The 57,671-nt window shown below is 42.5% G+C and carries 56 protein-coding genes and 5 tRNA genes (2 of these 61 cut by a window edge); 22 read left to right on the forward strand and 39 right to left on the reverse strand.

Annotated features, from left to right (window positions below):
• The 3 genes from clpB to rluD all read right to left on the reverse strand — a co-directional run.
• A protein-coding gene (clpB, locus tag ACSJJG_RS13525; RefSeq protein WP_481089667.1) for an ATP-dependent chaperone ClpB crosses the window boundary here: on the reverse strand, window positions 1-1,904 show its 5' portion. Its footprint begins 670 nt before the window's first position; only the first 1,904 of its 2,574 coding nucleotides appear in the window; the start codon lies at window positions 1,902-1,904; the stop codon falls past the left edge of the window.
• Window positions 1,905-2,033: 129 nt separating this feature from the next.
• Window positions 2,034-2,765 (reverse strand): purine nucleoside phosphorylase YfiH, encoded by a 732-nt coding sequence (gene yfiH / locus ACSJJG_RS13530; RefSeq protein ID WP_481089668.1) that lies wholly within the window; start codon window positions 2,763-2,765, stop codon window positions 2,034-2,036.
• Window positions 2,766-2,769: 4 nt separating this feature from the next.
• Window positions 2,770-3,747, reverse strand: a complete 978-nt coding sequence (rluD, locus tag ACSJJG_RS13535; protein ID WP_481089669.1) for a 23S rRNA pseudouridine(1911/1915/1917) synthase RluD — start codon at window positions 3,745-3,747, stop codon at window positions 2,770-2,772.
• A gap of 137 nt (window positions 3,748-3,884) precedes the next feature.
• Between rluD and bamD the strand changes: the two genes are divergently transcribed.
• The 3 genes from bamD (at window position 3,885) to pheA (ending at window position 6,887) form a co-directional block, all read left to right on the forward strand.
• A complete protein-coding gene (bamD, locus tag ACSJJG_RS13540) occupies window positions 3,885-4,619 on the forward strand; it encodes an outer membrane protein assembly factor BamD (RefSeq protein WP_481090443.1) in 735 nt (244 codons plus the stop codon).
• 467 nt (window positions 4,620-5,086) lie between these two features.
• The gene (gene raiA / locus ACSJJG_RS13545) at window positions 5,087-5,419 is read left to right on the forward strand and encodes a ribosome-associated translation inhibitor RaiA (protein ID WP_047771873.1); all 333 of its coding nucleotides are present in this window, start codon (window positions 5,087-5,089) and stop codon (window positions 5,417-5,419) included.
• 313 nt (window positions 5,420-5,732) lie between these two features.
• Window positions 5,733-6,887: a bifunctional chorismate mutase/prephenate dehydratase gene (gene pheA, locus ACSJJG_RS13550; protein WP_481089670.1), complete on the forward strand. Its 1,155-nt coding sequence runs from the start codon at window positions 5,733-5,735 to the stop codon at window positions 6,885-6,887.
• 44 nt (window positions 6,888-6,931) lie between these two features.
• Here pheA and tyrA read toward each other — a convergent pair whose 3' ends face one another.
• Together tyrA and ACSJJG_RS13560 are read right to left on the reverse strand one after the other, a co-directional pair.
• Window positions 6,932-8,053, reverse strand: a complete 1,122-nt coding sequence (gene tyrA, locus ACSJJG_RS13555; protein ID WP_481089671.1) for a bifunctional chorismate mutase/prephenate dehydrogenase — start codon at window positions 8,051-8,053, stop codon at window positions 6,932-6,934.
• A gap of 5 nt (window positions 8,054-8,058) precedes the next feature.
• On the reverse strand, window positions 8,059-9,153 hold the full coding sequence (locus tag ACSJJG_RS13560) for a 3-deoxy-7-phosphoheptulonate synthase (RefSeq protein ID WP_481089672.1): 1,095 nt from the start codon (window positions 9,151-9,153) through the stop codon (window positions 8,059-8,061).
• Between the two features lie 542 nt (window positions 9,154-9,695).
• Here ACSJJG_RS13560 and ACSJJG_RS13565 point away from each other — a divergent pair.
• Window positions 9,696-11,039, forward strand: coding sequence for an anaerobic C4-dicarboxylate transporter (locus ACSJJG_RS13565; protein WP_481089673.1), 1,344 nt, complete (start codon window positions 9,696-9,698; stop codon window positions 11,037-11,039).
• Between the two features lie 114 nt (window positions 11,040-11,153).
• On the opposite strand, the gene rplS is transcribed toward ACSJJG_RS13565, so the two are convergent.
• The 5 genes from rplS to ffh all read right to left on the reverse strand — a co-directional run bounded on the left by rplS (window position 11,154) and on the right by ffh (window position 14,677).
• A complete protein-coding gene (gene rplS, locus ACSJJG_RS13570; protein WP_481089674.1) occupies window positions 11,154-11,507 on the reverse strand; it encodes a 50S ribosomal protein L19 in 354 nt (117 codons plus the stop codon).
• A gap of 65 nt (window positions 11,508-11,572) precedes the next feature.
• Window positions 11,573-12,325: a tRNA (guanosine(37)-N1)-methyltransferase TrmD gene (gene trmD, locus ACSJJG_RS13575; protein WP_348987086.1), complete on the reverse strand. Its 753-nt coding sequence runs from the start codon at window positions 12,323-12,325 to the stop codon at window positions 11,573-11,575.
• 37 nt (window positions 12,326-12,362) lie between these two features.
• Complete coding sequence (rimM, locus tag ACSJJG_RS13580; protein ID WP_481089675.1) at window positions 12,363-12,911, reverse strand: ribosome maturation factor RimM; 549 nt, start codon at window positions 12,909-12,911, stop codon at window positions 12,363-12,365.
• 18 nt (window positions 12,912-12,929) lie between these two features.
• Window positions 12,930-13,178, reverse strand: coding sequence for a 30S ribosomal protein S16 (gene rpsP / locus ACSJJG_RS13585; protein ID WP_481089676.1), 249 nt, complete (start codon window positions 13,176-13,178; stop codon window positions 12,930-12,932).
• Between the two features lie 137 nt (window positions 13,179-13,315).
• On the reverse strand, window positions 13,316-14,677 hold the full coding sequence (gene ffh / locus ACSJJG_RS13590) for a signal recognition particle protein (RefSeq protein ID WP_481089677.1): 1,362 nt from the start codon (window positions 14,675-14,677) through the stop codon (window positions 13,316-13,318).
• Between the two features lie 198 nt (window positions 14,678-14,875).
• Between ffh and ACSJJG_RS13595 the strand changes: the two genes are divergently transcribed.
• On the forward strand, window positions 14,876-15,667 hold the full coding sequence (locus ACSJJG_RS13595) for a cytochrome C assembly family protein (RefSeq protein WP_481089678.1): 792 nt from the start codon (window positions 14,876-14,878) through the stop codon (window positions 15,665-15,667).
• Window positions 15,668-15,719: 52 nt separating this feature from the next.
• Window positions 15,720-16,994, forward strand: coding sequence for an HlyC/CorC family transporter (locus tag ACSJJG_RS13600; RefSeq protein WP_481089679.1), 1,275 nt, complete (start codon window positions 15,720-15,722; stop codon window positions 16,992-16,994).
• A 253-nt stretch (window positions 16,995-17,247) separates the two neighbouring features.
• On the opposite strand, the gene luxS is transcribed toward ACSJJG_RS13600, so the two are convergent.
• From luxS to gpt, 19 genes are all read right to left on the reverse strand, one after another.
• Window positions 17,248-17,763, reverse strand: a complete 516-nt coding sequence (gene luxS, locus ACSJJG_RS13605; protein ID WP_481089680.1) for an S-ribosylhomocysteine lyase — start codon at window positions 17,761-17,763, stop codon at window positions 17,248-17,250.
• A 161-nt stretch (window positions 17,764-17,924) separates the two neighbouring features.
• Window positions 17,925-19,484 (reverse strand): glutamate--cysteine ligase, encoded by a 1,560-nt coding sequence (gene gshA / locus ACSJJG_RS13610; RefSeq protein WP_481089681.1) that lies wholly within the window; start codon window positions 19,482-19,484, stop codon window positions 17,925-17,927.
• A 194-nt stretch (window positions 19,485-19,678) separates the two neighbouring features.
• A tRNA-Arg gene (locus ACSJJG_RS13615) sits at window positions 19,679-19,755 on the reverse strand.
• Window positions 19,756-19,840: 85 nt separating this feature from the next.
• Window positions 19,841-19,917 (reverse strand) — tRNA-Arg (locus ACSJJG_RS13620).
• 80 nt (window positions 19,918-19,997) lie between these two features.
• Window positions 19,998-20,074 (reverse strand) — tRNA-Arg (locus ACSJJG_RS13625).
• An 81-nt stretch (window positions 20,075-20,155) separates the two neighbouring features.
• Window positions 20,156-20,232 (reverse strand) — tRNA-Arg (locus tag ACSJJG_RS13630).
• Between the two features lie 7 nt (window positions 20,233-20,239).
• Window positions 20,240-20,332, reverse strand: a tRNA-Ser gene (locus ACSJJG_RS13635).
• Window positions 20,333-20,754: 422 nt separating this feature from the next.
• A complete protein-coding gene (gene csrA / locus ACSJJG_RS13640) occupies window positions 20,755-20,940 on the reverse strand; it encodes a carbon storage regulator CsrA (protein WP_010845367.1) in 186 nt (61 codons plus the stop codon).
• Between the two features lie 247 nt (window positions 20,941-21,187).
• On the reverse strand, window positions 21,188-23,815 hold the full coding sequence (gene alaS / locus ACSJJG_RS13645; RefSeq protein ID WP_481089682.1) for an alanine--tRNA ligase: 2,628 nt from the start codon (window positions 23,813-23,815) through the stop codon (window positions 21,188-21,190).
• Window positions 23,816-24,157: 342 nt separating this feature from the next.
• On the reverse strand, window positions 24,158-25,234 hold the full coding sequence (gene recA / locus ACSJJG_RS13650; RefSeq protein WP_481089683.1) for a recombinase RecA: 1,077 nt from the start codon (window positions 25,232-25,234) through the stop codon (window positions 24,158-24,160).
• Between the two features lie 103 nt (window positions 25,235-25,337).
• Window positions 25,338-25,841 (reverse strand): nicotinamide-nucleotide amidase, encoded by a 504-nt coding sequence (gene pncC, locus ACSJJG_RS13655; RefSeq protein WP_481089684.1) that lies wholly within the window; start codon window positions 25,839-25,841, stop codon window positions 25,338-25,340.
• Between the two features lie 25 nt (window positions 25,842-25,866).
• Complete coding sequence (gene lplT, locus ACSJJG_RS13660; protein ID WP_481089685.1) at window positions 25,867-27,063, reverse strand: lysophospholipid transporter LplT; 1,197 nt, start codon at window positions 27,061-27,063, stop codon at window positions 25,867-25,869.
• Between the two features lie 4 nt (window positions 27,064-27,067).
• On the reverse strand, window positions 27,068-29,215 hold the full coding sequence (gene aas / locus ACSJJG_RS13665; protein WP_481089686.1) for a bifunctional acyl-ACP--phospholipid O-acyltransferase/long-chain-fatty-acid--ACP ligase: 2,148 nt from the start codon (window positions 29,213-29,215) through the stop codon (window positions 27,068-27,070).
• A gap of 128 nt (window positions 29,216-29,343) precedes the next feature.
• Window positions 29,344-29,874 carry a shikimate kinase AroL gene (gene aroL / locus ACSJJG_RS13670; RefSeq protein WP_481089687.1) on the reverse strand — a complete coding sequence of 177 codons (531 nt, stop codon included), beginning with the start codon at window positions 29,872-29,874 and terminating at the stop codon, window positions 29,344-29,346.
• 165 nt (window positions 29,875-30,039) lie between these two features.
• Window positions 30,040-31,293, reverse strand: a complete 1,254-nt coding sequence (gene proA, locus ACSJJG_RS13675; RefSeq protein WP_481089688.1) for a glutamate-5-semialdehyde dehydrogenase — start codon at window positions 31,291-31,293, stop codon at window positions 30,040-30,042.
• Window positions 31,294-31,322: 29 nt separating this feature from the next.
• Entirely contained in the window at window positions 31,323-32,426 is a 1,104-nt protein-coding gene (gene proB / locus ACSJJG_RS13680; protein WP_481090444.1) for a glutamate 5-kinase, read from the reverse strand.
• Window positions 32,427-32,541: 115 nt separating this feature from the next.
• Window positions 32,542-32,943: a sigma factor-binding protein Crl gene (crl, locus tag ACSJJG_RS13685; RefSeq protein WP_481089689.1), complete on the reverse strand. Its 402-nt coding sequence runs from the start codon at window positions 32,941-32,943 to the stop codon at window positions 32,542-32,544.
• A 71-nt stretch (window positions 32,944-33,014) separates the two neighbouring features.
• Window positions 33,015-34,262, reverse strand: a complete 1,248-nt coding sequence (gene frsA, locus ACSJJG_RS13690; protein WP_481089690.1) for an esterase FrsA — start codon at window positions 34,260-34,262, stop codon at window positions 33,015-33,017.
• Window positions 34,263-34,276: 14 nt separating this feature from the next.
• The gene (gene gpt, locus ACSJJG_RS13695) at window positions 34,277-34,738 is read right to left on the reverse strand and encodes a xanthine phosphoribosyltransferase (protein ID WP_481089691.1); all 462 of its coding nucleotides are present in this window, start codon (window positions 34,736-34,738) and stop codon (window positions 34,277-34,279) included.
• 260 nt (window positions 34,739-34,998) lie between these two features.
• Here gpt and pepD point away from each other — a divergent pair, with 260 nt between their 5' ends.
• Window positions 34,999-36,459, forward strand: a complete 1,461-nt coding sequence (pepD, locus tag ACSJJG_RS13700) for a beta-Ala-His dipeptidase (RefSeq protein ID WP_481089692.1) — start codon at window positions 34,999-35,001, stop codon at window positions 36,457-36,459.
• A gap of 82 nt (window positions 36,460-36,541) precedes the next feature.
• On the opposite strand, the gene dinB is transcribed toward pepD, so the two are convergent.
• Window positions 36,542-37,597 carry a DNA polymerase IV gene (gene dinB, locus ACSJJG_RS13705; protein WP_481089693.1) on the reverse strand — a complete coding sequence of 352 codons (1,056 nt, stop codon included), beginning with the start codon at window positions 37,595-37,597 and terminating at the stop codon, window positions 36,542-36,544.
• 484 nt (window positions 37,598-38,081) lie between these two features.
• On the opposite strand from dinB, the gene ACSJJG_RS13710 reads away from it, so the two are divergent.
• The 4 genes from ACSJJG_RS13710 (at window position 38,082) to ACSJJG_RS13725 (ending at window position 39,393) form a co-directional block, all read left to right on the forward strand.
• Complete coding sequence (locus ACSJJG_RS13710; protein WP_481089694.1) at window positions 38,082-38,267, forward strand: hypothetical protein; 186 nt, start codon at window positions 38,082-38,084, stop codon at window positions 38,265-38,267.
• Window positions 38,261-38,446, forward strand: a complete 186-nt coding sequence (locus tag ACSJJG_RS13715; protein WP_481089695.1) for a hypothetical protein — start codon at window positions 38,261-38,263, stop codon at window positions 38,444-38,446. The genes ACSJJG_RS13710 and ACSJJG_RS13715 overlap by 7 nt, the downstream gene beginning before the upstream one ends.
• Window positions 38,447-38,592: 146 nt before the next feature.
• Window positions 38,593-39,192 (forward strand): MFS transporter, encoded by a 600-nt coding sequence (locus ACSJJG_RS13720; RefSeq protein WP_481090445.1) that lies wholly within the window; start codon window positions 38,593-38,595, stop codon window positions 39,190-39,192.
• Between the two features lie 27 nt (window positions 39,193-39,219).
• Window positions 39,220-39,393, forward strand: coding sequence for a hypothetical protein (locus tag ACSJJG_RS13725; protein ID WP_481089696.1), 174 nt, complete (start codon window positions 39,220-39,222; stop codon window positions 39,391-39,393).
• A gap of 141 nt (window positions 39,394-39,534) precedes the next feature.
• Here the strand turns inward: ACSJJG_RS13725 and ACSJJG_RS13730 are convergent, their stop codons facing one another.
• Entirely contained in the window at window positions 39,535-39,774 is a 240-nt protein-coding gene (locus ACSJJG_RS13730) for a hypothetical protein (protein WP_481089697.1), read from the reverse strand.
• A gap of 303 nt (window positions 39,775-40,077) precedes the next feature.
• On the opposite strand from ACSJJG_RS13730, the gene ACSJJG_RS13735 reads away from it, so the two are divergent.
• From ACSJJG_RS13735 to ACSJJG_RS13760, 6 genes are all read left to right on the forward strand, one after another.
• A complete protein-coding gene (locus ACSJJG_RS13735; RefSeq protein ID WP_481089698.1) occupies window positions 40,078-40,305 on the forward strand; it encodes a hypothetical protein in 228 nt (75 codons plus the stop codon).
• An 83-nt stretch (window positions 40,306-40,388) separates the two neighbouring features.
• A complete protein-coding gene (locus ACSJJG_RS13740) occupies window positions 40,389-40,541 on the forward strand; it encodes a hypothetical protein (RefSeq protein WP_481089699.1) in 153 nt (50 codons plus the stop codon).
• Between the two features lie 156 nt (window positions 40,542-40,697).
• Entirely contained in the window at window positions 40,698-40,886 is a 189-nt protein-coding gene (locus tag ACSJJG_RS13745; RefSeq protein ID WP_481089700.1) for a hypothetical protein, read from the forward strand.
• A 130-nt stretch (window positions 40,887-41,016) separates the two neighbouring features.
• Complete coding sequence (locus ACSJJG_RS13750; protein WP_481089701.1) at window positions 41,017-41,307, forward strand: ATP-binding cassette domain-containing protein; 291 nt, start codon at window positions 41,017-41,019, stop codon at window positions 41,305-41,307.
• Between the two features lie 1,003 nt (window positions 41,308-42,310).
• Window positions 42,311-42,490 (forward strand): nuclear transport factor 2 family protein, encoded by a 180-nt coding sequence (locus ACSJJG_RS13755; RefSeq protein WP_481089702.1) that lies wholly within the window; start codon window positions 42,311-42,313, stop codon window positions 42,488-42,490.
• A 243-nt stretch (window positions 42,491-42,733) separates the two neighbouring features.
• Entirely contained in the window at window positions 42,734-43,060 is a 327-nt protein-coding gene (locus ACSJJG_RS13760; protein WP_481089703.1) for a hypothetical protein, read from the forward strand.
• 143 nt (window positions 43,061-43,203) lie between these two features.
• On the opposite strand, the gene ACSJJG_RS13765 is transcribed toward ACSJJG_RS13760, so the two are convergent.
• Window positions 43,204-45,261 (reverse strand): choline transporter, encoded by a 2,058-nt coding sequence (locus tag ACSJJG_RS13765; RefSeq protein WP_481089704.1) that lies wholly within the window; start codon window positions 45,259-45,261, stop codon window positions 43,204-43,206.
• A gap of 209 nt (window positions 45,262-45,470) precedes the next feature.
• Here ACSJJG_RS13765 and betI point away from each other — a divergent pair, with 209 nt between their 5' ends.
• Genes betI through betA form a run of 3 tightly spaced genes read left to right on the forward strand, consistent with a single transcriptional unit; the run spans window position 45,471 to window position 49,275 of the window.
• On the forward strand, window positions 45,471-46,067 hold the full coding sequence (gene betI / locus ACSJJG_RS13770) for a transcriptional regulator BetI (RefSeq protein WP_481089705.1): 597 nt from the start codon (window positions 45,471-45,473) through the stop codon (window positions 46,065-46,067).
• A 37-nt stretch (window positions 46,068-46,104) separates the two neighbouring features.
• Window positions 46,105-47,583 carry a betaine-aldehyde dehydrogenase gene (gene betB, locus ACSJJG_RS13775; protein WP_481089706.1) on the forward strand — a complete coding sequence of 493 codons (1,479 nt, stop codon included), beginning with the start codon at window positions 46,105-46,107 and terminating at the stop codon, window positions 47,581-47,583.
• Between the two features lie 27 nt (window positions 47,584-47,610).
• Window positions 47,611-49,275 carry a choline dehydrogenase gene (gene betA / locus ACSJJG_RS13780; RefSeq protein WP_481089707.1) on the forward strand — a complete coding sequence of 555 codons (1,665 nt, stop codon included), beginning with the start codon at window positions 47,611-47,613 and terminating at the stop codon, window positions 49,273-49,275.
• A gap of 139 nt (window positions 49,276-49,414) precedes the next feature.
• Here betA and ACSJJG_RS13785 read toward each other — a convergent pair whose 3' ends face one another.
• The gene (locus ACSJJG_RS13785; protein ID WP_481089708.1) at window positions 49,415-49,855 is read right to left on the reverse strand and encodes a GNAT family N-acetyltransferase; all 441 of its coding nucleotides are present in this window, start codon (window positions 49,853-49,855) and stop codon (window positions 49,415-49,417) included.
• A 185-nt stretch (window positions 49,856-50,040) separates the two neighbouring features.
• On the reverse strand, window positions 50,041-50,544 hold the full coding sequence (locus ACSJJG_RS13790; RefSeq protein WP_481089709.1) for a YtxH domain-containing protein: 504 nt from the start codon (window positions 50,542-50,544) through the stop codon (window positions 50,041-50,043).
• Between the two features lie 207 nt (window positions 50,545-50,751).
• Here ACSJJG_RS13790 and ACSJJG_RS13795 point away from each other — a divergent pair, with 207 nt between their 5' ends.
• Window positions 50,752-53,049 (forward strand): TonB-dependent hemoglobin/transferrin/lactoferrin family receptor, encoded by a 2,298-nt coding sequence (locus tag ACSJJG_RS13795; protein WP_481089710.1) that lies wholly within the window; start codon window positions 50,752-50,754, stop codon window positions 53,047-53,049.
• Window positions 53,050-53,186: 137 nt separating this feature from the next.
• Complete coding sequence (locus tag ACSJJG_RS13800; protein WP_481089711.1) at window positions 53,187-53,702, forward strand: sigma-70 family RNA polymerase sigma factor; 516 nt, start codon at window positions 53,187-53,189, stop codon at window positions 53,700-53,702.
• Between the two features lie 95 nt (window positions 53,703-53,797).
• On the opposite strand, the gene nqrM is transcribed toward ACSJJG_RS13800, so the two are convergent.
• The 5 genes from nqrM to ACSJJG_RS13825 form a co-directional block, all read right to left on the reverse strand.
• A complete protein-coding gene (gene nqrM / locus ACSJJG_RS13805; RefSeq protein WP_481089712.1) occupies window positions 53,798-54,022 on the reverse strand; it encodes a (Na+)-NQR maturation NqrM in 225 nt (74 codons plus the stop codon).
• Between the two features lie 17 nt (window positions 54,023-54,039).
• Window positions 54,040-55,068: an FAD:protein FMN transferase gene (locus ACSJJG_RS13810; RefSeq protein ID WP_481089713.1), complete on the reverse strand. Its 1,029-nt coding sequence runs from the start codon at window positions 55,066-55,068 to the stop codon at window positions 54,040-54,042.
• A 149-nt stretch (window positions 55,069-55,217) separates the two neighbouring features.
• Window positions 55,218-56,444, reverse strand: a complete 1,227-nt coding sequence (gene nqrF / locus ACSJJG_RS13815; protein WP_481089714.1) for an NADH:ubiquinone reductase (Na(+)-transporting) subunit F — start codon at window positions 56,442-56,444, stop codon at window positions 55,218-55,220.
• A gap of 15 nt (window positions 56,445-56,459) precedes the next feature.
• The gene (nqrE, locus tag ACSJJG_RS13820) at window positions 56,460-57,056 is read right to left on the reverse strand and encodes an NADH:ubiquinone reductase (Na(+)-transporting) subunit E (protein ID WP_038235359.1); all 597 of its coding nucleotides are present in this window, start codon (window positions 57,054-57,056) and stop codon (window positions 56,460-56,462) included.
• Window positions 57,057-57,064: 8 nt separating this feature from the next.
• Window positions 57,065-57,671 carry the 3' portion of an NADH:ubiquinone reductase (Na(+)-transporting) subunit D gene (locus ACSJJG_RS13825; protein WP_047769693.1) on the reverse strand. 23 nt of this gene lie beyond the right edge of the window, so 607 of the gene's 630 nt are visible here — the last part of the coding sequence; its start codon lies off the right edge, out of view; the stop codon is at window positions 57,065-57,067.

Here is a 57,671-nt window from a genome sequence, read left to right on the forward strand (position 1 = left end):
GACATATCAATGCGCACCATAGCATCATCACTGTCGAACAAGAAATTAGCCAACGCTTTACACAATTCTGTTTTCCCCACCCCTGTCGGCCCCAGGAACATGAAAGAACCAATTGGACGATTGGGATCAGATAATCCAGCCCTGCTACGACGAATTGCATTCGATACGGCATTAACAGCTTCATTCTGCCCTATCACGCGTTTATGCAATTCTTGCTCCATACGCAGTAACTTATCCTTTTCGCTTTCCAACATCCTGGATACAGGAATCCCTGTCCAGCGCGCGAGTATTTCAGCGATTTCAGCATCTGTGACTTTGTTACGCAGCAGCTTCATATGACGATTTTCTGCTGTTGTTGCTGTCGCCAGACGTCTTTCCAATTCCGGAATTTTTCCGTACTGAATTTCAGACATTTTAGCCAAGTCACCACTACGGCGAGCTTTTTCTAATTCAATACGGGCATTTTCTAATTCAGCCTTAATATTCTGAGTACCACTAAGTTCAGCTTTTTCTGCTTTCCACTCTTCTTCCAATTCAGAATATTCACGTTCTTTTTCTGCCAATTCTTCGTTCAGCATCTCTAAACGTTTTTTACTGGCATCATCAGACTCTTTTTTCAGTGCTTGCTGCTCAAGCTTTAATTGAATAACACGACGCTCAAGGCGATCCAATGCTTCTGGTTTAGAATCCATCTGCATACGGAGACTTGCCCCTGCTTCATCAATGAGGTCAATTGCTTTGTCAGGCAGCATGCGATCAGAAATATAGCGATGAGATAATGTTGCAGCCGCTACAATGGCCGGATCAGTAATTTGGACGTGATGATGCAACTCATATCGCTCTTTCAGTCCACGTAAAATAGCAATCGTGTCCTCAACCGTGGGTTCTGCCACATAAACTTTCTGGAAACGACGCTCTAAGGCCGCATCTTTTTCTATATATTGACGATACTCATCAAGTGTTGTTGCCCCGACACAATGCAGTTCTCCACGGGCCAGAGCAGGTTTTAACATGTTACCGGCATCCATTGCGCCTTCGGCTTTGCCTGCTCCTACCATGGTATGCAATTCATCAATAAACAGAATGACTGAACCTTCCTGTTTGGCAAGATCGTTCAAAACACCTTTCAAACGCTCTTCGAATTCACCACGATATTTAGCACCGGCTAATAACGCGCCCATATCAAGAGACAGAACACGTTTGTTTTTCAGTCCTTCTGGAACTTCACCATTAACAATACGCTGTGCCAAACCTTCGACTATCGCGGTCTTCCCGACCCCGGGTTCACCAATGAGAACAGGGTTATTTTTGGTTCGACGCTGCAATACCTGAATAGTTCGACGAATTTCTTCATCACGCCCAATCACAGGATCTAATTTGCCTTGTTCAGCACGCTCAGTCAGATCAATGGTATATTTCTTTAACGCTTGGCGCTGATCTTCTGCGCCTTGCTCATTTACTTTTTCACCACCGCGCATTTGTTCTATTGCCTTAGTGATTTTATCTTTGGTTGCTCCCGCCGCTTTCAACATGTCACTTAATGTTCCACGTTCTTCTATCGCTGCCAGAACATAGAGTTCAGAAGAAATGAAGTTATCACCTGATTTTTGGGCAAGTTTGTCACACAGGTTTAAATAACGTCCCAGTTCGTTGGATACCTGTACATCTCCACCATTGCCTTCTACTTTCGGCAATCGGTTCAGAGCCTGATTTAGTTGATCATTGAAGCTTCCCGTATCCACCCCTGCCGAGGCCAATAAAGGACGTACTGAACCGCCTTCTTGATTAATTAATGCACTCATCAAGTGGATAGGTTCGATGAATTGATTATCACGCCCTAATGCGAGGGATTGGGCGTCAGCGAGAGCAAGCTGGAATTTATTGGTAAGACGATCCAGACGCATAACACCTCCAATACTGGTCAGAATTTGCTACTGGAGACTAGATAAGGCCATTCCTTAAATATTCAAGGTCTTCTGTAAAGTTAATTGGAAACTTACCGCTATACGCCAAAGATCGTCCTGTAAAGTAGGTTATCGCAACCAGATTAAAGTTGCCATTCGCCCTGTATTACCATCACGACGATAGGAGAAAAAGTTTTTTTCCTCCGTGACAGTACATGCGGCTCCGCCAAAAATGTCTGTTATTCCTACTGACTGCAACTTTAATTTAGCCAGTAAGTAAATATTTGCCAGAAACTTATCGCCATAAGGCGTGAAAGCGTGTTCCAGATCAGGATTGGTTGCGATGAAAGCTTCCCTAACCTCACGTCCCACCTCAAATTTTTCAGGGCCAATAGCAGGCCCCAACCACGCACGGATCATGTCAGGTTTTGCGCTAAATCGAGACACGGTATTCTCCAACACTCCAGCGCATAATCCGCGCCATCCTGCATGAGCCGCCGCGACTTCATCACCAGAAATACTGCAAAAAAGAACTGGTAAGCAATCTGCTGTCATCACAGCACAAACCTGATCAGGTATATTCGTGTAAACGGCATCAGCCTGATTATTCAACAATGGCTGACCATCAAGTGTGATAACACGTATTCCATGTACTTGCTCCAACCATATAGGCTGCTGCGGCAATTGGGCATATTCAACCAGCCGCGTTCTATTCCGTTCCACGTATTCTGGAACGTCCCCAACATGATTACCCAGATTTAAACTGTCATATGGGGACTGGCTTACTCCGCCTAAACGGGTAGTACTGCAAGCGCCAACATTATCAGGCTGTGGCCAATCAGGAAAAATCAGTGGTGTCATTTACCTACCAATCCATCTCATCTTTGAAAGTCTCGGCATCCGCTTTCATCACTTCAATCAACTTAACCATGTCGTCCGGTAATGGAGCATGCCATTCCATCTCAATTCCCGTGATCGGATGGTAAAGACGTAACATGGTTGCATGCAATGCCTGGCGATCAAAATTGCGCATCATTTCGCGAAATTTATCAGAAGCCCCTTTTAAGGGACGAGGTCGCCCACCGTACAGAGGATCACCCACTAACGGGTGTTTTATATGTGCCATGTGCACACGAATTTGGTGTGTTCTGCCTGTCTCCAAACGCAAACGCAATCGAGTATGCGCTCGGAAATGTTCCATGACACGATAATGGGTAACAGCAGGTTTACCCATAGGGTGTACTGCCATGTGTGTCCGTTTTGTTGGATGGCGGGAGATAGGTTCTTCTACCGTTCCTCCAGCCGTCATACATCCCAAAGCAACCGCTTCATATTCACGGGTTATTTCACGTAATTGTAAAGATTCCACCAAACGAGTTTGTGCCGGAACGTTTTTTGCCACAACCATTAGCCCTGTCGTATCTTTGTCAAGACGATGAACAATACCTGCACGGGGAACATCTGCAATTTCAGGATAATGATATAACAAGGCGTTCAACACAGTACCGTCAGGATTACCTGCCCCCGGATGAACAACCAAATCACGTGGTTTATTGATGACCAAAATATCGTCATCTTCATAGACAATATTCAGTTCGATATCCTGTGGCTCCCAACGCGCATCTTCTTCAATGATAGCGTCAACGGAAATTTCTTCACCGCCCAGGACTTTTTCTTTTGGTTTGCTAATTAATTTGCCATTAACTTGAACTTTATTATCCAAGATCCACTCTTTTATACGTGACCTGGAGTAATCAGGGAACAATTCAGCCAAAGCTTGATCTAAACGTTGACCAAGCTGAGATTCAGCGACTATTGCATTAAGTCGGATTTGTTGTGCCATATATAACTTCTATATTTTACGTTGAGTTTTGACGGCGAGGCCGTTTCATTTAAAATAGTGTGCTATTGTAACTCATATTTTGCCGGGAGCTTCACGGACAGTCTCCCAGAAAACACTCAGAGGATAATCAACACGTGATGATTCGCATGAAATATCTGGTGGCAGCGACCACATTGAGCCTGGTTCTATCTGGATGCTCTAGCAATAAGGATGCTGTTCCTGATATCCCTCCATCTCAAATTTATTCAATTGGGCAGGAAAGACTGCAAGAAGGTAACTATAAATCGGCTATCAAGCAATTGGAATCCCTTGATAACCGATATCCTTTTGGCCCATACTCCCAGCAAGTCCAACTTGATCTGATCTACGCCTATTACAAATCAGCGGAATACCCACTGGCTCTCGCATCCATTGACCGTTTCATGCGCCTGAATCCAACTCACCCTAATATCGACTATGTGCTCTATATGCGTGGTTTGGTTTCTCAAACTCTGGATGATGACAGCCCATTACAAGGGCTTTTCAGTATTGATCGATCAAATCGTGATCCTGAACATGCCCGTGCTGCATTCCGTGATTTCAACCAACTGGTGCGCTATTACCCAAACAGTCAATATTCAACTGATGCTACCAAGCGGTTAATATTCCTCAAAGAGCGTTTAGCCAAATATGAACTTGCAGTTGTGCAATATTACACTAAACGTAATGCTTACGTAGCTGTTGTCAATCGGGTAGAACAAATGCTACGAGACTACCCTGATGCTAATGCAACCCGGAAGGCTCTTCCTTATATGGAGTTAGCTTATAAAGAATTAGGATTGACGGCTGAAGCCAATAAAGTGGCACAGCTGATCGCTGCCAACCCTGTATAAAATCTCATCCCATCAGATTTGAAAAAGTGATCAAAAACAGTAGCTAAATGGGCTGCTGTTTTTTTTATCTACTCGTTGAAGTTGACAGGGTTGTTATTGTCAGAAATATCACTACTGAAAGTGTGATTTTTGTAAGACTTGCTTTTTTGTTCTGTGTGTTATTTAGTCAATAAACTGAATACATTAGCGCAATTTTGGTCATGTTTGGCTATATCTTCATTATTTTCGTCTTGAAAATAATTCAAGTTTTGTAATTATAACGTGATTTAATAATCCCACAACTGACCGATAATGACGCATAACTCTTTTCTTCGCAACAAATATTCTCCATATCTTCCCTAGCTATCACAATTCCATCACTTACTGCCAAAATCACTCAATAAAAGTGATTTAGATCATTCTTTTTATGCAAAATGGCGCTATGCTGAATGCACCAGAGACGGAGTAACATCTAAAGAGGTAACTATATGTTAGTGAACATTACCAGCAAACAAATGGAAATTACCCCCGCAATTCGTAGCCATGTAGAAGACCGTCTAAGTAAGTTAAGCAAATGGCAAGTTAATCTAATAAATCCACATATCGTACTATCAAAAGAACCGCAAGGATTCTTGGTTGATGCCACAATCGGCACACCGAATGGCACGTTAGTGGCCAGCGCTAAACATGAAGATATGTACGCAGCAATCAATGATCTGCTGACAAAATTAGAGCGCCAACTCAATAAAGTACAGCATAAAGCAGAAGCTCGCCGCACAGATAATAGTGTTAAAGAGTCTAATCTCAACTTAGAAGTATAATCCCCCCTGATTTTTGTCCTAACGCGCTCAATGAGCGCGTTTTTACTGCCTGTTGACACTTCAAGCTAAATAGGTTAATTAAAATACATTATTGAAACCATAAAGTAGCATGCTAACAGGTCAAATGATTATCAAACCGTCTTTGTTATTTTTCTTTTTTTTCACCTTCTCATAAGGAGGCTGATTCGTTTCAAAGAAAATTTAAGAAGACGAATAAAGCCTCCCATCAACAGGGAGGTTTTTTGTTTTACTGATCACAAACATATCTACGATGCACAGGCTACACTTATAATAAGAATGTCAGGAACATATTATGGAAAGAGACTTAGTGAGTTTACGAGAAGAAATTAGTCATATTGATGCGGAATTGCTGGATCTACTTGCTAAACGCCGACAATTAGCCAGTGACATCGCCCAGACAAAACTGCTCGATCATCGCCCTATCCGTGATAAAAACCGTGAACGAGAATTATTGAACGCATTGATAGATAAAGGAAAATCACGTGGATTAGATGGATTTTACATTACACGATTATTTCAGATGATCATTGAGGATTCTGTTCTCACCCAACAGGCGTTATTACAACAATATCTGAATCAGACACCTTACGATTCTGCCCGTATTACTTTTTTAGGGCCAAGAGGTTCATATTCTCATATTGCAGCTCGACAATTTGCTGCTCGTCACTTTAATCAGTTGGTTGAGTGCAGTTGTCACAAATTCTCAGATATTTTCTCACTGGTTGAGATTGGTCAGGCTGATTATGGCATCCTGCCACTGGAAAATACCAGTTCAGGGGCAATCAATGAGGTTTATGATTTATTGCAACATACCCCCTTATCCCTTGTTGGAGAGATAACTCTGCCAATCAACCACTGTCTATTGATTGCCGGGCAAACTGATATCTCAAGGATAAAAACCGTTTATAGCCATTCCCAACCTTTTCAACAATGTAGCCAATATCTCAATAAATATCCTGACTGGAATATTGTCTATTGTGAAAGCACTGCTGCTGCTATGCAAAAAGTAGCTGAACTCAACTCACCAGAAATAGCCGCATTGGGTAGTGAAGCAGGCGGCACTCTCTATGGATTACATGTTTTAGAAAATAATTTAGCGAATCAACAAGAGAATAGCACTCGCTTTATTGTTGTTTCCCGCAAACCTATTGACGTATCCGATCAAGTTCCTGCCAAAACCACGTTTATTATGTCAACCGGACAACAAGCAGGAGCACTGGTTAATGCTCTCATTATCCTAAAGAAACATGATATCCCCATGAGTAAATTGGAGTCCCGCCCAATAAATGGCAAACCGTGGGAAGAGATGTTTTATATTGATGTACAAGCCAATCTGCGCTCTATGAAAATGCAACATGCATTGAAAGAATTGACGGAAATTACTCGTTTGCTGAAAGTGTTAGGATCTTACCCATCAGAAAATGTCATTCCTATCGATCCTATCTAAAGTAAAACAAAACCGGATGTTTCTATCCGGTTTTAAAATAAGACCTATACTCGGTTGTCACTAGCCTGCAGCAAAAGCATTCGACTTTCCTTCATAAATCGAGCGGCTTCATTACCAAACCAACCACTCACTTGGTTAAAACTCTCAATAAAAGCTGACTTATCTTGTTGTTCCAAGATTTCCAGCGCCTGCCCGAAACTTTGGTAATAGCGACGTATAAGTGCAATATTTTCAGGACTAGACATAATAATATCAGCATACAGTTGGGCATCTTGTGCAAATAATCGTCCTACCATCGCTAGCTCTAATCGATATATCGGTGAAGACAGTGAAAGCAATTGCTGTAAGTCGATATCTTCCTTTGCAAGATACCGTCCGTAAGAGAAGGTAGTGAAATGACGCAACGCCTGAATAAAGCTCATATTTTTATCATGCTTCTCTGCGGTGATTTGGTGCAACCTCGCTCCCCATACTGATATCTGTTCCAAAAGCCATTGATACGACTCTGGATAGCGCCCATCGCAATACACAACCACTTGTTTAGCAAAGCTACCTATATCTGGCCCAAACATAGGATGTAACCCTAAAACAGGCCCTCTATGTACTTCAAGCATCGCATTTAACGGCCTTTGTTTGATTGAAGCCAAATCAACTAAAATGCACTGTTCTGGCAAAGGAGGCAATCGACGGATAATCTTCTCTGTCAAGTGAATGGGAACACTGACGATCACCATCCCTGCTCCAGCCAATATATGTTCGGCGTTATCCCAATCGTCAGCTTCGAGCACCCTGACTTCATAGCCAGACAACGTCAACAATCGACTGAATAATTGGCCCATTTTGCCTGAACCACCTACAATGACCACAGGTCCTAAATGAGTAGCGAGTTTTTTAAAGCCTTTGTTATTCTCACTGACATACGACTCTCGCATAATTCGGCGCAAGATATCTTCAATCAAATCAGGCGGAATTCCCATATTTTCCGCCTCCTGACGGCGGGAAGCCAACATAGTAGTCTCCCTATCAGGATCATAAATCGGCAAGCCGAGTTGACTTTTAACTTCACCAACTTGCGCGACTAAATTCATTCTTTTCGCCAGCAACGATAATAAGGTTTTATCTACCTCATCAATTTGAGTCCTTAATTGTGACAATTCTGTTGTCATATTGATTATCCTGCTTTTTCCATCATTATGTTTCGATTAGCCAAATGTGGAGCGATTTGTTGGTGCAGTTTTCTCAATATTTGCTCCGTGGTCTGCCAGTTAATACAGGCGTCTGTCACCGAAACACCATATTTCATCTCAGAACGAGACTGTTCGGAGGATTGATTGCCCTCATTAATATGGCTTTCCAACATAATCCCAATGATGGATTGATTTTTGGACATCATCTGTTCAATAACAGAATCCACAACGATACTCTGGCGACGAAAATCTTTATTGGAATTACCGTGACTGCAATCAATCATCAGTGATGGTATCAGCCCTGCTTTAACCATTTGGCGTTCACAATCAGCAACGTGTTCTGCACTGTAATTCGGCACGGCGCCACCACGCAATATTACATGTCCATTCGGATTACCCTGAGTTTGCAGCAAACAAACTTGACCTGACTGATTTATCCCCATAAAGCGATGAGGCATTGCTGCTGCTTTCATGGCATTAATCGCGGTATTCAAACTACCATCTGTGCCATTTTTAAATCCGACTGGCACAGACAACCCTGATGCCATTTCACGATGAGTTTGAGATTCAGTGGTTCTAGCGCCAATTGCTGACCAGCTAAATAGATCCCCTAAGTATTGTGGATTATTGGGATCAAGTGCCTCATTCGCCAAAGGCAATCCCATTTCTACCAGGTTCAACAACAGGCGACGGGCAATATGCAGCCCCGCATCCATATCAAATGAACCATCCATATAGGGATCACTAATTAGCCCTTTCCAACCAACGGTTGTACGAGGCTTTTCAAAATAGACACGCATAACAATATACAGACAATCACTCAATTCAGCAGAAAGCGCTTTCAAACGGCGGGCATAATCCAAGGCTGCATCCACATCATGAATTGAACATGGACCACATACCACTAATAAACGCGGATCACGATGCTGAATAATATCAGCGATAGTATTACGCGCGTTTGTGATGGCATGTCGATCACGGCTATTCAACGGATATTTCCGTTTCAGCTCCTCCGGTGTGATGAGGACTTGCTCATCAAGGATATGAACGTTATTCAGAGCGTCTTTTTGCATGATCATTTCTACCTGCCTTGTCTGTTTAATATGTGTCTAAGTGTCTGTTGGATAACATACCATGAGCCGTAAAGAATACAATCCAAAATCGTAAATATTTTCTATAAACTGTAAATATTACCTTACATCAAAATGCAAGGTCTATTGATATAGTGGAGATACTAACAAGCCATTGAATTTTATTTTCATGTCAAAATATATAAATAATCATTAAAGTTAATGTATTGTAAATGGCGATTCACAATAACACAAAAATAGAAATAATTTATTAACTGTCTGCATATAATTTGTTACATAAATAAATATCTTTATAAATCAAATAATAAAAATAAGATCTCAATCTCATTTTTATATAAATATTCTAATAATATTAATATGTGTTTTTAATGTTTCTATGAAACTATAAATCAATATTTATAAACAATAGCTATATCCCATAGATCTAAAGCTATGACTAACAGCTTGCAAATGAAGTTATAAGTCATATAGATACAAAAATCTGTATGGCCAACTTCTATTTATTTTTCAAACATTTGTTAAGGATAGATATGATAGCGCTGCAATTTACTATAATAATCATATGCTTATTGATAGGTACGCGTTATGCGGGAATGGGGTTGGGACTGATCAGTGGTATTGGGCTTTTTATACTGACATTTGTCTTTGGCTTGGAACCCGGTAAACCCCCCGTTGATGTAATGCTGACTATTCTTGCTGTAATCGGTTGCGCATCCGTTTTACAAACAGCAGGTGGGCTAAATGTTATGATGCAATTTGCAGAACGCTTACTGCGTCGTCACCCGCAACATATCACCATTTTGGCACCCCTGACCACTTGGATGCTCACTTTTCTTTGCGGTACTGGTCATGTGGTTTATACCATGTTTCCAATCATTGGCGATATTGCCTTGAAAAAAGGTATTCGCCCTGAACGGCCAATGGCTGTTGCTTCTGTTGCTTCCCAGATGGCAATTACCGCTTCTCCTGTATCTGTCGCCGTTGTTTCTTTGGTGTCAATTATTGCTGCCAGTCATGGTATTGGGCAGGCGTACGGGATCTTGAACATTTTGGCTGTTTCAATACCAGCCTCACTCACTGGAATAATACTTGCTGCATTATGGAGCCTACGTCGAGGAAAAGATCTTGATCAGGACGAAGAATTCCAGGCGAAAATCAAAGATCCAAAGCAACGTGAGTTTATTTATGGTGGGTCTGATACTCTATTGGATCAAGTCTTTCCTAAGCAGGCTTATTGGGCAACCTGGGTTTTCTTTGCCGCAATTGCCGTTGTCGTCTTGCTCGGTGCATTCACAGAATTACGTCCTTCTTTTGAAGTAAAAGGTACACTAAAACCTCTTTCCATGAATCTGGTGATCCAGATAATGATGTTAATTGCAGGCTCCATTATATTGATGGCCTGTAAAGTCAAAACCAGTGAAATCGCCAATAGTGCCGTGTTCAAAGCAGGTATGGTTGCGATTTTTTCTGTCTTTGGTGTGGCATGGATGAGCGATACCTTCTTCCACTCACATTTAGGTGAATTAAAACTAAGCCTGGAAGATGTGGTCCAGGCACAGCCGTGGACTTATGCCCTTGTGCTGTTTTTAGTATCAAAACTGGTTAACAGCCAAGCCGCAGCCTTAACAGCTATTGCGCCAATGGGATTACAGCTTGGGGTTGATCCTAAGCTTCTGATCGCTTTCTTCCCTGCTGCCTATGGCTATTTTGTTTTGCCTACTTATCCAAGCGATTTGGCTTGTATTGGTTTTGATCGTTCAGGTACAACAAAAATTGGAAAATTCATTATCAACCACAGCTTTCTTTTACCAGGATTGATTGGCGTCAGTGGTGCTTGTACAGTAGGGTATGTATTAGTCAGTACGTTTATGTAACTTACTGTACCCTTTCCAGGCTTACGACTGAAAAAATAAGTTTCCTGATTTAGAATGTAAAAAGGCCAGCATATACACTGGCCTTTAATAACTTTCGGATGTAGCAAAAGCGTATTATTTTGCGTTCAGACGCTCTTTAATACGAGCTGCTTTACCAGAACGCTCACGCAGGTAGTACAGTTTAGCTCTGCGAACAGCACCACGACGTTTAACACTGATGCTGTCTACGACTGGGGAGTGAGTCTGGAATACACGCTCAACACCTTCGCCGTTAGAAATCTTACGAACAGTGAATGCAGAGTGCAGACCGCGGTTACGAATTGCAATAACCACGCCCTCGAATGTCTGCAGACGCTTTTTAGAACCTTCAACGACCCATACCTTAACTTCCACGGTGTCACCCGGACGGAATGAAGGTACGTCTTGCTTCATCTGCTCTTGTTCAAGTTGTTTAATAATGTTGCTCATAATAACTCTCTTACCCTAGGTAAACTGATATATCAAAGACATCCCTTCGGCGGGATATGTCTGGATTAATTCGTTGCCTGATCTTGATATTCCCGTTGGAACTCAGATAGCAACATCCTTTGCTCGTCAGTCAGAGCTAGGTTTTCTAGAAGTTCGGGCCTTCTTAACCAGGTTCGGCCAAGCGACTGTTTCATTCGCCAACGATTAATTTCCGCATGGTTTCCCGACAGCAAAACTGGGGGAACTTCCATACTATCTAACACTTCAGGGCGAGTATAATGGGGGCAATCCAACAATCCATCAGCGAATGAGTCTTCTTCTGCCGATGCTTGACGCCCTAATACTCCCGGAATAAACCGCGATATCGAGTCAATCATCGTCATTGCAGGAAGCTCTCCCCCGCTAAGAACGTAATCACCGACAGACCACTCTTCGTCAATTTCAGTTTGGATGATACGCTCATCAATACCTTCATAACGCCCGCAAACCAGAATTAATTTCTCATTTGCTGCCAGTTCACAAACTCCCTGTTGATCGAGTTTGCGTCCCTGAGGTGAAAGATAAATCACCTTTGCACCATCACCTGTCGAAGCTTTAGCTGCATGAATGGCTTCCCGTAATGGTTGCACCATCATCAGCATACCTGGACCACCGCCATAAGGGCGATCATCAACAGTACGATGCCGGTCGTAGGTAAAATCCCTTGGATTCCAGCATTCGATACTCAACAGGCCATTTTTTACTGCCCGACCAGTTACCCCGTAATCGGTTATTGCGCGGAACATTTCAGGAAACAGGCTAATAACCCCAATCCACATACTGCGTCCCACTCATTTAAACCGTTTTTACCGGAGATTAAAAACCAGGATCCCAATCTACCTCAATAGTTTTAGTAGCGAGATCGACTTTCTTGATAACCTGCCCATCAAGAAACGGAACCAGCCGCTCCTTGATACCGAATGCATCTTTCAGGTTTGCTTTTATTACCATCACATCGTTAGAACCCGTTTCCATCATGTCATGAATGGCCCCAAGGTTATAACCGGCTGTATTTATTACTTGGCAGCCAATAAGGTCTTTCCAGTAATAATCACCCTCATCCAGTTCTGGTAATTGGCTACATTCCACCACAACTTCACAATTAGTGAATAAATTCGCCGCATCCCGATCGTCAATACCTTTGATTTTGACGATAATATCTTGGTTATGGTATTTCCATGCTTCCAGTTCAATGTGTTGCCACTGGCCTAAGCGTTGAATAAACCACGGTTGATATTCAAAAATGTCTTCGGCGTGTTCGGTGGAAGAAAAAACTCTGAGCCAACCACGAATACCATATGCAGACCCTAACTTCCCCAATACAATTGGCTCAACAGGGTGCTTCAGGCCAGATTGTTTGCTCATTGTTACCACCGCGACAGATTAAGCTGCTTTCTTAGCGTTTTTGATCAGTGTAGCAACACGATCAGACACAGATGCACCCAGACCAACCCAATGTTCGATACGGTCCAGATCTAAACGCAGAGTTTCTGCTTTTCCTGAAGCGATTGGGTTGAAGAAACCAACACGCTCAATAAAACGACCATCACGCGCATTGCGGCTATCGGTCACGACTACTTGATAAAACGGACGCTTTTTTGCGCCGCCACGAGCTAAACGAATTGTTACCATAACATCCTCATTAGTTAGCAAAACAACCAGACTCCATCGAGGAATGGAGTCCGGCTGTCCATTTAAAAGCCCGAAAATTTTACTCACTTTGGCGCAAAAAGCAATCCAAAGAACATTTTCTTTCGCAACTTTGTTGATTATCGCCCCATAAATCCCGGTGGCAGCATACCTTTCATGCCTCGCATCATTTTTGCCAAACCACCTTTCTTCATCTTTTTCATCATACGCTGCATTTCATCAAACTGTTTCAACAAACGGTTGACATCCTGCACCTGTGTGCCCGATCCCGTCGCAATACGGCGCTTACGGGAACCTTTAATGATTTCTGGTTTTTCACGCTCTTTACGCGTCATGGAATTAATGATGGCTTCCATTTTAACCAGAATTTTGTCATCCATTTGAGATTTGACAGCATCAGGGATCTGCGACATTCCCGGCATTTTGCTCAACATGCTAGCCATTCCGCCCATGTTACGCATTTGTTTAAGCTGCTCAAGAAAATCGCTTAAATCAAAGCCGTCACCTTTTTTCAGTTTGGACGCCAATTTTTCCGCTTGGGTATGGTCAACTTTACTTTCAAGTTCTTCGATCAGTGAAAGCATATCTCCCATGCCCAGAATGCGGGATGCAATGCGATCAGGATGGAAAGGTTCTAACGCATCCGTTTTTTCACCAACGCCGAGAAATTTGATGGGCTTACCCGTGATATGGCGGATGGAAAGCGCAGCACCGCCACGTGCATCACCATCTACTTTCGTCAGAACAACCCCGGTTAATGGTAATGCTTCATTAAATGCTTTTGCTGTATTTGCCGCATCTTGACCTGTCATTGCATCAACAACAAACAGGGTTTCAACAGGATTGATAGTTGCATGAACCGCTTTGATTTCATCCATCATAGCTTCATCAACATGCAGACGGCCTGCTGTATCGACTAACAGTACATCATAGAATTTCAACCTAGCATGTTGGATCGCTTTATTGACAATATCAACAGGCTTTTCCTGTGGATCGGAAGGGAAAAAGTCAACTCCAACTGTTTCAGACAAGGTTTCAAGCTGTTTGATCGCCGCAGGTCGGTATACGTCAGCAGAAACAACCAAGACTTTTTTCTTGTTTTTCTCTTTCAGCAATTTACCTAATTTAGCAACGCTGGTCGTTTTACCTGCACCTTGCAAACCAGCCATAAGGACCACCGCAGGAGGCTGTGTGGAAAGGTTCAGTTCACTGTTAACCTCTCCCATCGCCATAACCAATTCATTTTGAACGATTTTGACGAATTCCTGACCTGGGGTCAGACTTTTGTTAACCTCATGTCCCACAGCACTTTCTTTGACTCGTGCAATAAAATCACGCACGACAGGTAATGCAACATCCGCTTCGAGCAAAGCCATACGAACTTCGCGCAGCGTATCTTTAATATTATCTTCAGTCAGCCGTCCACGACCGCTGATATTGCGCAATGTGCGCGATAGTCTGTCAGTTAAATTATCAAACATTGTCTCAGCTCAGATATCTACAGGTGGGTCTACCTGTATGGCAAATTTCGCAAATTATAGCACGATGATTATGTGATCTCTGCAAAGAGATTCCCAAGTATGATTAACAACGGTTGGAGGCTACTCCTGCTAGCGCTATACTTAAATTTCAGGTTTAATCCATACCCAATGGATTCCATTGCGAAAACGATAAACGTTATGCTGATATTTTCAATTATTGCTTTACTTACCTATCTCATTAGTCTGACGCTCATCGTGCCAAGTTTATTGCGCCAACAAAACAGTTATCAAAAACTGGCACTTTCTTTTACCGTTGTAGCGTTAATCGCTCACGCGATTGCATTAAAATACCAAGTTTTTCATGTTAGCAGCGGGCAAAATCTCACTTTATTGAATTTAGGCTCAATTGTTAGCTTGCTTATGTGCATCATCATGACAGTCGTTGCTTTCCGTGGACGTGCATGGTTTTTACTGCCGATTGTTTACAGCTTCGCCATGATCAATTTGATACTGGCTAGCATGATGCCGGGAGAATTTATTACTCATCTTGAAGGTAGTATCGAATTATTTATTCATATTGGGCTGGCATTACTTGGCTATGCGACTTTACTCATTGCCGCGCTTTATGCATTACAACTTGGTTGGTTGGATCATCAGCTTAAAAAGAAAAAACTCACATTTACCTCTGGTATTCCCCCATTGATGACAATTGAGCGGAAAATGTTTCACATTACCCAAGTTGGTGTAATTTTACTAACATTGACACTTTGTACTGGCATCATGTACATGGATGATATTTTCAGTAAAGAAAATATCCATAAATCTGTTTTATCTATCATTGCATGGTTTATTTACGTTATTTTGCTTTGGGGGCATTATCATGAAGGATGGCGTGGCAAACGTGTTATTTGGTTCAATTTGATCGGCGCATTTATTCTAACGCTGGCTTTTTTCGGTAGCAGGTTATTACAGGAAATGATGGTTTATTAATAAGTTAATTTATCATCGCTAATTTATATAATTATTAGGAAGGAATTCTGTTTTGGAGAATGTCTCAACAAGTACACTGATTATAATTCTTGTTGTTATGGTTATTGTTTCAGCTTATTTCTCTGCCTCTGAAACTAGCATGATGACAATCAACCGATATCGTTTACGCCATTTGGCTAAACAGGGGAACAATCCCGCACGCAGGGTGGAATCTCTGCTGCGTTATCCAGACAGACTCATTAGTCTGATACTTATCGGTAATAATCTTGTCAATATTTTGGCGTCCTCTCTTGCCACTATCGTTGGTATGCGACTCTATGGCGATGCCGGTGTTGCTATTGCAACAGGTGTACTCACATTCATTATTCTTATTTTTTCTGAAGTGATGCCAAAGACCATCGCAGCGCTTTACCCTGAAAGAGTTGCATTCCCAAGTAGCTTCCTGTTACGCCCGCTAGAAAAAATTATGCTGCCCCTTGTTTGGTCATTTAATAAGATCAGTTTGCTGTTTATGCGCTGTTTGGGTATCAAAACCTCGAATATCCGCAATGATGCTGTCAGTAAAGACGAGCTACGCACAATTGTAAATGAATCAAACGTCAATCTATCACGCCGCAATCAAGATATGCTGCTCTCAATATTAGATCTTGAGAAAGTCACCGTTGGTGACATTATGATCCCACGTAATGAAATTGTCGGCATTGATATTAACAATGATTGGAAGTGCGTTATCAGGCAACTGACACACTCTCCACATGGACGTATTGTGTTGTATCGTGACTCCCTTGATGATGCTATCGGTATGCTCCGAGTACGTGAAGCCTATCGACTGATGATGGAGAAAAAAGAATTTACAAAAAGAAATTTACTCAAAGCCGCAGATAAAATCTATTTTATCCCTGTTAGCACACCATTAAATATCCAGCTTATTAATTTCCAACGTAACAAACAAAAAGCTGGCCTAATCGTTGATGAATATGGCGATATTCAAGGATTAGTGACTGTCGAAGATATTTTGGAAGAAATTGTCGGCGATTTTACCACTTCCATGTCGCCAACTCTGGCAGAAGAAGTCCTTCCGCAAAGTGACGGCTCCGTTCTGGTTGATGGCACAGCCAATATACGTGAATTAAATAAGGCTTTCGGTTGGGCGCTTCCCGAAGATGGTCCAAGGACAATGAATGGAATGATTCTGGAAGAACTAGGTGAAATTCCTGAATTAAGCGCTAATGTGCAGATTAATAAATACAATTTTGAGGTTCTTGCGGTGCAAGATAATGTTATCAAGCAAGTTCGTGTAACACCGATAAACCCAAATACAGAATAAAGTATAAAATTAATTCAGTGAATAAGTTACCGCTATAAAAAATATATACACTCGAATTAATGCAATCTAATCTGTCTATGTAACTAAAAGAAAATAATTAAAAAATATTATAATTTCAAAAGGATAGAGAGAAAAGAACACCAATGTAGGGCTAGCAGAATAAGCTAGCCCCTCAATAATATAAAGCAGATCTGACTACTTAACCAAATGTAATAATCGTTGAGATACCGTATCTTATACAATATCTAACAAACTAAACTTGAAGCTCTACCCGTTTTTCTTCGGGTAGTGCCAATTCATCGTTATAATTGACACGAACACCAGAATCAAGGATACGCTGAGCAATATCTTGAGCTTCTTTCAATGAGTGCATTTCATATGTACCGCACTGATAAATGTTTAATTCTGGGATCTGGTTCTGATCTTGAACTTTTAGCACATCTTCCATTGCCGCTTTCCAAGACTCAGCCACTCTCAATTCTTCTGGAGCACCGATTAAGCTCATATAAAAACCAGTACGACATCCCATTGGAGAAATATCAATAATTTCAACACCATCACCGTTCAAATGATTGCGCATAAAACCCGCAAACAAATGCTCAAGTGTGTGAATACCTCGTTCTGGCATCACTGCTTTATTAGGAACACAAAAACGTAAATCAAATACTGTGATAGTATCGCCGTGAGGCGTTTTCATTGTCTTGGCAACTCTAACAGCAGGTGCAGCCATACGAGTATGGTCAACTGTAAAACTATCCAATAAAGGCATAATACTACCTCCTAAGGTATCAGATTTTTTACGAAGATTTTTTCAGATAGATGAAACCTTTTCATTTGCGGCTGGTCATAAGATATGAAGACGCGCAAATTGTTATCACCCCTATTCTCTAAGATATTTTATTTGGCCACCAGTGGTGGCCGTTTTCTTTTTTAACGCTCTGCATGAAGTTTTAAATACTCTTCAAAGTTCATGTTATCTTGCTGTTCAAGGTCATGCTGACGTGACACAGAAGCTTGACGCTCAACAGAAAAATTTTCATCATTCAGAATTGAATAATGTTCTTCAATCAATTCGTTATGATACTGGCCTGCCAGTTCCAATCCAAAACCAACTATCCCCTGAGATTTCATCTTGTCCAGGACACGTGCTGAAAACGTTAGTGATGGATCTTCAAACATATTAACCAATTCTTTACAGACTGATTGATATTGAGTCCCTGAACAGGCATCCAGGACTTCAGCAACTCGTTCTAAATCCCGGAATAATTTTTGTCCCACAATCTTAAGCGGTTGTTGTTCAATCCCATAACCAAGACCAATAGACAACCCTGGTTTACGCCCTTCTAAGATAACTTTATTCCAGTTTCCACGACAACAGGAAAGCTCCTCATTTCCCATTTCAGGGGCATCAGCCAGAGCACACCATATCAAAAATAAGTCAAGAAAACGAATTTGCGTCTCATCAACCCCAATGGAGGAAAAAGGATTAATATCTAAAGAACGCACTTCAATATATTCTATACCATCTCTTAACAAAGCATCTGAAGGTGATTCTCCCTCTTTTGTGACTCGCTTTGGACGAATTGGTGCATACAACTCATTTTCAATTTGAAGAACATTAGTATTGAGCTGTAAGTACTTATTTCCTTTTTTGATACCGATTGCCGCAAATTCTTCAGATGGCTTATGAATTGCTTTCTTAAGCCCCTCTACATAGGTATGAAGATGATTAAAAGTAATATTCAGATCGCTTTGCGATTTGTTGGTATACCCCAGGTCACTCATCCTCAACGAAGTCGCATAAGGAAGGTAACAAGTCCCTCTTTCTGTTTTCTCAAAAGATAATGCTGTATTTCGTCCACGTAAGAATGAAGAACAGATTGCCGGTGATGCACCAAATAAATAAGGGATCACCCAGCCAAAGCGGTAATAATTGCGGATCAAACGAAGATAGCCATCTGAAATCTGCTCTTTTCCTGTTTCAGCATCTTTAATACCTAACCACGCCTGCCAAAAACTCATTGGCAGAGAAAAGTTATAATGCACACCAGAAATTGTTTGCATTAGTGCGCCATAACGGCTCTTTAATCCTTCACGGTACAAGGTCTTAAAGCGGCCCAAGTTAGACATACCATATTGAGCCAAAGTGATATTTTCTTCTTCGTCGATAAAACATGGCATACTTAAAGGCCACATTTTTTCATTGTTCAAATTCCGTGCGGAATAGATATGCAAATCTTTAAGGAAAGCAATGGTTCTATCTATATTGCTATCAACAGGGGTAATAAACTCCAATAGAGATTCAGCAAAATCAGTTGTAATCCATTTATGCGTTAAAGAAGCACCAAGTGATCCTGGATGCTCTGTCTTAGCTAAATGACCGTCTGGAGTAACACGCAATGTTTCACGTTCAATGCCACGACAAATACCGTTTAATACAGTTGGGTTTGCCTCTAACCATGACAATGCTTTTGATACGTCCGGGATCAATTTGTCCTCCCGTGGAGTTTAAAAGATTATTACTAAAAGTTCACTTTATATGAAACAAGTCAAGTTGTCGCTGATTACATAGAGGTAGCAATGCACTTCCGCCCAAATTATAAACAGAATTAATAAAACAAATGTTATATTTGAACGGAAATAAAAAGAAAAACCCCCGCCTTATCAAGGCAGGGGTTTTAAGCTGGTGCATCCAGGAGGATTCGAACCTCCGACCGCTCGGTTCGTAGCCGAGTACTCTATCCAGCTGAGCTATGGATGCATTGTCGGTTTTCTATTTCTGCTCAGGCGCTATTAATTGCCTGACTTGATAGAATTAAGTCATCCAAAAATCAGGATGTTTAAAATGGTGCATCCAGGAGGATTCGAACCTCCGACCGCTCGGTTCGTAGCCGAGTACTCTATCCAGCTGAGCTATGGATGCATTGTCGGTTTTCTATTTCTGCTCAGGCGCTGTTAATTGCCTGACTAGAATTAGATATCCCAAAACTAGGATGTTTAAAATGGTGCATCCAGGAGGATTCGAACCTCCGACCGCTCGGTTCGTAGCCGAGTACTCTATCCAGCTGAGCTATGGATGCGTTGTCGGTTTTCTATTTCTGCTCAGGCGCTAATGATTGCCTGACTAGAATTGAGATACCTAAAAAATCGCGGTGTTTAAATGGTGCATCCAGGAGGATTCGAACCTCCGACCGCTCGGTTCGTAGCCGAGTACTCTATCCAGCTGAGCTATGGATGCATATTAATGGCGGTGAGGGAGGGATTCGAACCCTCGATGCAGCTCTTAACCACATACTCCCTTAGCAGGGGAGCGCCTTCAGCCTCTCGGCCACCTCACCATTTTTAAAACCTGCGACTCAGAAGTTTTCACTTCGTAGCTCTTCGAATCTTTTCTTCAAGCTCTTCGTCGCTGCGATGGCGCACATATTACTTTCCCTGCCTGATAAGTCAAACAATTTTTCGAAACTTTTTTCCAATTGAACACTTAGCACGCAAAATGCTTGATTTGCCATCTAAGAGACTGTTTTATCAACAATGAGATTGTCTAAGAACTGTTAAAATTTATGAAAATAATTATTCATCTCTATAGCCTCATGAACGATGCTTTTTCAACAGATAGAAAATAAAAAGGCATGAGAGAATAGAATCAAGGTGTCGAAAAGAGATAAACATAAAAGAAGTAGAAAGAAGCAGAAAAAAGAAAACAAAAGGGAGTAGAGTAGCGCCCAAGTCTTAAAAAAGCGTGGACGCCATTCTTGAATTAAAAAGTTGTAGGCTGAGATTTCTCCGCCTGAATCCGTTGATAAATTTCTTCACGGTGAACAGAAACTTCCTTGGGTGCATTTACACCAATGCGAACTTGGTTGCCTTTAACTCCCAGTACTGTGACTGTTACCTCATCGCCTATCATGAGTGTTTCACCAACTCGACGAGTCAGAATAAGCATTCTTTGCTCCTTGAAAATTTAAAAGAGTCGGGTCTCTAGGTTTCCCCGCTATTATCCATCAAACACCGTGAAAACGTAAAGCAATGATATCTACTTAAAGCATAAGCAGTTTTGAACACATTTCCTATATCTATAGGATAGCTAAAATATAAGTATGTGCCCAACATTTCAACAATTTCACAACGAAAAACATTCGGCACCATAAAAAAATGCTTTCATGGTGCCACTGCTGTCACGGCAATACCAACTATAACCGCAATGTTACCCACTCTTCTACACTAGCTAATGCGGAAGGAAGAGCTGTTACATCGGTCCCACCAGCCTGAGCCAGATCAGGGCGTCCTCCTCCTTTACCGCCAACCTGTTGGGCAACAAAAGAGATTAAATCACCTGCTTTTATTCTAGCAGTCAAATCCTTCGTTATACCAACAATTAGACTGACTTTATCACCAGTCACTGTAGAAAGCACAATAATTGCTGATCCTAACTGATTTTTTAGATCATCAACCATCGTTCTGAGCATTTTCGGTTCTATACCACCCAGCTGTGTCACCAGTAGACGAACGCCTTGAATTTCCTTGGCTTGGTTCGCCAAAGAGGAACTTTCCTGAACTGCGTGTTGAGATTTCAACAGTTGCAACTCTTTTTCCAATTGTTTCGTTCTATCCAGTGTCGTTTTCACTTTCTCATTCAGGCTACTGATATCACCTTTCACCAGATGAGCGATGTCTTGCAGTAAATCAGCTTGCTGATAGATAGAGTTTAATGCAGTTTGCCCCGTAATAGCTTCAATACGGCGAATTCCTGCTGCTGTACCTGATTCACTGGATATACGGAACAACCCTATATCACCTGTGCGACTCGCATGAATACCACCGCATAGTTCAGTAGAAAAGCCTCCCATGCTAAGTACACGTACTTTTTCATCGTACTTCTCGCCAAACAGTGCCATTGCACCTTTGGCTTTGGCTTCTTCCAGCCCCATTAATTCTGTAACAATTGGTGAATTTTTGCGAATCTCTTCATTCACCAAGTTTTCGACTTGACGGATCTGTTCTGGCTTCATGGCCTCAAAGTGAGAGAAGTCAAAGCGCAGATACTTATCACTTACCAAAGAACCTTTCTGGGCAACGTGTTCACCCAACATTTGACGTAATGCCGCATGTAACAAATGGGTCGCCGAGTGATTCAAACGGATCGCGTCTCTGCGTGCCACATCAATTTCAGCCTTAACTGTATAATTAACACTCAAACTGCCACTTATCAATTTACCAATGTGACCAATGGCCTGAGCATATTTTTGTGTATCGACGACGTCGAATACCCCATTATCGTTCGACAATTTACCCGTATCACCAACCTGTCCACCAGATTCAGCGTAGAATGCGGTTTTATCAAGTATAATGATCGCTTCTTCACCAGCGTGAATTTGCTCAACGGCTTGGCCATTACGGAAGATAGCGATAACAGTAGCTTGCTGTGAATTATGTTCATAGCCACAAAAATCACTGCGTTCATCAACTTTGATCAGTTCATTGTAATCAGTACCAAAGCCACTGGATTCACGAGCACGACGACGCTGGTTTTCCATCGCTGCATCAAAACCCGCTTCATCTACTTTGATATTACGTTCGCGGCAAACATCCGCAGTCAAATCAACAGGGAAACCATAGGTATCATATAAGCGGAAAGCGGTTTCACCGTCGAGAGTATCACCAGATAATTTAGCCAGCTCTTCATCCAGCAACTGCAAACCACGTTCCAAAGTACGAGCAAACTGTTCTTCTTCGGTTTTTAATACCTGCTCAACCAAAGTCTGCTGCTGTTTCAGCTCTTCACCAGCCGCACCCATGAATTTAACCAATGGTGCAACAAACTTGTAGAAAAAGGCCTCTTTTGCCCCTAACATGTTGCCATGACGAACAGCACGGCGAATGATACGGCGAAGTACATAGCCACGGTTTTCGTTGGATGGAATAACCCCATCGCAAATCAGGAACGCACAGGCACGGATATGGTCTGCAACAACACGCAAAGATTTATTGGTAAGATCTGTCGCTCCTGTCACTTCTGCAACCGAAGCAATTAAGCTTTGGAATAGGTCAATCTCGTAGTTAGAGTTAACGTGTTGCAAGACGGCAGTAATACGTTCCAGCCCCATGCCGGTATCAACGGAAGGTTTTGGCAACGGCTCCATAGTGCCATCGACATGACGGTTGAATTGCATGAAAACGATGTTCCAAATTTCAATATATCTGTCACCGTCTTCTTCTGGGCTGCCTGGCGGACCTCCCCAAATATGCTCACCGTGATCGTAGAAAATCTCCGTACAAGGACCACATGGACCAGTATCCCCCATTTGCCAGAAATTATCTGACGCATATGGAGCACCTTTGTTATCCCCTATACGAATGATTCTTTCTGCTGGAACCCCGACTTCTTTATGCCAAATGTCATAAGCTTCATTGTCTGTCTCATAGACAGTAACCCACAGTTTTTCTTTTGGCAGGTTAAACCATTCTTCGCTGGTCAGTAACTCCCATGCGTATTTAATTGCATCTTGTTTAAAATAATCGCCAAAACTGAAGTTACCCAACATTTCGAAGAAAGTGTGGTGACGGGCTGTATAACCCACATTTTCTAAATCGTTATGTTTACCGCCAGCACGAACGCAGCGCTGAGCCGTTGTTGCTCTAGAATAAGGCCTATTATCCAATCCTAAAAAGACATCTTTGAACTGGTTCATCCCTGCGTTGGTGAACAACAATGTTGGATCATTGGTTGGCACCAACGAGCTGCTTGGCACTATCTGGTGCCCTTTAGTATGAAAAAAGTCAAGAAACGCTTGACGGATCTCAGCGGTGCTTTTGCTCATAATTGTCCCGAAATCAAGCTGAAAAAACAGATTTATGAATGGTTGAGGTGGTATATCGCATCACCATTTCAACTCACGAATAAATTAAAGTAGGGTTAAGATAGAGTGTCTTCCATAAGAAGTAAAATCCCATATAAATCCATTCGCTTTCCCGCATTGTAATTCGTCTGGGAATTTTCTGAAAGTCTGTTCGTTATACCTGTTTCAATACGCCTATTTCAAGGATGTATAAAAACAGACATAAAAGCAAAAACCACACCCGATATGGATGTGGTTTTTAAAAACTAAGTCAGCTCTATATTATGACCAAAATAAGGAAGTTGAATTAATAACGAAAAGTCATTAAAACTCTTCGGGATTCACCTCTTCGCCATTTTCTTCATAATCTGTCACATAATCCGTGGCAGCACTACTGAATCCGCCTGTATTATTCAACAGTAAATCACGCAGTTTCTTATCCAACTCGGATGCAATTTCCAGATGTTCTTTCAGATAGATGGTGGCATTAGCTTTACCTTGTCCAATTTTATCGCCATTGTAGCTATACCATGCACCTGCTTTTTCCACCATTTTGTGTTTAACACCCAGGTCGATCAATTCACCAAAAGTATTAATACCCTCACCATAGAGAATTTGGAATTCGGCTTGTTTAAATGGTGCAGCAACTTTGTTCTTGACCACTTTCACACGCGTTTCGCTACCCACCACTTCGTCGCCATTTTTCACTGAACCAGTACGGCGGATATCCAAACGGACAGATGCATAGAATTTCAATGCATTACCACCAGTGGTCGTTTCAGGGTTGCCAAACATGACACCAATTTTCATGCGGATCTGGTTGATAAAGATCAACAGGGTATTTGAATTTTTCAAATTCCCCGCCAATTTACGCATAGCCTGACTCATCATACGGGCAGCCAGGCCCATATGAGAATCGCCAATTTCACCTTCAATTTCTGCTTTCGGTGTTAATGCGGCAACAGAGTCAACAATAATCACATCAACAGCACCAGAACGTGATAAGGCATCACAGATTTCCAATGCCTGTTCACCCGTATCAGGCTGAGAACACAACAGATTATCAATATCTACACCCAGCTTTTTCGCATAAACTGGATCAAGAGCATGTTCGGCATCAATAAAAGCACAAGTTCTGCCTTCGCGTTGGGCAGCGGCAATAACTTGCAGTGTCAGCGTTGTTTTACCGGAAGATTCTGGTCCGTATATTTCAACAATACGCCCCATCGGCAAACCACCTGCACCCAATGCAATATCCAGTGACAGGGAACCGGTAGAGATGGTTTCAACATCCATTGAGCGGTTTTCACCCAAACGCATGATGGAACCTTTACCAAATTGTTTCTCAATTTGGCCCAGCGCTGCTGCTAGTGCTTTTTGTTTGTTTTCATCGTTAGCCATATTTACTCCTTCGCAAGCAATGAAGGGGCTGCTTCACTGCTGATAAACTGTTTTTGATACCAAAGTGCCGTATGATTATACTGTATACTCATACAGTATCAAGCTAATTTTTTACGATTTCTTCCAATAAGGTTTTTAAAGAAAAAATGACGGCCTGTAGACGCACAGCATTGCGATCACCTGAAAAATGCTGGCGATAAGTTACAGTCTGGATGTTTTCATCAACATAAAAGGCAAACCCAAACCAAACTGTGCCGGTCGGTTTTTCTTCACTCCCTCCCGCAGGACCAGCAATACCACTGACAGCAACAGAAATATCTGCCTTAGCAACGGTTAATGCTCCTGCTGCCATCTCTTTTACAACCTGCTCACTTACTGCACCAAATTGCGCTAATGACTCTGGTAAAACCCCCAGTATTTCATGTTTAGCGTCATTACTGTAAGTCACAAAACCACGATTAAAATAGGCCGAACTTCCCGTAATATCTGTGATCACTTTAGCTATCCAACCCCCTGTGCAAGATTCTGCACAGGTCACGGATAATTTTCTCTGTTTTAATCTCTTTCCGAGTTCAATACTAAGCTGATTGAGAATTATTTCATCCATAACAAGCCTTCAACTCTATAAGAAATTAATTTTTCCGAAGCAGATCCCAAATCCATAGCCCCCCAATTGCCAAAGAAAGCAAGATACCAAAACCAATGCCAACAGCAACGACCGAAGCTCCCAACATGATGGAAACCGAATAAAGCCCTAACATTACCAGCATAGCACTATTTTCGCCCAGATTTTGCACGGCAACAGCTTTACCTGCTCCCATTGAATGCTTTCCATGTTCTTGCAATAGCGCATTTAATGGAACGACAAAAAGCCCACCAAATACCCCAAGGACGATCAAAATTAAGTAGGAAAATACTATTGATTGCTGAGTAGCAAAAAGAATGACCATGAACCCGATTAAGATCCCCGCAGGCATACAGCGACGCACAGTTTTCAATGTAATAAACCGCGCAGCTAAACCTGCTCCAACAATGATGCCAATCGCAACTACTGCATTCATCAATGTCGGAATCGTATTGCCATCAATCCCCAGCACCACAGGAACCCATGCTACCAACAGGAAGCGCAATGTGATCCCCGCTCCCCAAAACAGGCTCGTACCTACCAGCGAAAAACGTGTTTCCTGATTACGCCAAAGTGAAATACAAACCGCGATGAAATCCACCAACATTTTTTTAGGATTCCACCCCTTGCCTTCACGAGCCGCCGCCAGACGAGGTATATAGAAATTAGATACGACTGCCGCACCATACAATAAGGCACAAAGCCCTAATGCCAATACCAGACTGATATCAGAAAGGAAACCGCCAACAACTGAACCAATCAAAATAGCTGCGATAGTAGAAGCTTCCATCATGCCATTGGCTTTTACCAAACGCCCACCATCAGTCAACTCCCCCAAGATCCCATACTTAGCAGGAGAATAAGCCGCAGCCCCAATTCCTACTAAGGTATATCCCAGAAAAGGATTCATATCGATACAGATGCTGATGGCACCAAGCAATTTGACGCCATTAGAGAAGAGCATGACACGCCCTTTTGAAAACCGATCAGCAATTTGCCCCACAAAAGGGGCAAGTATGATATAAGCCAGGACAAAAACAATTTGCAGTGCTGGCCAACTCCATTCAGGATAAAACTCCGCCTTTAATTGAGCCAGGATGGCAAAGAACAGTGCATTATCAGCAAAAGCAGAGAGAAATTGTGACAGCAATACTGCTTTCATTCCGCGAGTTAACAGCGGTTGAGTTTTCACAGTGACATCCATTTCTTTACTCCTGTTCAGCCATTTCTCTTAGTGTGACAAAATCCGGTTTGCCACTGCCAAGCAAAGGAAGTTGCTTCACATGACGAATATCTCGTGGAACCGACAACTCAGGCATCCCGATTTCACGTGCCACTCCCAGCATTCTGTTTCTATTTAGATTCACATCTGTTGTGAACAATACTAATGCTTCGCCTTTGCTTCGATCACTTCTGGTTGTAGCCGCATGTAGCGCACCAGTAGAAACGTGAGAAGCTATTAGTTCCACCGCTTCGAGAGAAACCATTTCCCCTGCAAGCTTGGCAAATCGTTTCACTCGTCCTTTGATCGTCCAGAAACCCTCTTTGTCAATCGAAATGATATCGCCGGTATCATACCAGCCGACTTGAGTATTCCCTTCTCCGTCTTCAGCAGATGGTTGCTCCAAACGATCAGGCGCTTCAACCCGCAGATATCCTTTCATGACATTTGGCCCACGTAGCTGTAAGCGCCCCCCTTCTTCAATGCCCTGTACCGGCAACAAACGAGCTTCCATGCCAGGCAAGATCCGCCCGACTGTTCCCGGTTTTGCTGCCATCGGTACATTGATTGCCACTACCGGCGCACATTCTGTCACGCCATAACCTTCTAGAATACGGATACCAAATTTATCCTGCCAAACGCGTTTGGTGTTTTCTGATAGTTTTTCTGCGCCAGCCACCACATAGCGCAGACGGGCAAAATCATAAGGATGGGCAAAACGAGCATAATTGCCTAAAAAAGTCGATGTTCCGAACAAAACGGTACAATTACAGTCATAAACCAGCTCAGGCACAACACGATAATGTAGCGGACTTGGGTAAAGGAATACGCGACTGCCTGTCATTAATGGAGTAAATAGGCCAACTGTCAGCCCAAAAGCATGAAACAGTGGCAAAGAAGACATAAAGCGATCCAGTGGAGTAAAATCAGCAATTGTTTTTATCTGCTCAACATTCGCCAACAGGCTGGTATGGCTGTGGACAACACCTTTGGGGACACCTTCTGAGCCTGATGTAAACAGGATCAATGCATCATCATCCGGCTTTTGCGCAACCAAAATGGCTTTGGAAGGGAAAATTAAATGCCACAATATCCAAAGCTTATCTTCCCGCGTGATTGTATCTTTCAAATCTTCGAGATATACCCAATTGGCTTCAGTCACCTGTTCTGGCAGATGAGTCAATTGTCCTTTTTCCAGAAATTGGCGGGATGTTACGATGGTTTTGATAGTTGCAGCCTGCATAGCATTCTTAATGCCACTGCTTCCTGCCGTATAGTTTAAAAGCGCCGGCACTCGTCCCTTTAACGAAGCGCCATATAGGGTAGCCGCCATTGCGGTCGCATTTGGCAACAGCAGGCCAATTCGTTCACCTTCTTGCGTAAAACGTTCTAATATTCGGCTGATACCCAATATTTTTTTCAGTAATGAGTGATAGCTATCTTCTTTAAAATTCACATCTTCAATGCAGGGCTTAAAGCGGCCAAAGCGTTTTTGCGCAGTAAGATAAGCGCTGAACAACGTCTCTTTTGGGCGTGTCTGCATTCTTACTTCCATCATAATGGCATGGAGATGTTCTCCTGCTAAACGACGACGTGTTGTTGAATCAGGTGCATCTGGCATTGGCAGATCGACGGCCGGTAAAATCTTGAGGGTGATTTTCGGGAACCAGTGCAATTTCATAATTCCTTTTAACCGAGCAAAAATCGTTTGTTCTGCACCATCAATTCGGATTGCTACTACTTTTGCGCCTGATTTCGCGGCAATAAAAGCGGCGCCATCATAAATTTTCATAAGGGAGCCGGTTATGGTGATCCTCCCTTCGGGGAAAATCACAAGCGGGCGCCCTTTATCCACTTCTTTGACCAATGTCCTGACTGCCATTGGATTGGTAGGATCCAGAGGCACAACATCCGCATAGGGTTTGATAAATTTGAGAAAACCGCGGGTTGCAATATTAGAATAAACAGCAAATACAGGCTTTATTGGCAGGAATAATCCAATTAACAAGCCATCCAGAAACGAAACATGATTGGGAGTAATAATGCATTTAGTGTGTTGTAACTGCTTGATATCACCTTCGATTGTAACCCTGAAGAGTACACGAACAAGTATCCGAATAAAATTTAAGAGCATATCCATATCTCAAATATAATTAATAAAATTAAAGTGAGTAAATAGAATGATACTATAAGTTGTACAAGCAATTTGTTATATAAGATTTTCCTTTCTGTTAGAAAATAAACTTAAACATCCTTAATATATCAAATTAGTTCATTTTTCTGGTTTATAACATAAGATTTAACGCAAGATACGATATCTTCTGTTGCAAGATTAGCATCGATAATGAGATTGGCACACTCCCGGTATAATGGCTCCCTTTCAACCAATATTTCTTCCATTTCTTCTATGATGGATTTCCCTGTCAGGCTGGGACGCTGTGAATTCTCTGGATTAAGAGATAACCGTTTACTCAAAACTTCTGCGGATGCCTGTAAATAAATCACAATGCCATTTTGTTGCATATACTGGCGATTCTCAAACGACAATATCATTCCTCCACCGGTTGAAATGACACGTTCACTTTGACTAACCGCTTGCAACGTTTGGCTTTCTAATTTTCTGAAATGTTCCCAGCTATATTGTTCAACAAGCTCAGCTATTGTCATTTTACTAATAGTCTGAATACTTTCATCAGTGTCAACAAATTTATACGACAACGCTTCAGACAACAACTTACCTATTGTCGTCTTCCCTGCACCTCGTGCACCTACGATGAATAGAGTTTGTTTCATTTCGTTGTTTTCCCAAAGAGTTTATAAAATTAAGCCTAAGTGCAAAGTATAGTAACTAAATATTTACACTAGTGTAAAAAAATATTTTAATGGAGCAAAAAGCCACACTTAAAATTAAGTGTGACCTGGCATAGTTCAACAAAGTCTAACTAAAACAGAATATGGTCAACTACGGGGTAAATAATCACCATAGCCAATCCACTTATACGTTGTCAGTGCATCAAGCCCCATTGGACCTCTGGAGTGTAATTTCTGAGTACTGACCGCCACTTCAGCTCCCAAACCAAATTGCCCCCCATCTGTAAAACGTGTGCTGGCATTCACATATACTGCGGCAGAATCCACATGACGCACAAAGTAATCAGCTTGCTGCAAAGATTCGGTCAGGATCGCATCAGAGTGAGCTGTACCATAAGTACGAATGTGCTCAATAGCGCGATCGATATCACTCACAATCTCCACATTCATATCTAAAGATAACCATTCATCGCAGTAATTTTCTTCTGTCACTTCAACAACCGTTGCAGGGCCATCTTTCAGGAATACCATCGCTGATTTGCTCGCATGCAATGTCACCCCTTGTTCTTTCATTCTGATACTCAAAACTGGCAAGAAATCGGCTACTATCTTTTCATGCACCAACAACGTTTCCAGTGAATTACAGGCACTCGGACGCTGAACTTTTGCATTAGTAATGATTTCCAGTGCTTTTTCAATATTGATGGTTTCATCCACAAATGTATGACAAACCCCAATACCGCCAGTAATCACGGGAATAGTCGATTGTTCCCGGCACAATTTATGTAACCCAGCCCCACCTCGGGGGATCAACATATCAACATAACGATCCATTTTCAGTAATTCAGCGACCAATTCACGATCGGGTTTATTGATAGCCTGAACCGCAGCCGCCGGTAACCCGCTTTGTTCCAATGCCAGCTGGATAACTTTAACCATAGCTTGATTTGTATGATGAGTCTCTTTGCCACCACGCAGTATCACCGCATTACCGGTTTTCAGGCATAAAGAGGCCACATCGATAGTAACATTGGGACGAGCTTCATAAATCACACCAATCACACCCAACGGAATTCGGCGACGGCTCAATTGCAATCCATTATCCAATAATTGCCCATCGATCACTTGCCCTACAGGATCAGCCAAGCGGCAGACCTGTCGCACATCATTGGCAATGGCATTCAGCCGTTCCGGTGTCAGCAATAACCGATCGAGCAGCGCCTCGCTCATCCCCTGTTCGCGGGCTTGCAACATGTCTTGCTGATTAGCGGCAAGAATCACTTCTATTTCTGTCTCTAACAAATCAGCAATGTGATTCAGCGCGTGGTTTTTCTGATTGCTACTTAATTGCGCCAACTGCCACGATGCTGCTTTGGCTGCTTTTCCCATCTGCTCTAGCATGATGAAATCCTTAACTCTCAATCAATTCATTAAATTACGATCAAATCATCACGATGCACCGCTACCGCACCATATTCATAGCCCAGTATCTGGCTAATTTGCTGTGAATGATGGCCTGCAATCATACGTAACGCATCACTGTTGTAACGACAAACGCCATGGGCCAAATCTTTGCCTGATAAGCTACGGACGCAAATAACTTCACCGCGGGAAAAATCCCCTTTAACGTTTTTAATTCCTTTTGGTAACAACGAGCTACCTTTCCCGACAATCGCCTCTTCTGCCCCATGATCGACAATAATTTCCCCTGCCGGAGGTGCTCCAAAGATCCAACGCTTACGGTTTTCCATTGGGCTAGCCAGGCCATGAAAGCGTGTTCCAACCGGTTTTCCGGCAATAACATCAGCAATAACATCCAGCCTGTTACCCGCAGCAATAATGACATCAATTCCAGCCCGTCCGGCCACGCCTGCTGCCTGAAGTTTTGTTGCCATTCCTCCCGTACCCAACCCCGAAACACTGTCTCCGGCCATCATTTTCAGTTCATCACTGATATCATGAACTTCAGAGATCAATTTTGCCTCTGGGTTATTACGCGGATCTGCGGTGTAAAGCCCTGCTATATCTGTCAGAAGCAACAATTTATCTGCACTAGCCAAAATAGCAGCCAGTGCAGAAAGATTATCATTGTCACCCACTTTAATCTCTGCCGTCGCAACGGCGTCATTTTCATTAATAATGGGCACAATGTGATTATCAAGCAAAGCCTGAAGGGTATCCCTTGCATTCAGGAAACGTTCACGATCTTCCAAATCTGCGCGGGTCAGTAACATTTGCCCGACGTGAATACCATAAATAGAAAAAAGCTGCTCCCACAATTGGATCAGACGACTTTGCCCAACGGCTGCCAGCAACTGTTTTGAAGCAATCGTTGCCGGAAGATCAGGGTATCCTAAATGCTCGCGCCCGGCAGCAATTGCACCAGAAGTCACAATAATAATGCGGTGACCTTTTTCATGCTGTTGCGCACATTGACGAACCAGTTCCACAATATGGGCACGATTCAAACGACGAGAGCCACCGGTCAATACACTCGTCCCCAGTTTCACAACCAATGTTTGGCTGCCATTCATCATATTTCTGCCATTACAGTTAATTTGAAAAAAACAGTGTTCAGTTTTAACAGGAGAGAGGCGTTATGCCAACTGACATAACGCAAAATTTAATAAAAGCGGGTAAAAAACAAAATCATGCCATCACTTGCGTTTGCAAAATGACAGTATTTGCAGATGGGATCAATGTCAGTTTAAGAACGTCAAAAGAATCAACCAGACGTTTATGGAATACTTGCAAAGTTGACTCAAGGTGTTCGAGATCGGCCTTTTTTTTGATCTTCATAGCACGCCATTCACCATTTTTATCAAATAAACCTATTTGATAGTGATAAATAAAACCTTGCTCCTGCTCTTCCAGCTCTAACCACCATCCCCAAAATTCCCGTTTTTCCGGTGCCACTTTTGCGTTGACACAAACGGCTAAACAGTCAAAGAAAAAATAACCATTTTGGCATTTTAATTCACGTACATACGGCCCTAATGCAGAAAAACGCTTCAACAACCTATTTTTAGAATAACTTGCAGGTAAAGTCATACAAAGGTCTCCTTATATACAGGACACCTTTGTATCAAATGATTAAAAAATATCAAGTAATAAATTTCGTTTTATAAAATTTTATCTTTCAACCATACACTTATTTCGTGTAATGCCTTATTAAAACCACTATAAACTGATGTGGCAGGAATAGCCCGCAATGAGCCATCCATTGATGACATGGCAATTAACTTCGAATCTTTCCTCGGGCTGAAAATATCACCTTCCCAATACACCGAAAACATGGGCACAGAACAACGACGGCCCAATAAACCCTGTTTTTTCAAAGAATAACAAGCCAGTTCTGAACGCAATCTCTTTTCATCAACATGATAAATTCCCAAGCGGCTGGCTAACACGTCAATATACATTGACGGGATTTTCTGCTGTAATTTTTCATCATGCAGTAATTCATGGACAATCGGACCTACCACCGATACGCCTTTAATCAGTTTCGGTTCCAGATAGGCAAGGCGGACAGCGATATTTGCACCAAAACGAAAACCAAATACACCGACACGGGTATGATCAATCCACGGTACGCTATTTAGCTGTTGTAAAACTTGTTGATGAAGTGCACATGTATCCTGCGTTAATGCGAATTTAGCGGAATACCCCACAGAAGGCATATCCACCGTTAACATGGCAAATCCAAGAGGTGCGAAGTATTCACGGAATAACCGCCAGCAATCACTCTGTACATTATCCAGACTGGCGCAAACTAATATTGTTGGATAAGGTCCCTGTACATGGGAAGGAAAGTGCAATAATCCAGTCACACTTTTGCCCCCTTCCAGCCGGAATTCCAGTTTTTTCAATTCATAATCAGAAAAACGGGCTGCATTTTCATAGGCTTTATTAGCCATCACAATGGCCTGATCTGCCAGTTCATCACCCCGCAAATGAGGATAAGCCGCAATACTGTATAGCGTTGCAGCCTTTAACCAACATGCTCCGGCTTTTTTTGTATCCTCAGTATGCAATGCTTCCTGTTGCCAGTACATTGCCTGCTGGGACCACTCAAATGCCCAGTTTCCTTTACGATAGCCGACCACAGTATCCAACAAATGTTCACGACTGCGCTCGGCATCTGTCACCGCAATCCGGCTGAGAACATCTTGAATTTCCAGCGGATTGACTCCCCTCCAGATCCAAGCGAGCCAATTAATCATGCGATACCAGCACTCGCGTCGCTCCCCACCCAGCTTACCCGCACTGGCAGTTACAGATTGTGGGCGAATATATTTTACCAGTGTAGAGGTCTCACGTTGTTTAAGCCGGGGCTTAAACAACGATTCTGAAAGGTTTTTTTTCGTCATGACAAAAGAAAATCTTACTGTTTCTCACAAATAGGCGGAACGAACACGACGCCCATATCCCATGGCTGTTCAATCCATGTATTTTGGGGAATATCAACAACATAATCATCCACAAGAGGACGTCCGGCGGGTTTGGCAAAAATCGTTACAAAATGCGCTTTCGGATACATTTCACGAATTGCCTGAGCAGTTCCTCCGGTATCAACCAGATCATCAACCACAATGAACCCTTCACCATCACCTTCCGCTCTTTTCAATACTTTCATCTCGCGCTGATTATTGTGATCATAGCTGGAAATGCAGACAGTATCGACATGGCGGATTCCCAATTCACGAGCCAGTAACGCTCCCGGAACAAGACCACCACGGCTAACGGCAATAATGCCTTTCCACTGTTCTACGGGAAGTAAACGTTGCGCCAATTGACGGGCATGTATTTGCAACATATCCCACGTTACAACATATTTTTCACTCATAAAATTAGATCCTGGAAACTAAAGAATATTTCAGAAAAGTGCTTTTTGCGGAAAAAAGGTTGCGCGGGATTATAGTGATTTGAACCGACAAAAACCAGTAAAAACAGGGCAAGCCCTCATTCTGACTGCCCATTGCTGACAATAAAATGATATTCTCAAACTTCGCATGGATATTAGGTCAATGCCGATGACAAAACGCCCTGATGTGTCAAAACATTACTATTTTCTTCTCACCAAGATGCAATTATAGGAGATTCGCCGTGTCCGAATTATCAACATTATCCCCGCAACCATTATGGGATATTTTTGCCCAAATTTGTTCCATTCCTCACCCTTCCTATCATGAAAAAGCACTCGCCGCCCACATCATTGAGTGGTCCAAACACAAAGGATTCCATGTAGAACAGGATGAAGCAGGCAATATTTTAATCAGAAAACCCGCCTCAAAAGGGATGGAAAATCGTAAAGCTGTCGTACTTCAAGCACACCTTGATATGGTTCCACAGAAAAATAACGATACCCAACACGATTTCACACAAGATCCTATTCGTCCTTATATCAATGGTGATTGGGTGACGGCTGATGGTACAACTTTGGGGGCGGATAACGGTATCGGCATGGCTTCCGCTCTGGCGATATTGGCGGACGAGTCCGTTAAACACGGTCCATTGGAGGTCTTACTGACCATGACCGAAGAAGCTGGTATGGATGGTGCATTTGGCCTGAAATCCGGCTGGTTGCAAGCCGATATTCTGATCAATACCGATTCAGAAGAAGAAGGCGAAATTTACATGGGTTGCGCGGGTGGTATTGATTTTATCACAACTTTATCACTGACCCGTGAAACTCTGCCAACTCACTATAAAACGCTGCAACTGACTATTAAAGGATTAAAAGGTGGTCACTCTGGTGGCGATATTCATCTGGGATTGGGTAACGCCAATAAATTACTGGCGCGTTTTCTGGCGGCGTATTCCGATGAGCTGGAGCTGAAATTAATTCATCTGCAAGGCGGAACCCTGCGCAATGCCATTCCTCGTGAAGGTTCTGCCGTGATTGCTGTTCCCGCCGATAAAGTTGAAAAACTCTATCAATTGAAAGATAGCTATCTGGAAACATTGAAAAAAGAACACGCTATCGTTGAAAAAAACCTCACCCTGTTGTTGGATGAAACCGAAACATCATCACAGGCACTAATAACAGATTGCCAGACTCGCTTGGTATCCATGCTCAATAGCATGCCTAATGGCGTTATTCGTATGAGTGATGTCGCCAAAGGTATTGTAGAGACCTCACTGAACGTAGGCATTGTCACGATGGACGAAGATAAAGTTGAGGTAATTTGCCTGATTCGTTCACTGATCGAAAGTGGCAAGATTTATGTTACTGAAATGTTGCATTCCCTGGCAAAACTGTCTGGAGCTGAAACCGTGGCAAGTGGCAACTATCCGGGCTGGCAACCTGACGCCAATTCTCCAATCATGCATTTAGTACGTGAAACTTATCATCAACTTTTCGATAAAACACCGAATATCATGGTGATCCACGCGGGTTTAGAGTGTGGCCTATTCAAAAAACCGTATCCTGATATGGACATGGTTTCTATCGGCCCAACCATTCGGGGTGCCCATTCCCCTGACGAGAAAGTTCACATTAAGAGTGTTGGTCAATATTGGCAGTTACTCACTGCAATTCTGAAAGCTATTCCGGTTAAAGAATAATAGAAAATATATTGATTCTCCCCTGCTATCTGTTTGCTGTTTGCTGTTTGCTGTTTGTAGGGGAGACTTCGTTCTTTGCATCTCACCACTCCAATAAAAGCTGACGCTCCAGTTGTGGGTTTTGTAATGTCACATGCAGCCCAATCAGCCTGACCCCTCGCCCTTTCCGGCGAGTTTCCCAGGCCTGTTTGGCTACCTGAATCAAATCGAGTTTATCCAATACAGAATGGACATGTTCCTGTGTCGTCAATTGAAAATCGTCAAACTTTAATTTAATACCTTGACGGGCAATATGGAGATCGGGTTTTACCTTTTCCAGCCGTTTTTTCAACTCAGGATAAAGCTTTTCAATCAGTTCAACACATTCATGCCATGAATGGATATCCTGCGCCAAAGTTTTTTCGACCCCAACAGATTTACGCAAACGTTCTGGCGTAATTTGTCGTTCATCAATGCCATGACAGCGTTCCCAAAGCGTCAAACCGAACTTACCCAAGCTTTTTATTAGTGCCAGCTTATCGTAACGTTGCACGTCAGAGCAGGTTTCTAACCTCATGTCTGACAAACGCTGAGCCGTGACTTTTCCGACACCGGGAATTTTGCGCAATGGCAGCGATTTAATAAAAGTTTCAATCTGTTCAGGAGAGATAACATATTGTCCATTGGGTTTATTGATATCAGAGGCTATTTTGGCTAAAAACCTGATTGGCGCCACACCAGCGGAGGCCGTTAACTGCAATTCATCAAAAATGACCTGACGGATTTCCTGGGCAATCAACGTGGCAGAGCCGTGGCAATAACGGCAATCTGTCACATCCAGATAGGCTTCATCTAAAGAAAGAGGTTCGATCAATTCAGTGTAACGGGAAAAAATTTGACGGATATGTTGGGATACTTCTTTATAATGCGCCATCCTGCCGGGGATAACTTTCAATTGAGGGCAACGTCTTAATGCCATCGCTGTGGACATCGCACTATGCACCCCAAAACGGCGGGCAAGATAATTTGCCGTACTAATTACGCCCCTGCGATCAGCGCTTCCCCCGACTGCAATGGGAACATGACGAAGTGACGGATTATCCCGCATTTCAATGGCGGCAAAAAAGCAGTCCATATCAATATGAATGATTTTACGCATCTGATCTCCCCATGCCAAACAACTGTATAAATATACAGAAAGAGATCATGAAACTCTAGTTAATTTTTCAGCAAAACTTCAACGTGCCGATTCCTCGAATACCCTTACAGGATAAGAAAATAATTTCCATTATGAAATCATTTTCCTTCGGCGCCATCGTTCTTATGATATCTTAATATTATGATAATAATGACAGTGAAAATGAAAAACAGAGCAAATAACATATAATTATAATGAATTATTTCATCTAAATAAAAAGTGAAATAGGATTCAATATTGCATGGGGTTCGCTACAAATACCGAAGAAAATGATTTCTATTTGAAATCATTTTTCTGCGATGTTATAGTCTTCATAATATGTTTATTATATGAGATGAATGACAGTGAAAAAATCAGAAAATACACTAAATAACCGTAAGTTATATCATTACACTTCATCCAGCCAAAAAGGTGAACTGGCATTCAACCTGTTCTGATTTTAGGAATGTTGAGTGCCATTGGCGCTCTTTCAACTGACATGTACTTCCTTTTGTTCCCCGCCATGTCACACGCATTAAACACGACTCAGGCTGGTGTTCAATTAAGTTATCCTTATTATGGCTGGTCGCCTATTGGACAATTAATGATTGGTCCCTGGTCGATGTCATTGGCAGGAGAAAACTTTTGTTAGCCGGCATGGTCTTGCTGACTGTAGCCTCAATTGCCTGTTCATTCTCTTCAAATATTGAAATGTTAATCATTAGCCGCTTTTTTCAAGGTGCTGGTGGCGCATCCGGCATTGCTTTCTTACACCAGCCATTGTTTCCGACCTCAGTTTTGGTAACAAAGCCGCCTACTATTTCAATCTGATACTGGCAATACAAGGTGTACACCCACAGCGGCTCCATCGATAGGAGGAGTTGCTGCTTATTTCCCGTGGCAGGTTGTGTTTGTCTTTATGGCGCTTATTTCACTTGATAATTACTACCTTAACGTTCGTTTATGTACCAGAAAGTTTGCCGAGTAAACCAGAATCTGGTGATAAGAGCAGTTTGGCTAAACAGTTTTTAAAATTGTTCCAAAACAGAACCTATATGGGATATACATTAGTCTTCTCCGCCACGTTTGGGGCACTGTTTGCCTATATTTCAGCATCACCTTTTATATACCAGTCTATGTTGAAATTCACCCCCGGATTTTTTTCCATTGTGTTTGCGATTAATGCCGGAATTATGATGTTCAGCAGCATACTGAGTGCACGGTGGGTTGAGCGGATTGGCGCCAAATCGCTTGTCATCATTGGTGTTGTAACCACCTTCGTCTTAGCGTGTCTGCTATTGGTTGTAAATTATCTCAGCATCTATCAGTTTGCGTTAACGACAGCAATTTTCATGATACTTATGTTTACAATGGCGTTAATTTTTGGCAATGCAGCGAGTTTGGCATTAACAGCCGTTCCTGATGTAAGAGGGGCTGGCTCTGCTGTCCTCGGAGCTCTCCAGTTTGGAACGGCTTCTTTGACGGCATTTTTAACCGGTCTTGGCAAATCGGTGTCTCTGTTTCCTATATCTATAGTATTAATCGGATGTGGGATGACCTCAATTCATTTTCCCTGATATTGGTGCGCGAAGGAGATAAATGAAATGAGAAGTCATGAACAAAACACTATTGAAATTCGTGGTGCGAGGCAAAATAACCTTAAAGGCATTGACTTACGTATTCCTAAGAATGTCATCACTGTGTTCACTGGTGTTTCTGGTTCAGGTAAAAGCTCCCTTGTATTCGGTACAATCGCAGCGGAATCCCAACAGACTTAATCAGCCTTCCGCCTTATATCCGGCACCGGTTACCGTACTATGGCCAGCCTGATGTCGATGAGATAAATAACCTGACCACCGCAATTATCATTAACCAAAAGCGGATTGGGGGAAATGGTACGCTCGACAGTGGGTACAGCATCAGATATTTACACTTTGTTGCGCCTTCTGTTTTCCCGAATCGGTAAGCCCTTTGTCGGGTATTCCACGCTTCTCTTTCAACCACCCATCAGGTATGTGCCCCAATTGTGAAGGGCTGGGCATTGCCAGTACAATAGATGTAAAAAAACTGCTGAATGAAGACAATTCTCTGAATGAAGGGGCAATCGCATATTCCTCATTCTTGCGCCAGGAACCTGGCGGTGGCGCCGATATGCTCATTCTGGTTTGTTTGATAATAATAAGAAAATCGCCTGATTATGCAGAATAATGCGCTAGCTTTTGCTTTACGCGGATAACATCGCGCCGACGAACCCATCCCCTGACTGGCCTAAATCTGCCCATTGAAGGACTCATTCCCAGATTCACGCGCAGTTATCTTGTGAAAGATAACAAAGAATACAAAAGTGAAGAATTTCGGAAAATTGTTGCAATGAAACAGTGTCCTGTCTGCCATGGACAGAGGCTTAATAAACAGATCCGTCATGTTCAATTCAGGGCAAAAGTATCGGCGATTGTGTCGATATGCCGATTATCGAGCTGGGCCAGTTTATCGCTACATTGACTCATCTTTTCAGTGATATGCTGATCGATGCCTTAAAAGAACGTTTAGCCTCAATGTGCTCTGTCGGTCTGGGATATCTGAATCTTAACCGTCCAACCCCAACATTATCAGGTGGAGAGTCACAACGATTAAAAATGGTGCGACACTTAGGCAGCAGTCTCATCGGGATCAACTACGACATTTATTAACCCAGCACCAGCTACATCCGGCCTATATCACTAAACTTAATACGCTGATTCAGCAATTACGTGACAAGGGCAACACTATCTTGATGGTTGAACATGACCCTGATGTCATTAAAATCGCAGATCATGTCATTGATTTAGGCCCCTGTGCAGGCGATAACGGTGGAACTATCACTTATCAGGGCGATTGCAATGGGTTACGTGCCTCTGACACATTAACAGGAAAATACCTGTCCTAACAACCCGCCTTAATCAAAATCCCAAGAAACCGCTTGGTTATATCTCTGTCAGGAACGCAACGCTGCACAATCTTAAAGATATTTCTATCCAGTATCCCACTTAGGAATAATGCTTGTTGTCAGCGGCGTGGCAGGTTCAGGAAAAGCTCCTTAATTATGGGAGAGGTTGTACCTCAATGTCCAAATGCTGTTGTTATCGACCAAAAACCCATTCATACCTCTAAACGCTCCCATATTGCATCGTGGAGCGGTGTTTTTGATTGCATTCGAGAGCGCTTTGCGCTGGCTAATCATGTGGATAATCATGGTTTTCTCCAACGTGAAGGGCGGATGTCCAGAGTGTAAAGGGTTAGGCGTGATTGAAACCGATTTGGCTTTTATGGGATTCGATATCCTTACCTTGCGAAGCCTGTCAGGGACAAAAATTCAATAAAAGAGCCTTAGATTATAAGATAAGGAAGCAACCATCGATCTCATGAATCTAAGTATTACCCAGGCAACACATTTTTTTAAAGGAGACAGTCAAATTCATCCAACATTAATGCGCATTCAGGATGTTGGGTTGGGTTATATGCGCCTTGGTGAATTGCTTGATCACCTGTCTGGTGGCGAATGTCAAAGACTGAAACTGGCATCTTACCTTAACAATAAAGGTGACGTGTATGTCTTTGATGAACCAACAACGGGCTTCATCCTTCTGATGTCGCGGTACTTGTTACGTTGTTTCGCCGCCTCGTCGAGCAGGGAAATTCTGTCTGATCATTGAACACAATATAGAAGTTATTGCAGAAGCAGACTGGATTATTGATTTAGGCGAAGGTGCAGGGACTGATGGGTGGTCAGGTGATGTTCAGCGGCATACCACAGGCAATGTTTGAAGAGGGTAACTCATTGACCGCTGATTATTTACGTCAGCATTGTCGCTAAATAAAACCGGCAAAAAATAAAGTACTCAATTAATTAAGCGGCACAACCAAGTGTATTTTTTAGCATATTACATAGATTGTCCCAACAAAGCCTTACGGTATGTTATTTTGTAACACTTTATCTGCATAACCTATAGCATTATTAATCATCCAATTATAAAATAGAAAATGCATCTGTAGTTAAAAAAGATTCGTTATGAAACTGTATTGATGCCACATTATTAGATTTCAATGCAATAATTTCACTCTTACCTAATCGTTCAAGATAAACATGATGTATTCAACCCGTTGATGGTTGGTTGGTGTATAATCGCCATTTTTTCGGCGAGATTAAATGGCAACAGTTGAAATAAAATGGCGATTTTGTCAGCAAACGGAATTCGTCAAAAAGCATGGTAAAGGCGATGACGTGGCACTGGGTTCAGTGATCACCTTTTTAAAGAAAATGCGCTGAATATTGGTAATAACATCTACAACAACCAAAATACACGCCAGGCCCTTAAAACCTTAGGTTTCGATTTTCCAGATATTAAATGCGAAAACTTTCTCAAAATTAATTTCTTATTTTATGGATAAAGAAATCATAATGTCATATGAGCCTGAAATCAGTAACATGTAAAATACTAAGGAGAAATGATGTTTAAAGTTGTGTTCGATAAATACATAGAAGCAGTTTTAGAAAAGTCACCAACAAAACTTGCCGCTCTATTTTGTGACGATGGTATTTTGAAGTTACCATTTAATGAGTCGCGATACAATTGAGAGCCAGTCACAGATATTTGAGCATTATTCAGCAAGTTTTGGTCAGGCGCCTCTGATTTTTACTTCTGTTCAGGATGTAGCATGTATGCAACAGATAATCCTGATATTTTTATCGTTGAATATCGGCTGAATGGTCAAACATTGCCACATAAAAAAGATTTCCATTGTTTATATGTTAATGTATTCAAATTGAACAACGGTAAAATTAAAGAATTACATGACTATGAGGATGTTCTTAACCGAGAAGCCATTTTCTCTTGATTTTGGCTGTTCTTAATTGTAAATAAGTGGATATTTACAAACCTGTTCCATAAAAAATTATTTTCATTTATGGAACAGGCGATTAGCTCGGTTTCTTATTTTATACTCAGATTATAAAAAAAAACATGAAAACAGATAATGACACTACCGTCACACCTTTTGAAAATGCATTGAGCCGGCTTCAATGTGTTCTTGTCGCGAAATAGAATGATCACAAACCTGTAGGTATTTCATGGGCACAGTATGATACTCTATATTTATCGACAATATCAGCCGATGAATCCTACTGTAATCGGCGAAGCCTCGGCTTTACCCGCTGAAAATGTCCAAATTCTGCGATTGCTAAAAGATAAAGAGCTGATTAAACAAGAAGCGGGGGAAAACGATAAACGCGAGCTGGTCACCAAATTGAGCCGAAAAGGGCTAACATTTTTGCAACGGGCCGAGTCCAGCAGACATAATATGGCTGATATCGTGGCGTCTAATATGTCCCAAAGGCGAAATCGCCATATTTACAGAACTTTGCCACCGTGCCGCAGATTTTTTGTATGCACAAATACCCATTCGTGATGAGGATTGAACATGATGAAGCCCGCTTTTTTATATAAATTTATCACCACGATTCGGAACGTGAAAAAGCTCTTCATGACAATAGTTTTGTTGTTTATCTTGTAGAGTCAGGCCTGAGTCCAGTGGAATACTGAGATTAGGCTCTACTGACAGAGGTTACTTACTCCATTAGGAAAAATCAAGGTTTGCCCAGGGGCTTCCCGGTTTAAGTGAATAAAGTTCAGATGTTTTTCATAATGATCGAGAATATCGCTAATGATTTGCTCTTTCGTATAATCCATCAAATCATTGCCCTGCGTTCCTTCCATCAGAAAAGTCTCCAACCGATAATAGTGAGACTTACCCGCTCTCGCTCGATAGGTAAATCCGGGTACAGAATAGCGTTGTGGCCAGATTTGATAGACAAAATTTTGCTCATCACCTAAATCAACAACCAATTCCAATGGGTTCAGTCGCTTGTTCTCTTCGGCCGGTAATGCATTAAACTGAACTTTCGCCCCCCGCACCACCAGCTCTTTAGCAACTTCCTGCATCGCCGGACGGCACACCATATCCAGCATTCTCTGAGTATTTTTTGTACCGGGGAAATGCATCATACGGCTCAGACGCTGCTTCCAGTTCAATGAACCATTATCATGCACAAGCGTGGGGGAGGTATTTTGCAATGAGCTGGCTTTACGGAAGTCCTCTACCCGTAAAGATTTATATAGTCCCGCCATCACAAAAAAGATCACAAAACTAAAAGGCAGGCCCATGATGACCGTGGTATTTTGCAAAGCAGAAATACCATCCGTCATAAGTATACCTAATGTTAATACACCAATCGCCACCGACCAAAAGACACGTAACCAATTCGGTGCATCATTATTGATATCACTAAGATTAGAAGTGAAATTCCCTAACACCAATGAGCCAGAATCAGCCGATGTGACATAAAACAGCAGTCCGGTAATGGTGGCGACAGAAGCACTAAACGTAAATGCCGGATAAAGTGCCAACAAACGATAAAAACCTTGTTCTGGGTGTTGTAGCACGGTCTCAGCCAGTTGGCGATTACCATGAATAATTTCATACAATACACTGTTACCAAAAATCGATAACCATATCAGTGTAAAAACAAATGGAATGACTAACGTTCCCATAACAAACTGACGAATGGTTCTGCCGCGGGAAATACGTGCCAGAAACAATCCGACAAACGGCGACCAGGCCACCCACCATGCCCAGAAAAACAGTGTCCAGTTATTCATCCATTCCGTTGGGTGTTCGAAGGCAAAACTGTTCAGTGTCATGCCCATAAAACGGCTGATATAGTCCCCGATATTCTGCACCAATCCGTTAAGCAGGAATTCAGTATTCCCCATAAATAAAATAAACAAAACCAAGCCAAGAGCCAGCAGGACATTCAATTCAGACAAAAACCGAATGCCTTTGTTTACGCCGGAAGTCACGGAGATAATGGCTATCACCACAGACAACAGTATTAGGCCTCCCTGAACCCCCAATCCTTGCGGTAATCCGAAAAGGACTTTCAGGCCATAATTCAACTGCACAACCCCAATTCCCAGCGTCGTTGCAATGCCAAAAATGGTCCCTATTACTGCCGCAATATCCACCGTATGACCGATTAATCCTTTAATGCGGTCACCAAAAATAGGATAAAGTGCCGAGCGGATAGTCAGGGGCAAATTATAACGATAACTAAAATATCCCAGTGCAATTCCCATTAAGGCGTACATAGACCAGCCCGTCAGGCCATAGTGGAACAACGTCCACACCATCGCCTGACGAGCTGCTTCAATGGTTTCCCCTTGACCCGTTGGCGGTCGCATATATTGCGTGACAGGTTCAGCCACCGAGAAAAACATCAAATCAATGCCGATCCCAGCGGCAAACAGCATTGCTGCCCAACTCAGCAAACTGAATTCCGGCTTAGATTGCTCCGGTCCCAATTTGATTGAACCAAAACGGGAAGCCGCAACAAAAACAACGAACACAATGTAAAGTGTCGCGGCCAATAAATAGTACCAACCGAAAGTTTTAGATACCCAGTTCAGTGTGTTTTTTATCCAAGCACTGGTTGCATCTGTGAAAAAAATAGTGAATAGAGAAAATGCAATAATCAGTCCGGCAGAGGTGAAAAAAACGACAGAATTCAGTGTGTCCTTCTGGGTATTTTTTGGACTGTCTTGGGTATTCATAGGCAGTTCCTGAAATTAATAGCATTAAAACAGATGAAAAGCATAATCCATATAACCTTTTGAATTAAATATAAAATTTAAGTTATCTTAAACAAATTCACTCCCTCGTTGTAAAATTATTGTAATAAAACATATTTAATTTTGATTGAACATTCAATTAAAAAAAAGTTTAATACTCCCCGAACGATTGATCTTCTGAGCATAAAATCATGCCAAAAATTGGAATACAGTCGATAAGAAAACAACAACTCATTGATGCAACATTAATCGTTGTTAATGACGTAGGAATGCAGGAAGCCACTATTGCGCAAATAGCCCGAAAAGCAGGCGTTTCTAACGGCATTATCAGCCACTATTTCAAGGATAAAAACGGGCTATTGGAAGCGACTATGCGCCATCTATTACATCAACTGGAAATGGCAGTAGCACGTCGATTACGATTGCTCGATAATGCAACGCCTGCACAAAGATTGAAAGCCATTGTCGAAGGGAATTTTGATCCCAGCCAGATCAATAGCGCGGCAATGAAAACCTGGTTAGCATTTTGGGCCAGTAGTATGCATCAACCCAATCTGTACCGGCTACAACAAGTCAATGAACGCCGTTTGTATTCCAATCTTTGTGTTGAATTTAAACGTGCCATGCCAGCAACAGAGGCACGACTGGCCGCACAAGGCCTTGCTGCATTAATTGATGGCATCTGGCTACGAAGAGCATTAAGCAGTAAGCCTTTTGATATAGCTGCGGCATTCAAAATTACTATCGATTATATCGAACATAAACTCGGAGCATCTGATAAGTTCTGACTTATCACCTGATGGATAGGACTCTTAAGGAGAATCTATGACCCATTTTGGATTACAAAAACTTTATATCCACGGTGCTTATGTTGATAGTACCGATCCTAATAACACCATTTTTGATGCAATTAACCCAGCTAATGGTGAAGTTATCGCTCAATTTCAGTCTGCAACAGAACAAGATGTTAATTTAGCAGTTGAAAGCGCCCATAAAGGACAGAAAATCTGGGCAGCCATGACCGCGGTGGAACGTTCACGGATCTTACACAAGGCGGTGAATATCTTGCGTGAACGCAATGATCAACTGGCTGAATTGGAAACACTGGATACCGGCAAACCCCTGTCTGAAACCCGGCAGGTTGATATCGTCACAGGTGCCGATGTGCTGGAATACTATGCGGGTCTAATTCCAGCCCTTGAAGGTCAGCAGATCCCATTACGTGAATCTTCTTTTGTCTATACACGCCGTGAACCATTGGGCATCGTAGCAGGCATCGGCGCATGGAATTACCCGATTCAAATTGCCCTCTGGAAATCAGCACCTGCTCTGGCTGCCGGCAATGCCATGATTTTTAAACCGAGTGAAGTCACCTCCCTTACCGCTTTGAAGTTGGCTGAAATCTATACCGAAGCCGGTTTGCCTGATGGCGTTTTCAATGTTTTGACCGGAGCTGGCCATGAAGTCGGGCATTATCTGGCTGTTCACCCTAAAATTGCCAAAATGTCTTTTACCGGCGGTATTGTGACCGGCAAAAAAGTGATGGCAAATGCTTCCGCTTCAACTTTAAAAGAAGTCACGATGGAATTAGGTGGCAAATCTCCGCTGATCATTTTTGATGATGCCGATCTGGATCGTGCTGCTGATATTGCCATGATGGCAAACTTTTTCAGTTCAGGTCAGGTTTGTACAAACGGTACGCGCGTCTTTGTCCCCAAGGCATTGCTCTCACAATTTGAAACAAAAATTCTTGAACGTGTTAAACGCATCCGAATTGGTTCACCTCTTGATCCCAACACTAACTTTGGTCCGCTGGTAAGTTTTCCACATATGGAGTCGGTTTTACGCTATATCGAAAGCGGTAAAAACAGCAATGCCCGCCTGCTTTGTGGTGGCGAACGTCTGATGGAGGGCGAATTCGCGAAAGGTGCATTTGTTGTACCGACAGTATTCAGTGACTGCACCGATGATATGTTGATTACACAGGAAGAAATCTTTGGGCCAGTGATGTCTATCCTGACTTATGAAACGGAAGATGAAGTCATTGTCCGAGCCAATAACACTCATTATGGCCTGGGTGCAGGATTAGTCACCCAAGATCTTTCCCGCGCACATCGCGTGATCCACCAGCTAGAAGCCGGAATTTGTTGGATCAATACCTGGGGAGAATCTCCGGCAGCCATGCCTGTCGGTGGCTATAAACATTCTGGTGTTGGCCGGGAAAATGGGCTGGTCACACTACAAAACTACACACAAACCAAATCAATACAGGTGGAATTAGGCAATTTTGAATCCCTATTTTAATCCATGCCTGAAACAGAGGAGATAACAATGGTTTTTGATTACATTATTATCGGTGCTGGTTCAGCGGGTAACGTGCTTGCAACTCGTTTAACGGAAGATGCTAATGTGTCGGTCCTGCTGCTGGAAGCGGGTGGACCCGATTACCGATTCGACTTCCGTACTCAAATGCCAGCGGCGCTGGCATATCCCTTGCAGGGAACCCGTTATAACTGGGCTTATGAAACCGATCCCGAACCCCATATGAATAACCGACGCATGGAATGCGGACGCGGTAAAGGGCTGGGTGGATCTTCACTCATCAATGGCATGTGCTATATCCGTGGCAATGCAATGGATTTTGATCACTGGGCAACACTGCCGGGACTGGAAGACTGGAATTATCTTGATTGTCTTCCCTATTTTCGCAAAGCGGAATCAAGAGATATTGGCGCAAATGACTATCATGGTGCAGACGGACCTGTCAGTGTCACGACGCCCAAAGCAGGAAATAATGAGCTTTTTCACGCAATGGTAGAAGCAGGTGTTCAGGCGGGTTATCCACGTACTGACGATCTGAATGGCTATCAACAAGAGGGTTTTGGGCCAATGGATCGCACCGTGACCCCTAAAGGACGCCGTGCCAGCACAGCCCGTGGCTATCTGGATCAAGCACGTTCACGCCCCAATCTCACTATCATGACTCATGCGTTGACTGATACCCTCGAATTCGCAGGAAAAACCGCCGTTGGTGTCAATTTTTATCAAGGTAATAGCGCAACCTTAACCCGGGCAAAAGCACGTAAAGAAGTTTTGCTCTGTGCTGGTGCGATCGCCTCTCCACAGATTTTGCAACGTTCAGGTATTGGTCCCGAAGAAATATTAAATGAGCTTGGTATTTCTGCGGTGCATGTCTTGCCAGGCGTTGGGCAAAACTTGCAAGATCACCTTGAAATGTACTTGCAGTATGAATGCCTCAAACCCATTTCCCTTTATCCAGCATTGAAATGGTATAACCAACCTCAAATTGGCGCTGAATGGCTATTCAAAGGAACAGGTATTGGTGCCAGCAATCAATTTGAAGCGGGTGGCTTTATTCGTACCGATGAAAAATTTGCCTGGCCAAATATTCAATTTCATTTCCTGCCCGTTGCCATTAATTACAATGGCAGTAATGCCATCAACCAACATGGTTTTCAGGCCCATGTCGGATCTATGCGCTCCCAAAGCCGTGGTCGGGTGAAAATTAAGTCGCGAGACCCGCGTCAGCATCCCAGTATTTTATTCAACTACATGTCAACAGAACAGGATTGGCAAGAGTTCCGCGCTGCTATTCGTATTACACGGGAAATTATGGCTCAACCTGCGCTGGCGCCATATTGTGGGCGTGAAATCAGTCCGGGTATTGAAAATCAGTCAGATGAGCAGTTAGATGCCTTTATTCGTGAACATGCCGAAACCGCATTTCACCCATCATGCAGTTGCAAAATGGGGACTGATGAAATGGCGGTCGTGGATGGTCAAGGACGCGTGCATGGCATTAAAAATCTGCGTGTTATCGATGCTTCTATTATGCCAATAATTATTACCGGTAATTTAAATGCCACGACAATCATGATGGCTGAAAAGATTGCTGATAAAATCAGGGGAATTTCTCCTCTGCCACGCAGTCAGGCAAAATATTATATTGCCAATGATACCCCTGCCCGGCAATGAGTAAAAAACCATTGATTAATCAATTCATTCTCACAAAAACTGACTAAATCACTAATACGGGGAATTGAGATATTCAAATAATATCATTTGAACACTCATTTTTCCCGTATTTACATTACGCATAGTGATAATTATCTTATTACGATATTAAATTCAAAGTCATAAAGATATGTTCTGCACCTTCTTCCAAATAAATCCCGCCTTGTGCTTGATAACCCAGGCTTTCATAAAATGGTTGAGCATGACATTGTGCAGATAGAACGATAGCCTCAACGTTATTTTTTCTGCTGTAATCTTCAATAAATTCCATAACATTACGACCTATTCCCTGTCCACGATAATGCCTCAATACTGCAACCCGCCCAACTTTGAGTATGTTATTATCTTTCGGAATTGCCCGTAATACGCCTATTGGCTTTTCACCATCAAATACCACCACATGCAAGGCGATATCATCATATTCATCAATATCAATCTCTTCATCAAACCCCTGCTCATCCGTAAATACTTGTTTACGAATGGCAAATGCTTGCTGAATTAATTCGGAATTCTGTCTTCCTATGCTGTACTTTATTTCCATTATTATTTCCTGATTATAATTTACAAAGTCCATCACTAACCTACTTTTAAATAAACAAGTAAGTCAAGCCAGAATAAGAAATCAAGACTTGGTTTAAGTTGAAAATAATAAGGGTGACCATTGTTAGATCACCCTTGTGATGCAATCCACTTTATACTAACAATATATTGAAGTAAGAATATAAATTAATTTTCCTCTTTTTTATCACTGTCATCTTTAAGATCATGACCTTTAAGACGATTGATTAAGTCATCCGTCTTTTTATTAGCCTCAGACTTTATTTCTTCCGTCTTTGACTTCATGGTATCTGAAAGTTGATCGAGTTTATCATTAGCCTGATGCTGGATATCACCCGTTTTCGCTTTCATCGCCTCCAACACACCATTCGCGGTTTTAGTCGCTTGATCCTGTATATCCGTTACCTTAGACTTCATTTGCTCAGTGGCTTCATTCGATTTATCAATCAAACTATGGCCTTCACGTAAAGATTTTTCCTTTATCTCCTGTAGTCTCTCTTTTGCATGATCCATTACATCCGTAGCCGTTTTTTCAGCATCAGTTGGCTTTTGTACTGCGCTTTCTCCAGTTTGCTGGACTGGATCTTCTGCTTTTTTAGATGCGTCATCACAACCAGCCAGCAGTGCTGCGATACCAGCCAAGATCAGAGAACCAAGAATCTTTTTCTTCATTGACGACCCCCTTGTACGTAAGGAAATTGAACTTAAATTTCAATGCCAAAAATCTCACTCTCTATGGGTTAAACCTCATCATCGTATGATATGCTTCCCAAAACTCCATGCAAACAAAAACAATTCTCATTTTTATTTACCTTTTTTGATTTCTCAGGTGACTTATTACTTTGAAAATATTTCACTTGATCATATTTCAGGAAATTTATGGCAAATAATAGTCAAAAATTAGAAAAACGCCCAATCGCTACCATGATTCAGAAAATTTTAACTGGGACATTAGTATTGGGAGCGGCATTCTCCGGCACTGTTTATGCTAGCGAAGATCCCAAAGAGCAAAAGCCGGAAAAGCAAAATGAGGTAATGAAATTACCCACCCTTTCCGTTGTCGAAAGTTTACATAACAGCACCAGCGCGGGAAGTTCAGTACTTAAAAAGGCGGATATTGACCGCACTCAGGCCGATAATATCGCTCAATTACTCGACCAGCTTCCCGGTGTTTCAATGTCAGGCTCTCCGCGTCCTGGTGGGCAAACACTGAATATCTGGGGAATGGGCGATCAGGAAGATATCAAAGTCACATTGGACGATGCACCCAAAGGGTTCGAGAAATATATGCAGGGTTCCGTCTTTATTGAGCCTGAGTTAATCAAACGGGTAGAGGTTGATAAAGGACCACACAATTTACTCAATGGTAATGGAGGATTTGGTGGTTCGGTCAAACTTGTAACAAAAGAGGCGAACGATTTTCTACGCCCTGATGAGGATTGGGGTGGCTTTGTCAAACAAAGCTATCACACCAATGACAGACAATCGATCAGTAGTGGTGCAATATACGGCAGGGATCCTGACGGTTTTGCTGATGGGTTGCTCTATGTGAGCAAGCGCGATGGGCACAATATTAAACGCCCTGATGGCACACGTTTTGAGTTCTCACAAAACAACCAAACATCTTATTTATTGAAAACCAACTTTTATCCCAGTGATGCCCATACGATTAGCTTGTCTGCTATGCGTTCTGAATCGGATGGCTGGCAGCCTTGGGCAGCCAAACGAGGTACGATGGCCGTTCCATCAGCCACTGACGTCGAAGAATACGGCAGAGACGGCGCCTGGAAAAGAAAATTGGTTTTTCGTGATCAAATCGATCAGAACTACACTGCCAAATGGAATATCGCACCGGAAGATAATCCATGGCTAAATCTGACGATGCTCTATGCATATTCTAAAACCAAACAAGATGATACTCGCCCAGAAAATGCTTCCCCCAATTTTAGTGGATTAATGGGTAATAAAAGCTGGGTTGATTACACCGATAATCTTATTGATATCAACAACAAAAGCGTATTCTCAACAGGTATGATTGAACATGAATTCCTGGTAGGAACCCGTTGGCATAAAAACGAACGTAATGTACTGACATTCGATAAAGGAAAAATAAAGGATAAAGACTTTAACTATGGTTATTATCAACTACCTTATATGCCTGCTGGAGATCAATTAGCTTACAGCTTATATATTCAAGATTCCCTGAAAATAGGCAGCGTCACCGTAACGCCTAGTGTTCGCTATGATCATGTCAAAAATAGGGGTAGAGAAAATAACGCATCCGTATATAACGATAAATCACCAGAAGTCAATCATGACTATAGCAGTGCCACTTATACTGGTTGGACACCCCATTTAGGTATTATGTGGCAAGCAAATAAAAACCTTTCATTGTTTGCAGATATCAGCCGTACATGGCGTGCTCCAATCGTTGATGAACAATATGAGGTACAAAAGAGCAATAGTCGCCTTAGAGGTTCCAGCCGCGATCTTGCCGTTGAAAGAATGGCAGGAATACGCCTTGGTGCCATTCTCGATTTCGATAACTTGATACTTGAAGATGACGGCTTGCAAATCCGTACCACCTTATTCCGTAACCGTGGCAAAGATGAAATCTTTAGAAGGCGTGGTATTTACTGTGAAGCCCAACTTGATAGTGGATCAACCCGTTCATGTAGAACATCATTGGGAAATTATCGCAATTTACCGGGATATACTATTGAAGGCTTAGAAATAGAAACTTTCTATGACAGCCGCACACTATTTGGAAAATTATCGTTCTCTACTATGCGTGGACAGCGTGATACCTCTCCACGCGATCCGTGGATAGGACATAAAACCTGGATTACGGAAATACCGCCAACTTCTGCCCATGCGATGTTAGGGTTTAAAATTCCGCAATGGCAGATGGAAATGGGCTGGAAAGGGGAATTTATCCGCAAACAAGATCGATCACCCGTAGATGGAGATCCAGAGGCAGGCTCCTGGTCATACCATAAAAGTAAGGGCTACGCCCTGCACGGTCTGTTTGCAAGCTGGCGCCCTTCCTTTGCAAAAGGGCTTGAAGCACGGGTCACCATCGATAACCTGTTCAACCGTGATTACTATCCGTACTTAGGCGATCAGGTTTCAGGTATTGGTCGGAATTACAAATTCAGTATTTCACAGCAATTTTAACTGACACATAGTCACCCAATCCCTAACCCTCTTACCTAAAGAGGGTTAGATTTCCTGAAAGCTGCATTGACTTCCGCTCATTAAATACAAATAATAACCATTATTATTTATATCCTATCCCATCAGGCAATATCATTATGGCGGTGCAAAAAAGCACATTTGGATACAATCAAATCACCCAGAAACTCTATGCCGATTACCATCATTGGTTATGCAACTGGATCAGACAAAACAGTGCTTATTCCAATCAGGCTGAAGATCTCGTTCATGAAGTTTTCATCAAATTGATGCAAGTGTCAGATCTTGAAAATATCCGCCAGCCAAAAGCCTTTTTAATGACGATAACGCGCAGAACGCTCTCCAATTACTGGCGCAGGAAAAAACTGGAAGACCATTATCTGGAATATGTCAGTGATCAGCCTAAAATCTCAGCAAATTCTTCTGAAAATCAACTTATGCTGTTAGAACAGTTAGAAAAAATAGATGAGACCCTGGATGAACTGCCGGTAAAAGTCCGACAAACATTTCTGCTCATTCAACTCCAAGGCTTACGTTATAAAGAGGTTGCGGAAAATTTGGGTATCTCGATAAGTTCAGTGAAAAATTATTTACAGCAAGCCCACAGGGAATGCCACCTTTTTAATACACATTGAACAGCCATCCCTGAGCAAACGACAAAAAACCCCGCTGTTTATCTGGCAGCAGGGTGTTTGTTCTAACTGCAAATTTACTTGACGACAAAACAGCATCAAAGAATACGATCCTTTTCCAACTGCGCTTGACGAGCAGTTTCCCTCGCCATGCGTTTTTTACGGGCATCGCAAGGTTCAGGACAATCACACACTTTTTCTACGCCGATACTTCCCAAGCCACCACAGCTTCCCTGAATGCTTTTGCGCTTAAAAATATAGCCCAGCGCCATGCCAGCAAAAGCCAGCAAGAAAAAGATAAAAGTGGCAATAAAGACTTCCATCGCCTTTCCCCCCTTTCTTATTTCTTCTGAAAGTATGCCTTAAAGGCGGTATTATAACGCTCTTCAAAACCGTCTTTGGTTTTAACAATCATAAAGACCGGAATATTCAACTTCTCAGCCAATTCCATACCTTTCTCTGGTCCCAAAACATCCAGACCGGTAGAAAAGCCGTCTGCACTCATACAAGTCGGTGCTATTACGGTAATTGAAACCAAATTATGCGTTATCGGCCGGCCGGTTTTTGGATTAATGGTATGAGAATAACGCACGCCATTTTGTTCAAAATAGTTACGGTAATCACCCGATGTTGCCACAGCCATATTGCCCGGCTCAATAATTTCCTGAGCACTCTGTGCCATGCCGCTATCCGATGGTTTTTCAATCGCTATCCGCCACGGATTACCTTTACCATTGTTGCCCAATGTACGAACTTCACCACCAATATCAACCATGTAATTTTTGATATTCTGAGATTCCAGATACTCAGCGACAACATCAACACCATAGCCTTTGGCAATGGAAGAGAGATCAACATACAGTTCAGGGATGGATTTAATCAAATTATTGCCTTCAACAGACAAATTATCGATCCCCGTCCAGACACGACGCATCTCCAATTCTTCATCCGTCGGCGCTTTGGTAATCCGACCTTCCGGCCCAAATCCCCACAGATTCACCAGTGGGCCAACAGTCACATCCAGTGCGCCTTCTGTCAGCTTATTGATTCGAATAGCTTCTTTGACCACTTTCGCCGTAGCGGCAGATACCGGAAACAGTTTATTCACTTCACGGCTTTGATTAAAACGACTCAGTTCAGAATTTGGCCGATAAGTGGACATCTGATCGTTCACTTCTTCCAGCAGACGATCAATCTCTTTTTGCAGGTTTTCTGGGGCAAGTGTCGATGAATCAGCAACATATTTAACGGAGTAATACGTTCCCATCGTCTGCCCATTCAAGTTTTGCTGTTTAGGGCCATCACATGCTGCCAGCATTATAATTGCAAACAGCAATGCCCCCCAGTTGATAATTTTTTTACTCAGCATAGCTTACTCTTAGTTATTGTGGCTCTTTCTAAATCACAGCGCCCACAAAGATGTGGGCGCTTGTCGTTAACTCATTGTATTAAATACGCCCTTTATTTTTCAAACCACAGTTGTGTTATCTGTAACCTGAAACTATTGCGGGTATATTATCAGCCACCGAAATCATCCAGCATGATGTTTTCATCTTCTACGCCAAGGTCTTTCAACATCTTAATGACCGCAGCATTCATGACTGGAGGCCCACACATATAGAATTCACAATCTTCTGGTGCTGGATGATCTTTTAAATAATTTTCATACAGGACATTGTGGATAAAACCCGTATAGCCATCCCAGTTATCTTCCGGCAGAGCATCTGACAGTGCCACATGCCATGTGAAGTTCTCATTTTCTGCGGCCAACTGATCAAAATCTTCGGTATAGAACATTTCACGCTTAGAGCGCGCTCCATACCAGAAAGATATTTTACGCTTGGAGTTTAAACGGTTAAGTTGATCGAAGATGTGAGAACGCATTGGTGCCATACCTGCACCACCACCGATGAAGATCATTTCTGCATCAGTGTCTTTCGCAAAGAATTCACCAAATGGGCCAGAGATCGTGACTTTATCGCCTGATTTCAGTGACCAAATATAAGAAGACATGATACCCGGAATAACATCTGGGTTTCTTGGTGGTGGCGTTGCAATACGCACGTTCAGCATGATAATGCCATGCTCTTCTGGATAGTTCGCCATTGAATATGCACGAACCGTCGGCTCTTTGACTTCGGAGACATAACGGAACAGATTGAATTTATCCCAATCTTCGCGATATTCCTGTGGAACATCAAAATCAGCATAACGGGCAACATGGGGAGGACATTCAATCTGAATGTAACCACCTGCACGGAATGGCACCACTTCCCCGTCAGGGATCTTCAGCTTTAATTCTTTAATGAAAGTAGCTTTGTTATCGTTAGAAATAACTTCACATTCCCATTTCTTGACACCGAAGATTTCCTCTGGCAGCTCAATTTTCAGATCTTGTTTAACATTGACCTGACATGCCAAGCGACAACCCTCTTTTGCTTCACGCTTGTTGATATGGGAAAGCTCCGTTGGCAGAATATCGCCACCGCCTTCCTTAATTTTCACGCGGCACTGACCACAAGAGCCACCACCACCACAAGCAGAGGAAACGAAAATCCCCTGATTGGAAAGCATATTCAACAACTTATCACCAGCGGGAGCAGAGAAACCCTTATCCTCATCGCCATTGATTTCAACTTTAATATCCCCGGTGTTCACTAACTTAGATTTTGCGAACAAAATCATTGCCGTTAGTACCAACACAATCAGGGTAAACATGACTACGCCTAAAATGATTATATCCATGAATTCCTCTCGCCTTTAGAGCTGCACACCGGAGAAGGACATAAAGCCCAATGCCATCAAACCGGTGGTGACAAAGGTGATCCCCAATCCTTTCAGACCTGCCGGAACATCCGCATATTTCATTTTTTCACGGATAGCAGCCATCAGAACAATTGCCAGCATCCAGCCCATACCTGAACCGAAACCGTATACGATGGATTCACTAAAGTTATAGTCACGCTGTGCCATAAATGAAACGCCACCGAAAATTGCACAGTTCACTGTAATCAACGGCAAGAAAATTCCCAATGCGTTGTAAAGTGCCGGAACATAACGGTCTAAGATCATTTCCAGGATCTGTACCAATGCCGCAATGACCCCGATAAAGGTAATGAAGTTCAGGAAACTCAAATCCACCCCATCCATCAGTGCTCCATCACGGAGCACCAGATTGTAGACAAGGTTATTGGCAGGAACGGAAATTCCCAATACGACGGTGACCGCCACACCCAGGCCAAAGGCCGTCTTAACATTCTTTGATACCGCCAAAAACGTACACATACCGAGAAAGAAAGATAATGCCATATTCTCGATAAAGACTGCGCGGACAAACAAACTAATATAATGTTCCATTTTGTTTGTTACTCCTTCTCAACCTGCGCAGGTTTCAGAGTCCGCAAACCCCAAATCAGCATACCAATAATGAAAAATGCGCTCGGTGCCAGCAAGAATAAGCCATTAGGTTGATACCAACCGCCATTTTTGACAGATTCCAGCACCGTAACACCGAACAATTTTCCTGAACCAAACAGTTCACGCAAGAAACCAACCAGCAACAGAATGACGCCATAGCCCAAACCATTGCCGATACCATCCATAAAACTTTCAACGGGTGGCGCTTTCATGGCATAAGCTTCAGCACGTCCCATGACAATACAGTTCGTGATGATAAGGCCAACAAACACCGATAGCTGTTTGGAAATTTCGTAGGCATAAGCCCGCAGGATCTGGTCTACGACGATAACCAGAGATGCAATGATCGCCATCTGTACGATGATTCGCACACTGCCAGGAATATAGTTACGAATTAATGAAATGAAAAAGCTGGAAAACGCGGTGACCAAGGTAACTGCAATGGTCATTACTAACGCTGTTTCCAATTTGGTGGTCACTGCCAGCGCTGAACACACCCCCAAAACCTGCAATGCAATTGGGTTATTATCAAACAACGGCCCAAGGAGGACGCGT

The organism is Xenorhabdus sp. SGI 60 (assembly GCF_056632175.1).

What these genes read in the sequence shown, in the direction of transcription:
- betI (WP_481089705.1), top strand. Translation starts at nt 45,471, where the DNA reads ATGCCAAAAATTGGAATACAGTCGATAAGAAAACAACAACTCATTGAT.
- ACSJJG_RS13565 (WP_481089673.1), top strand. Translation starts at nt 9,696, where the DNA reads ATGATAGCGCTGCAATTTACTATAATAATCATATGCTTATTGATAGGT.
- ACSJJG_RS13810 (WP_481089713.1), bottom strand. Translation starts at nt 55,068, where the DNA reads ATGCTGAGTAAAAAAATTATCAACTGGGGGGCATTGCTGTTTGCAATT.
- pncC (WP_481089684.1), bottom strand. Translation starts at nt 25,841, where the DNA reads ATGGATGAAATAATTCTCAATCAGCTTAGTATTGAACTCGGAAAGAGA.
- aas (WP_481089686.1), bottom strand. Translation starts at nt 29,215, where the DNA reads ATGCTCTTAAATTTTATTCGGATACTTGTTCGTGTACTCTTCAGGGTT.
- ACSJJG_RS13710 (WP_481089694.1), top strand. Translation starts at nt 38,082, where the DNA reads ATGTTGAGTGCCATTGGCGCTCTTTCAACTGACATGTACTTCCTTTTG.
- ACSJJG_RS13595 (WP_481089678.1), top strand. Translation starts at nt 14,876, where the DNA reads ATGCTGATATTTTCAATTATTGCTTTACTTACCTATCTCATTAGTCTG.
- pheA (WP_481089670.1), top strand. Translation starts at nt 5,733, where the DNA reads ATGGAAAGAGACTTAGTGAGTTTACGAGAAGAAATTAGTCATATTGAT.
- ACSJJG_RS13750 (WP_481089701.1), top strand. Translation starts at nt 41,017, where the DNA reads ATGAATCTAAGTATTACCCAGGCAACACATTTTTTTAAAGGAGACAGT.
- ACSJJG_RS13755 (WP_481089702.1), top strand. Translation starts at nt 42,311, where the DNA reads ATGTATGCAACAGATAATCCTGATATTTTTATCGTTGAATATCGGCTG.
- betA (WP_481089707.1), top strand. Translation starts at nt 47,611, where the DNA reads ATGGTTTTTGATTACATTATTATCGGTGCTGGTTCAGCGGGTAACGTG.
- gpt (WP_481089691.1), bottom strand. Translation starts at nt 34,738, where the DNA reads ATGAGTGAAAAATATGTTGTAACGTGGGATATGTTGCAAATACATGCC.
- rimM (WP_481089675.1), bottom strand. Translation starts at nt 12,911, where the DNA reads ATGAGCAAACAATCTGGCCTGAAGCACCCTGTTGAGCCAATTGTATTG.
- trmD (WP_348987086.1), bottom strand. Translation starts at nt 12,325, where the DNA reads ATGTGGATTGGGGTTATTAGCCTGTTTCCTGAAATGTTCCGCGCAATA.
- ACSJJG_RS13745 (WP_481089700.1), top strand. Translation starts at nt 40,698, where the DNA reads ATGGGAGAGGTTGTACCTCAATGTCCAAATGCTGTTGTTATCGACCAA.
- ACSJJG_RS13765 (WP_481089704.1), bottom strand. Translation starts at nt 45,261, where the DNA reads ATGAATACCCAAGACAGTCCAAAAAATACCCAGAAGGACACACTGAAT.
- proA (WP_481089688.1), bottom strand. Translation starts at nt 31,293, where the DNA reads ATGCTAGAGCAGATGGGAAAAGCAGCCAAAGCAGCATCGTGGCAGTTG.
- nqrM (WP_481089712.1), bottom strand. Translation starts at nt 54,022, where the DNA reads ATGGAAGTCTTTATTGCCACTTTTATCTTTTTCTTGCTGGCTTTTGCT.
- betB (WP_481089706.1), top strand. Translation starts at nt 46,105, where the DNA reads ATGACCCATTTTGGATTACAAAAACTTTATATCCACGGTGCTTATGTT.
- ACSJJG_RS13790 (WP_481089709.1), bottom strand. Translation starts at nt 50,544, where the DNA reads ATGAAGAAAAAGATTCTTGGTTCTCTGATCTTGGCTGGTATCGCAGCA.
- bamD (WP_481090443.1), top strand. Translation starts at nt 3,885, where the DNA reads ATGATTCGCATGAAATATCTGGTGGCAGCGACCACATTGAGCCTGGTT.
- proB (WP_481090444.1), bottom strand. Translation starts at nt 32,426, where the DNA reads ATGAATGGCAGCCAAACATTGGTTGTGAAACTGGGGACGAGTGTATTG.
- recA (WP_481089683.1), bottom strand. Translation starts at nt 25,234, where the DNA reads ATGGCTAACGATGAAAACAAACAAAAAGCACTAGCAGCAGCGCTGGGC.
- ACSJJG_RS13760 (WP_481089703.1), top strand. Translation starts at nt 42,734, where the DNA reads ATGATACTCTATATTTATCGACAATATCAGCCGATGAATCCTACTGTA.
- ACSJJG_RS13785 (WP_481089708.1), bottom strand. Translation starts at nt 49,855, where the DNA reads ATGGAAATAAAGTACAGCATAGGAAGACAGAATTCCGAATTAATTCAG.
- ACSJJG_RS13740 (WP_481089699.1), top strand. Translation starts at nt 40,389, where the DNA reads ATGGTTGAACATGACCCTGATGTCATTAAAATCGCAGATCATGTCATT.
- dinB (WP_481089693.1), bottom strand. Translation starts at nt 37,597, where the DNA reads ATGCGTAAAATCATTCATATTGATATGGACTGCTTTTTTGCCGCCATT.
- ffh (WP_481089677.1), bottom strand. Translation starts at nt 14,677, where the DNA reads ATGTTTGATAATTTAACTGACAGACTATCGCGCACATTGCGCAATATC.
- ACSJJG_RS13795 (WP_481089710.1), top strand. Translation starts at nt 50,752, where the DNA reads ATGGCAAATAATAGTCAAAAATTAGAAAAACGCCCAATCGCTACCATG.
- rluD (WP_481089669.1), bottom strand. Translation starts at nt 3,747, where the DNA reads ATGGCACAACAAATCCGACTTAATGCAATAGTCGCTGAATCTCAGCTT.
- luxS (WP_481089680.1), bottom strand. Translation starts at nt 17,763, where the DNA reads ATGCCTTTATTGGATAGTTTTACAGTTGACCATACTCGTATGGCTGCA.
- ACSJJG_RS13730 (WP_481089697.1), bottom strand. Translation starts at nt 39,774, where the DNA reads ATGAGCATATCGGCGCCACCGCCAGGTTCCTGGCGCAAGAATGAGGAA.
- csrA (WP_010845367.1), bottom strand. Translation starts at nt 20,940, where the DNA reads ATGCTTATTCTGACTCGTCGAGTTGGTGAAACACTCATGATAGGCGAT.
- tyrA (WP_481089671.1), bottom strand. Translation starts at nt 8,053, where the DNA reads ATGACAACAGAATTGTCACAATTAAGGACTCAAATTGATGAGGTAGAT.
- alaS (WP_481089682.1), bottom strand. Translation starts at nt 23,815, where the DNA reads ATGAGCAAAAGCACCGCTGAGATCCGTCAAGCGTTTCTTGACTTTTTT.
- raiA (WP_047771873.1), top strand. Translation starts at nt 5,087, where the DNA reads ATGTTAGTGAACATTACCAGCAAACAAATGGAAATTACCCCCGCAATT.
- yfiH (WP_481089668.1), bottom strand. Translation starts at nt 2,765, where the DNA reads ATGACACCACTGATTTTTCCTGATTGGCCACAGCCTGATAATGTTGGC.
- aroL (WP_481089687.1), bottom strand. Translation starts at nt 29,874, where the DNA reads ATGAAACAAACTCTATTCATCGTAGGTGCACGAGGTGCAGGGAAGACG.
- nqrE (WP_038235359.1), bottom strand. Translation starts at nt 57,056, where the DNA reads ATGGAACATTATATTAGTTTGTTTGTCCGCGCAGTCTTTATCGAGAAT.
- ACSJJG_RS13735 (WP_481089698.1), top strand. Translation starts at nt 40,078, where the DNA reads ATGCCGATTATCGAGCTGGGCCAGTTTATCGCTACATTGACTCATCTT.
- rplS (WP_481089674.1), bottom strand. Translation starts at nt 11,507, where the DNA reads ATGAGCAACATTATTAAACAACTTGAACAAGAGCAGATGAAGCAAGAC.
- lplT (WP_481089685.1), bottom strand. Translation starts at nt 27,063, where the DNA reads ATGGATGTCACTGTGAAAACTCAACCGCTGTTAACTCGCGGAATGAAA.
- rpsP (WP_481089676.1), bottom strand. Translation starts at nt 13,178, where the DNA reads ATGGTAACAATTCGTTTAGCTCGTGGCGGCGCAAAAAAGCGTCCGTTT.
- crl (WP_481089689.1), bottom strand. Translation starts at nt 32,943, where the DNA reads ATGACTTTACCTGCAAGTTATTCTAAAAATAGGTTGTTGAAGCGTTTT.
- ACSJJG_RS13560 (WP_481089672.1), bottom strand. Translation starts at nt 9,153, where the DNA reads ATGATCATGCAAAAAGACGCTCTGAATAACGTTCATATCCTTGATGAG.
- ACSJJG_RS13800 (WP_481089711.1), top strand. Translation starts at nt 53,187, where the DNA reads ATGGCGGTGCAAAAAAGCACATTTGGATACAATCAAATCACCCAGAAA.
- frsA (WP_481089690.1), bottom strand. Translation starts at nt 34,262, where the DNA reads ATGACGAAAAAAAACCTTTCAGAATCGTTGTTTAAGCCCCGGCTTAAA.
- nqrF (WP_481089714.1), bottom strand. Translation starts at nt 56,444, where the DNA reads ATGGATATAATCATTTTAGGCGTAGTCATGTTTACCCTGATTGTGTTG.
- ACSJJG_RS13725 (WP_481089696.1), top strand. Translation starts at nt 39,220, where the DNA reads ATGAGAAGTCATGAACAAAACACTATTGAAATTCGTGGTGCGAGGCAA.